The organism is Stenotrophomonas lacuserhaii (assembly GCF_014836545.1).
Taxonomy (GTDB): Bacteria; Pseudomonadota; Gammaproteobacteria; order Xanthomonadales; family Xanthomonadaceae; genus Stenotrophomonas; species Stenotrophomonas lacuserhaii.
Map to the genome: position 1 here is coordinate 553993 of NZ_JACSQS010000001.1, position 56607 is coordinate 610599.

Annotated in this window: 57 protein-coding genes; 53 read left to right on the plus strand and 4 right to left on the minus strand. The window is 67.6% G+C overall.

Translation table 11 applies throughout. The features are described from left to right. Positions 1-117: 117 nt before the first annotated feature. The 4 genes from H9654_RS02585 to flgA all read right to left on the minus strand — a co-directional run bounded on the left by H9654_RS02585 (position 118) and on the right by flgA (position 2800). Positions 118-1338, minus strand: a complete 1221-nt coding sequence (locus H9654_RS02585) for an ATP-binding protein (RefSeq protein WP_101099005.1) — start codon at positions 1336-1338, stop codon at positions 118-120. 91 nt (positions 1339-1429) lie between these two features. Continuing rightward, positions 1430-1768, minus strand: coding sequence for a flagellar protein FlgN (locus H9654_RS02590; RefSeq protein ID WP_191768770.1), 339 nt, complete (start codon positions 1766-1768; stop codon positions 1430-1432). Continuing rightward, the gene (gene flgM, locus H9654_RS02595; protein ID WP_101099007.1) at positions 1765-2067 is read right to left on the minus strand and encodes a flagellar biosynthesis anti-sigma factor FlgM; all 303 of its coding nucleotides are present in this window, start codon (positions 2065-2067) and stop codon (positions 1765-1767) included. Before flgM ends, H9654_RS02590 begins: the two co-directional genes overlap by 4 nt. A gap of 76 nt (positions 2068-2143) precedes the next feature. Beyond that, positions 2144-2800, minus strand: a complete 657-nt coding sequence (flgA, locus tag H9654_RS02600) for a flagellar basal body P-ring formation chaperone FlgA (RefSeq protein ID WP_191768771.1) — start codon at positions 2798-2800, stop codon at positions 2144-2146. Between the two features lie 103 nt (positions 2801-2903). On the opposite strand from flgA, the gene H9654_RS02605 reads away from it, so the two are divergent. From H9654_RS02605 to H9654_RS02865, 53 genes are all read left to right on the plus strand, one after another. Beyond that, a complete protein-coding gene (locus H9654_RS02605) occupies positions 2904-3845 on the plus strand; it encodes a chemotaxis protein (RefSeq protein WP_101099008.1) in 942 nt (313 codons plus the stop codon). A 249-nt stretch (positions 3846-4094) separates the two neighbouring features. After that, on the plus strand, positions 4095-4490 hold the full coding sequence (gene flgB / locus H9654_RS02610) for a flagellar basal body rod protein FlgB (protein ID WP_191768773.1): 396 nt from the start codon (positions 4095-4097) through the stop codon (positions 4488-4490). Between the two features lie 3 nt (positions 4491-4493). Next, a complete protein-coding gene (gene flgC / locus H9654_RS02615; protein ID WP_191768775.1) occupies positions 4494-4901 on the plus strand; it encodes a flagellar basal body rod protein FlgC in 408 nt (135 codons plus the stop codon). A gap of 23 nt (positions 4902-4924) precedes the next feature. Beyond that, positions 4925-5608, plus strand: a complete 684-nt coding sequence (locus H9654_RS02620) for a flagellar hook assembly protein FlgD (protein WP_191768777.1) — start codon at positions 4925-4927, stop codon at positions 5606-5608. 31 nt (positions 5609-5639) lie between these two features. Beyond that, the gene (gene flgE, locus H9654_RS02625; RefSeq protein WP_191768779.1) at positions 5640-6863 is read left to right on the plus strand and encodes a flagellar hook protein FlgE; all 1224 of its coding nucleotides are present in this window, start codon (positions 5640-5642) and stop codon (positions 6861-6863) included. 35 nt (positions 6864-6898) lie between these two features. After that, the gene (locus H9654_RS02630) at positions 6899-7648 is read left to right on the plus strand and encodes a flagellar basal body rod protein FlgF (RefSeq protein ID WP_101099011.1); all 750 of its coding nucleotides are present in this window, start codon (positions 6899-6901) and stop codon (positions 7646-7648) included. Between the two features lie 133 nt (positions 7649-7781). After that, positions 7782-8567: a flagellar basal-body rod protein FlgG gene (flgG, locus tag H9654_RS02635; protein ID WP_042615437.1), complete on the plus strand. Its 786-nt coding sequence runs from the start codon at positions 7782-7784 to the stop codon at positions 8565-8567. Positions 8568-8580: 13 nt separating this feature from the next. Then, complete coding sequence (flgH, locus tag H9654_RS02640; RefSeq protein WP_042615436.1) at positions 8581-9273, plus strand: flagellar basal body L-ring protein FlgH; 693 nt, start codon at positions 8581-8583, stop codon at positions 9271-9273. 11 nt (positions 9274-9284) lie between these two features. Then, positions 9285-10403, plus strand: coding sequence for a flagellar basal body P-ring protein FlgI (locus tag H9654_RS02645; protein ID WP_191768780.1), 1119 nt, complete (start codon positions 9285-9287; stop codon positions 10401-10403). A 1-nt stretch (position 10404) separates the two neighbouring features. Further along, the gene (gene flgJ / locus H9654_RS02650) at positions 10405-11598 is read left to right on the plus strand and encodes a flagellar assembly peptidoglycan hydrolase FlgJ (RefSeq protein WP_191768782.1); all 1194 of its coding nucleotides are present in this window, start codon (positions 10405-10407) and stop codon (positions 11596-11598) included. A gap of 8 nt (positions 11599-11606) precedes the next feature. Continuing rightward, complete coding sequence (gene flgK / locus H9654_RS02655) at positions 11607-13487, plus strand: flagellar hook-associated protein FlgK (protein WP_191768784.1); 1881 nt, start codon at positions 11607-11609, stop codon at positions 13485-13487. Further along, positions 13484-14692, plus strand: coding sequence for a flagellar hook-associated protein FlgL (gene flgL, locus H9654_RS02660; RefSeq protein WP_191768786.1), 1209 nt, complete (start codon positions 13484-13486; stop codon positions 14690-14692). The genes flgK and flgL overlap by 4 nt, the downstream gene beginning before the upstream one ends. A gap of 64 nt (positions 14693-14756) precedes the next feature. Continuing rightward, positions 14757-16247 carry a flagellin gene (locus tag H9654_RS02665; RefSeq protein WP_191768787.1) on the plus strand — a complete coding sequence of 497 codons (1491 nt, stop codon included), beginning with the start codon at positions 14757-14759 and terminating at the stop codon, positions 16245-16247. Positions 16248-16543: 296 nt separating this feature from the next. Further along, positions 16544-18112: a flagellin N-terminal helical domain-containing protein gene (locus H9654_RS17995; protein WP_191768789.1), complete on the plus strand. Its 1569-nt coding sequence runs from the start codon at positions 16544-16546 to the stop codon at positions 18110-18112. A 239-nt stretch (positions 18113-18351) separates the two neighbouring features. Then, positions 18352-19698 carry a flagellar filament capping protein FliD gene (gene fliD, locus H9654_RS02675; protein WP_191768791.1) on the plus strand — a complete coding sequence of 449 codons (1347 nt, stop codon included), beginning with the start codon at positions 18352-18354 and terminating at the stop codon, positions 19696-19698. Between the two features lie 109 nt (positions 19699-19807). Beyond that, on the plus strand, positions 19808-20227 hold the full coding sequence (gene fliS, locus H9654_RS02680) for a flagellar export chaperone FliS (protein ID WP_101099019.1): 420 nt from the start codon (positions 19808-19810) through the stop codon (positions 20225-20227). Next, a complete protein-coding gene (locus H9654_RS02685; protein ID WP_191768793.1) occupies positions 20224-20520 on the plus strand; it encodes a hypothetical protein in 297 nt (98 codons plus the stop codon). Before fliS ends, H9654_RS02685 begins: the two co-directional genes overlap by 4 nt. Continuing rightward, on the plus strand, positions 20517-21095 hold the full coding sequence (locus H9654_RS02690; protein ID WP_191768795.1) for a PilZ domain-containing protein: 579 nt from the start codon (positions 20517-20519) through the stop codon (positions 21093-21095). Before H9654_RS02685 ends, H9654_RS02690 begins: the two co-directional genes overlap by 4 nt. 100 nt (positions 21096-21195) lie before the next feature. Further along, positions 21196-21828 (plus strand): response regulator, encoded by a 633-nt coding sequence (locus H9654_RS02695; RefSeq protein ID WP_042615450.1) that lies wholly within the window; start codon positions 21196-21198, stop codon positions 21826-21828. Between the two features lie 250 nt (positions 21829-22078). After that, entirely contained in the window at positions 22079-23488 is a 1410-nt protein-coding gene (gene rpoN, locus H9654_RS02700) for an RNA polymerase factor sigma-54 (protein WP_191768918.1), read from the plus strand. Positions 23489-23500: 12 nt separating this feature from the next. After that, positions 23501-23872, plus strand: a complete 372-nt coding sequence (locus H9654_RS02705) for a response regulator (RefSeq protein ID WP_057507695.1) — start codon at positions 23501-23503, stop codon at positions 23870-23872. Position 23873: 1 nt separating this feature from the next. Further along, a complete protein-coding gene (locus H9654_RS02710; protein ID WP_101099022.1) occupies positions 23874-25352 on the plus strand; it encodes a sigma-54 dependent transcriptional regulator in 1479 nt (492 codons plus the stop codon). A 263-nt stretch (positions 25353-25615) separates the two neighbouring features. Next, positions 25616-26059: a hypothetical protein gene (locus tag H9654_RS02715; protein WP_191768797.1), complete on the plus strand. Its 444-nt coding sequence runs from the start codon at positions 25616-25618 to the stop codon at positions 26057-26059. A gap of 145 nt (positions 26060-26204) precedes the next feature. Continuing rightward, positions 26205-26573, plus strand: coding sequence for a flagellar hook-basal body complex protein FliE (fliE, locus tag H9654_RS02720; protein ID WP_182657657.1), 369 nt, complete (start codon positions 26205-26207; stop codon positions 26571-26573). 12 nt (positions 26574-26585) lie between these two features. Then, entirely contained in the window at positions 26586-28226 is a 1641-nt protein-coding gene (gene fliF, locus H9654_RS02725; RefSeq protein WP_191768799.1) for a flagellar basal-body MS-ring/collar protein FliF, read from the plus strand. Beyond that, positions 28219-29220 (plus strand): flagellar motor switch protein FliG, encoded by a 1002-nt coding sequence (gene fliG, locus H9654_RS02730; RefSeq protein ID WP_042615421.1) that lies wholly within the window; start codon positions 28219-28221, stop codon positions 29218-29220. Before fliF ends, fliG begins: the two co-directional genes overlap by 8 nt. Then, entirely contained in the window at positions 29217-29849 is a 633-nt protein-coding gene (locus H9654_RS02735; RefSeq protein WP_404736837.1) for a FliH/SctL family protein, read from the plus strand. The genes fliG and H9654_RS02735 overlap by 4 nt, the downstream gene beginning before the upstream one ends. Next, positions 29846-31231: a FliI/YscN family ATPase gene (locus tag H9654_RS02740; protein WP_057507691.1), complete on the plus strand. Its 1386-nt coding sequence runs from the start codon at positions 29846-29848 to the stop codon at positions 31229-31231. Before H9654_RS02735 ends, H9654_RS02740 begins: the two co-directional genes overlap by 4 nt. Further along, positions 31228-31686, plus strand: a complete 459-nt coding sequence (gene fliJ / locus H9654_RS02745) for a flagellar export protein FliJ (RefSeq protein ID WP_101099025.1) — start codon at positions 31228-31230, stop codon at positions 31684-31686. The genes H9654_RS02740 and fliJ overlap by 4 nt, the downstream gene beginning before the upstream one ends. Next, positions 31683-32774: a flagellar hook-length control protein FliK gene (locus tag H9654_RS02750; protein ID WP_225211804.1), complete on the plus strand. Its 1092-nt coding sequence runs from the start codon at positions 31683-31685 to the stop codon at positions 32772-32774. The genes fliJ and H9654_RS02750 overlap by 4 nt, the downstream gene beginning before the upstream one ends. Positions 32775-33110: 336 nt before the next feature. Beyond that, positions 33111-33632, plus strand: a complete 522-nt coding sequence (locus H9654_RS02755; protein WP_191768801.1) for a flagellar basal body-associated FliL family protein — start codon at positions 33111-33113, stop codon at positions 33630-33632. Between the two features lie 9 nt (positions 33633-33641). Beyond that, the gene (gene fliM / locus H9654_RS02760; protein ID WP_101099705.1) at positions 33642-34649 is read left to right on the plus strand and encodes a flagellar motor switch protein FliM; all 1008 of its coding nucleotides are present in this window, start codon (positions 33642-33644) and stop codon (positions 34647-34649) included. Continuing rightward, positions 34646-34981 carry a flagellar motor switch protein FliN gene (gene fliN / locus H9654_RS02765; RefSeq protein WP_042615526.1) on the plus strand — a complete coding sequence of 112 codons (336 nt, stop codon included), beginning with the start codon at positions 34646-34648 and terminating at the stop codon, positions 34979-34981. The genes fliM and fliN overlap by 4 nt, the downstream gene beginning before the upstream one ends. Positions 34982-34983: 2 nt before the next feature. Next, complete coding sequence (fliO, locus tag H9654_RS02770) at positions 34984-35394, plus strand: flagellar biosynthetic protein FliO (RefSeq protein ID WP_191768922.1); 411 nt, start codon at positions 34984-34986, stop codon at positions 35392-35394. A 10-nt stretch (positions 35395-35404) separates the two neighbouring features. Then, on the plus strand, positions 35405-36193 hold the full coding sequence (fliP, locus tag H9654_RS02775) for a flagellar type III secretion system pore protein FliP (protein ID WP_191768924.1): 789 nt from the start codon (positions 35405-35407) through the stop codon (positions 36191-36193). Between the two features lie 58 nt (positions 36194-36251). Continuing rightward, on the plus strand, positions 36252-36521 hold the full coding sequence (locus tag H9654_RS02780; protein ID WP_042615527.1) for a flagellar biosynthetic protein FliQ: 270 nt from the start codon (positions 36252-36254) through the stop codon (positions 36519-36521). Positions 36522-36531: 10 nt separating this feature from the next. Then, positions 36532-37323: a flagellar biosynthetic protein FliR gene (gene fliR / locus H9654_RS02785; RefSeq protein WP_191768803.1), complete on the plus strand. Its 792-nt coding sequence runs from the start codon at positions 36532-36534 to the stop codon at positions 37321-37323. A gap of 67 nt (positions 37324-37390) precedes the next feature. Then, positions 37391-38536, plus strand: a complete 1146-nt coding sequence (flhB, locus tag H9654_RS02790; RefSeq protein WP_101099703.1) for a flagellar biosynthesis protein FlhB — start codon at positions 37391-37393, stop codon at positions 38534-38536. Beyond that, positions 38533-40635: a flagellar biosynthesis protein FlhA gene (gene flhA / locus H9654_RS02795; RefSeq protein WP_191768805.1), complete on the plus strand. Its 2103-nt coding sequence runs from the start codon at positions 38533-38535 to the stop codon at positions 40633-40635. The genes flhB and flhA overlap by 4 nt, the downstream gene beginning before the upstream one ends. A 149-nt stretch (positions 40636-40784) precedes the next feature. After that, on the plus strand, positions 40785-42605 hold the full coding sequence (flhF, locus tag H9654_RS02800; protein WP_191768807.1) for a flagellar biosynthesis GTPase FlhF: 1821 nt from the start codon (positions 40785-40787) through the stop codon (positions 42603-42605). Then, positions 42592-43479 carry a MinD/ParA family ATP-binding protein gene (locus tag H9654_RS02805; RefSeq protein ID WP_042613867.1) on the plus strand — a complete coding sequence of 296 codons (888 nt, stop codon included), beginning with the start codon at positions 42592-42594 and terminating at the stop codon, positions 43477-43479. The genes flhF and H9654_RS02805 overlap by 14 nt, the downstream gene beginning before the upstream one ends. After that, complete coding sequence (locus H9654_RS02810; RefSeq protein ID WP_042613866.1) at positions 43476-44219, plus strand: RNA polymerase sigma factor FliA; 744 nt, start codon at positions 43476-43478, stop codon at positions 44217-44219. The genes H9654_RS02805 and H9654_RS02810 overlap by 4 nt, the downstream gene beginning before the upstream one ends. A 21-nt stretch (positions 44220-44240) precedes the next feature. Continuing rightward, positions 44241-44633, plus strand: a complete 393-nt coding sequence (gene cheY / locus H9654_RS02815) for a chemotaxis response regulator CheY (RefSeq protein WP_042613865.1) — start codon at positions 44241-44243, stop codon at positions 44631-44633. Then, a complete protein-coding gene (locus H9654_RS02820) occupies positions 44633-45271 on the plus strand; it encodes a protein phosphatase CheZ (RefSeq protein ID WP_182657510.1) in 639 nt (212 codons plus the stop codon). The genes cheY and H9654_RS02820 overlap by 1 nt, the downstream gene beginning before the upstream one ends. Before the next feature lie 2 nt (positions 45272-45273). Continuing rightward, on the plus strand, positions 45274-47118 hold the full coding sequence (locus H9654_RS02825; protein ID WP_191768808.1) for a chemotaxis protein CheA: 1845 nt from the start codon (positions 45274-45276) through the stop codon (positions 47116-47118). A 76-nt stretch (positions 47119-47194) separates the two neighbouring features. Continuing rightward, complete coding sequence (locus tag H9654_RS02830; RefSeq protein ID WP_057508268.1) at positions 47195-47935, plus strand: flagellar motor protein; 741 nt, start codon at positions 47195-47197, stop codon at positions 47933-47935. Position 47936: 1 nt separating this feature from the next. Continuing rightward, positions 47937-48932 carry a flagellar motor protein MotD gene (gene motD / locus H9654_RS02835; RefSeq protein ID WP_191768810.1) on the plus strand — a complete coding sequence of 332 codons (996 nt, stop codon included), beginning with the start codon at positions 47937-47939 and terminating at the stop codon, positions 48930-48932. A gap of 4 nt (positions 48933-48936) precedes the next feature. Beyond that, entirely contained in the window at positions 48937-49719 is a 783-nt protein-coding gene (locus H9654_RS02840; RefSeq protein WP_101099698.1) for a ParA family protein, read from the plus strand. Continuing rightward, positions 49716-50720, plus strand: coding sequence for a chemotaxis protein CheW (locus H9654_RS02845; protein ID WP_191768812.1), 1005 nt, complete (start codon positions 49716-49718; stop codon positions 50718-50720). Before H9654_RS02840 ends, H9654_RS02845 begins: the two co-directional genes overlap by 4 nt. A 317-nt stretch (positions 50721-51037) precedes the next feature. Further along, on the plus strand, positions 51038-51346 hold the full coding sequence (locus H9654_RS02850; RefSeq protein WP_101099696.1) for an STAS domain-containing protein: 309 nt from the start codon (positions 51038-51040) through the stop codon (positions 51344-51346). Further along, positions 51343-51708 carry a response regulator gene (locus tag H9654_RS02855; RefSeq protein WP_042613857.1) on the plus strand — a complete coding sequence of 122 codons (366 nt, stop codon included), beginning with the start codon at positions 51343-51345 and terminating at the stop codon, positions 51706-51708. The genes H9654_RS02850 and H9654_RS02855 overlap by 4 nt, the downstream gene beginning before the upstream one ends. Positions 51709-51757: 49 nt before the next feature. Beyond that, positions 51758-53746: a chemotaxis protein CheA gene (locus H9654_RS02860; RefSeq protein ID WP_191768814.1), complete on the plus strand. Its 1989-nt coding sequence runs from the start codon at positions 51758-51760 to the stop codon at positions 53744-53746. A gap of 201 nt (positions 53747-53947) precedes the next feature. Beyond that, positions 53948-56188, plus strand: a complete 2241-nt coding sequence (locus tag H9654_RS02865) for a methyl-accepting chemotaxis protein (protein WP_191768816.1) — start codon at positions 53948-53950, stop codon at positions 56186-56188. Positions 56189-56607 lie beyond the last annotated feature (419 nt).

The window sequence follows — 56607 nt, forward strand, 5'->3', positions numbered from 1 at the left end:
CCCCCCCCCCCCCCCCCCCCCCCCCCCCCCCCCCCCCCGCCCACAAACAGCCCTGCAGCTGTTGCTGTTGACGTTGCTTGAAGAGCAGGTGCCGGGCGCAGCCCGGCAACACACCACCTACCGTGGCTGTTTGATCGGCAGCACGATGCGGAACGTGGACCCCACCCCCGGCGTGCTGTCCAGGTCGATCCGGCCGTTGTGCTTGTTGATGATGCTGTAAGAGATCGACAGGCCCAGGCCGGTGCCGCTGCCCACCGGCTTGGTGGTGAAGAACGGATCGAAGATGCGCTGGCGCAGCTCCGGCGAAATGCCACCGCCGCTGTCCTGGAACTCCACCCACACGTGCTCGCCTTCCACCCCGGTACGCACGGTGATGACACCCCGTTCGGCAATCGCATGGCCTGCGTTGAGCAGCAGGTTCATGTAGACCTGGTTGAGCTCCGAAGGCAGGCACTCCACCAGCGGCAGCTGACCGAACTCACGGTGCAGTTCCACCTTGTACTTGAGTTCGTTCCAGATGATGTTGATGGTCGACTCCAGCCCGGAGTGCAGGTCGACCAGCTTCCACGACTCGTCACGCCCGGAATAGGAGAAGTCCTTCAGGTCGCGCACGATGCGCGTCACCCGCTCGATTCCCTCGCGCGACTCAGCCATCAACTGCGGCAGATCCCGGCTGATGAAGTCGATGTCGAGGCGATCGCGGATGTCATCGATTTCCGGGATCAGCGTCTTCGGATCCGGCGCACGCAAAGCGCGTTCGTAGGCCTCGATCACCGTGAACAGGCTGCGCAGGTATTCCTGCAGGCTGCCCAGGTTGGAATGCACGTAACCGATGGGGTTGTTGATCTCGTGCGCCACGCCCGCGGCCAGCTGGCCGATCGAAGCCATCTTCTCCGACTGCAGCAGCTTTTCCTGCGCGCCGTTGAGGCGCAGATAGGCCTGACGCAGCTCCGCATGCCGCTGCTGGAGTTCGCGTTCGTAGTCTTCCTGGCCTTCGACCCGGCGGAACAGGCCCAGGTAATAGCCTGCACCCTGATCACGGTGGTGGTAAAGCTGGGCGGTGACGACCGCTTCGCCCATCACCAGGCTGCCACTCCACTGCCCCTCGCGCCGCGCAACAGCCATCGCATCGGGCGGCAGCAGGGCGCGCAGCCGCTGCGCCGGACCGGCACCACTGGCCGGACCGGTGGCCAGCAACGCCTCCACCGCCGGATTGGCCAGGATCACTGAATCATCGTCGGTGAAAAGCAGCAGGCCTTCGCGCACCGGCGCAAGCAGCGCCTGCAGGAGCGCGGGCGAAGGGAGGGACGGCGTCGGGTTCGGGAAGGCGGCAGGCACGGGTGCTCGGCGTGGCAGGGATGAGTGCCACTATACGATGCCTGCAGATGCGGGCGAGCCGCAACACGGGTCGCCGTGCCGCCGGCCCGGATCAGGCGACGGCGAGCGGACGCCCGGCGGTCATCTGCTGGGACTGGCCCTTGCTGTCATACGCTGGCGCATCTTCGTTGCGGCCCAGCTGGCGCAACGCCCAGTTGACCTCGCGGCGTCGGCGCGACAGCAGCACGCCGTTGGCGCGGTTGCGTTCGGCCAGTTCCTGCAACTGGCTGGATTCGCCGACCGGCAGCGCCTTGTCCAATGCGCGCAGGGCATCCAGCTTGGCCCCGGTGGCACGGATCAACGCATGCACATCGTGCGCGACCAAGGCCTGGCGCTCGGCATCCAGGGCTTCGCTCAGCCGTTGCATGGGCTCGCTCATGGGCGTGCTCATCCCTGCAGCTGCTGGTCCAGATCAAGCATGCGCGATGCAATCGCTTCTGGATTGATCCGGTAGCTGCCGTTCTGCAGCGACTCACGCACTGCGGCCACGCGCTCGGCATCGATCGCCGGGGCGGCCGAAAGGCTGCGTTCCAGGGCTTGCAGGTTGGTGGCTTCACCGGTCAGCTTCAAGCTGTCGGCTGCCTGCACCGGACGCGCGGGCGCATCGGTACTGATGCCGGGCCGACTGGCCGGACCCACCGCGCGCAGGGTCTGCGCCGCCTGCAGGGTACCGTCGATTTTTTGGCTCATTGGAGCTCCAAGGGTTGCCGTACTGTAACGATAACGGCCACCGGACCGTGATCTTTAGGGGGTTTTGCGATTTTTTTCAGCGCGTCACTAAAACGTCGCCACTGGCGTCCACGGTGCCCTGCACTATCTTGCGCGAAGTCAGGTTCTCCACCGACAGGCGTTCGTTCTCGCCGGCATCGCCCAGCGCCTTGCCGGCCACCCGGACTTCCACCGATCCGCGCCGGGACACCAGCGCCACGCTGTCGCCGCGCCGGACCAGCCGCTGTGCGACCAGGTCAGAGGCGGACAGCAGGCTGCCCGCCTGCAGCGTCCGGCGTGCCACCCGGCCGACGGCAGCGGCGGGGTCGGCCAGCACGGCGCCGGCGATCCGCGCTGCATCACGCTGGGCGGTGGTCATATCGGCAGCAGCCAGCGTTTCTCCAGCGGCAATACCACGTGCCAGCACCAGCACGGTCTGCTCGCGGCGCACCTTCACCGGCACGAACAGGCGCCAGCCGCCGGCATCGGGGCAGCTCACTTCCACGGTGGTACTGGCGGTGGGCTGCGCGGCCAGGCCCTGCGCGCAGGCCGGCAGGCGCAGCGCATCGGCAACCACGGCCTCGCCCTGCTCGCCCGCGCCCAGTGTGGACAGTGCGGCCGTGCGGATGCTGTCCACCGGCTGCCACGAGGGCGCGGCCCCGGCGGGCGCGGCCATCGCCAGCATCAGCCAGCACATCGTCTTGAAGGATGGCATGCCACCTCCGGTCATGGGATCACCCGCCCTGCTGCAAGCGCCGTGCCAATCGCAACGCGGCCGCGCCGCTCAAGTCCATCGCCGGCGCGCCGATACAGCCTGCATGTCACATGACCTGCTCAACCGCATCGACCAACGCACCCGGCTGGCTGGACACAACCGGCTGGCCCTCCTGTTGTTCCGCCTGGGCGGACGCCAGCTTTTTGGCGTCAACGTGTTCAAAGTGCAGGAAGTGCTGCGGCGCCCTGCCCTGTTCCAGGTGCCGGGCCTGCCCAGCCAGTTCTCCGGCGTGGCCGATGTGCGCGGCCGCTCGGTGCCGGTGCTGGACCTTGGCGTGGCCATCGGCCATCCCGAGCGGGGCAACAACGGTGACGGCCCGGGCTATCTGGTGGTGACCGAGTTCAACCGCTCCATCCAGGGCTTCCTGGTCAGCGGGGTGGAGCGCATCGTCAACATCGCCGTGCAGGACATCCATCCACCGCCGGAACTGGGGGCCGAATCCAGCTACCTGACGGCGGTGACCCGCTTCCAGGGCGAGCTTATCCAGGTGATCGACGTGGAAAGCGTGCTGGCCGATATCGCCCAGACCCGCAGCGAAGCGGTGCTGGACCCGGCCATGGCCCTGCCCGCCGACGCCCCGCCGATGCAGGTGCTGGTGGTGGACGACTCGCGCGTGGCGCGCCAGCAGATCCGCAGCGTGCTGGACCAGTTGGGCGTCGGCGCGACCCTGCTGTCCGACGGCAAGCAGGCGCTGGACCACCTGCTGCAGATCCACGCCGCCGGTGAAGACCCGGCCCAGCGCTACGCGATGGTGATCTCCGACATTGAAATGCCGGCGATGGACGGCTACACGCTGACCACCGAAATCCGCCGCCACCCGGGCCTGTCCGGGCTGTTCGTGCTGCTGCACACCTCCCTGTCCGGCGTGTTCAACAACGCGATGGTCGAGCGCGTGGGGGCCAACGCCTTCGTCGCAAAATATTCCCCGCACGAACTGGCCGACTTCGTCCTGGACCGCCTCCGCCGCGTCGCCGAAGCCGCCTGACCCCACGCCCCCCTGGCATCACCGCCGAGCACGGCCAAGCGCTAGCGTTCCCGCGTTCGATTAAATAATGCGGGGTGGCGGGCAGGCCTGGGCAGGACGCTGAGCCGCATGGATGCGGCGATGCAGCCTACACGGACGTACTTGCGGCGTGTCCTGCGCAGGCCTGCCCGCCACCACGCCCCCAGCCCAACGCCGCCGCTTTGGCACAAAGGTTGCAGCCTCCCCGGCACAGTTCCGTGGGAGCGCGCCATGTCCAACCTGATTTCCGACTACCTGGGTGTCCATGCCCAAGCCATGCCGTTGCGCGAGCAGCGCATGAAGCTGATCGCCAGCAACCTCGGCAACGCCGACACGCCCGGCTACAAGGCCCAGGACCTGGACTTCGACGCCGCCCTGCGCAGCGCCCAGGGCCAGTCCGGCAACGGCCTGCTGACCACCACCAACGAACAGCACCTGGCGATCGGCGGCGGCCTGAACCCGTTCCAGATCTCCCGTGAAGGCATCCAGCCCAACCTCGACGGCAACACCGTGGACCCGGACACCGAGCGCGCCGCCTACGGCCGTGCCGCGCTGGAATACCGGGCCTCGCTGAGCTTCGTCGAATCCAAGGTGCGCTCCATGCTCACCGCGATCACGGGGCAATAAACCATGAGCAACCTGCCGATCTTCGACATCGCCGGCTCCGCCCTGCAGGCGCAGTCGGTGCGCATGAGCACCATCGCCTCAAACCTGTCCAACGCCGATTCGGTGGCTGGCTCGGCCGAAGCGGTCTACAAACCGCTGGAACCGATCTTCCAGGCCGTCACCAGCCGGAGCGATCCCAACATTACCACGGTGCAGGTCAAGGAAATCAGCCAGAGCAACGCGGCGCCGATCAAGCGCTACGAGCCCGGCCATCCACTGGCCGACGGCGATGGCTACATCTACCAGGCCGACGTCGACCCGGTGGCGCAGATGGTCAACCTGATCTCCACCTCGCGCAATTACCAGGCCGGCGTGGAAATGCTGAGCACCGCCAAAGAACTGGCCCTCGCCACGCTGACGATGGGCCGCTGAGGCGCGCCCGCAAGGATCTCTCCATGAGTACTGCCATCACCACCCAGTCCAGCCAGGATGTGTATGCCGCCCTCGGCCTGAACTCGCCCAACAGCAGCGCCAGCAAGAAAAAAGACACGCTGGAGCAGGCCGACTTCCTGCGCCTGATGACCGAGCAGCTGCAGCACCAGGATCCGCTGAAGCCGATGGACAACACCCAGATGGTCGCGCAGATGGCGCAGATGTCCACCGTGCAGGGCATCACCGACCTCAACACCACCGTGCAGGGCTTCCAGACCTCGATGGCCAGCGACCAGGTGCTGCGTGGCGCTGCGCTGGTCGGCCACGACGTGCTGGTACCGTCGGAAAAGATGGTGCTGGAGGAAGAGGGCAGCGTCGGCGGCGTGGTCGCCGCGCCCAGCGCCGGCATGATCAACGTGGACATCACCGATGCCAACGGCTTGAAGGTCGCCCAGATCAGCGTGGAAGCCAGCGCCGCCGGCGAGACCAGCTTCGAATGGGACGGCAAGGACAGCAGCGGCAACCGCCTGCCGCCCGGCAACTATTCGCTGGTGGCCAACCACACCGATGCCGCCGGCGCGCAGACCAAGCTCGGCACCTACGTGGAGGCGCCGGTGGAAAGCGTGACCGTCGGTTCCGACGGCCTGTACCTGAATCTCAAGGGATTGGGCGCCGCCCCGATCGACTACGTGCTCCGCATCAGCTGAGCCCCCAGACCGAATAATCGAGGAGTCCACCATGGCTTTCAATGTCTCGCTGTCCGGCATCAACGCCGCCAACACCGACCTCAGCGTCACCGCCAACAACGTCGCCAACGTCAACACGACCGGCTTCAAGCAGTCGCGCGCCGAGTTCGCCGATCTGTTCTCGGCCACCAGCTATGGCCTGTCACGCAATGCGGTGGGCTCCGGCGCACGCGTGTCCAACGTGGCCCAGCAGTTCAGCCAGGGCAACAACAGCCAGACCGGGCGCAGCCTGGACCTGGCCGTGTCCGGCGAAGGCTTCTTCACCATGAGCATGAACGGCCAGCGCACCTATTCGCGTGCCGGCAACTTCCAGACCGACGCGCAGGGCTTCGTGATCAACCCGGCCGGTGCACGCCTGCAGGTGTTCACCCCCAACGCCGATGGCACGACCTTCGATTCCGGTCGCCTGACCGACCTGCAGCTGCTGACCACCGACAGCCCGCCCAAGCAGACCGGCAGCGTGCAGCTGGCCTTCACCCTGCCGGCCAACAGCAGCCAGCCCACCGTGACCCCGTTCGACCCGACCGATTCGAACAGCTACAGCCAGTCCAGCGGCGGGGTGACGGTGTATGACTCGCTCGGTGTCAGCCACACCCAGACCTCGTATTTCGTCAAGGGCACGGCTGCCAACGAGTGGCAGGTGTACAACTACGTCGACGGCCAGGCCGCCGGCGCACCGACCACGCTGCAGTTCAACGAGAGCGGCGCGCTGGTTGCCCCGGCCAACGGCAGGATCACCCTGGACGGCTTCACCCCGGCCACTGGCGCCGGCCAGCTCAACCTGACCCTGGACGTGGCCGGGTCGACCCAGTACGGCGAGAAGTTCGCCCTGCGCAATTTCCAGCAGGATGGCTACGCGGCCGGCAAGCTCAACGAGATCAGCGTGTCCGAACAGGGCGTGGTCTATGCGCGTTATTCCAATGGCGATGACAAGGCACTGGGCCAGGTCGCACTGACCAACTTCAACAATGCCCAGGGATTGCAGTCGACCGGTGACAACATGTGGGTGGAAACCTTCGCCTCGGGCTCGCCGCGCACCTCGGCGCCGGATTCGTCGGACCTGGGCAAGATCCAGGCCGGCGCACTGGAATCGTCCACCGTGGACCTCACCGAGCAGCTGGTGAACATGATCGTGGCCCAGCGCAACTTCCAGGCCAATTCGCAGATGCTCAGCACCCAGGACCAGGTCACCCAGACCATCATCAACATCCGTTGATGATGGCCGGCTGACCGCAGCACGGAGCTTCCCCGATGGACAAGGCCCTCTACGTCGCGATGACCGGCGCCCGTGCCTCCCTGCAGGCACAGGGCACGGTGTCGCACAACATCGCCAACACCGATACGCCGGGCTTCAAGGAAGCGCTGGCCAACACCGAAGCCTTCGCGATCCGCGGGCAGGGTTTCGCTTCGCGCGTGGACGCCATCCATGTCGATGCCGGTTTCAACCGGCGCGTCGGTGCCCAGCACATCACCGGCAATCCGCTTGACCTGTCCCTGCAGGCGGGCAGCTGGCTGACCGTGCAGGCACCGGGCGGTGGCGAGGCCTACACCCGCGGTGCGGCGCTGTCGCTGACCCCGAACGGCCAGTTGGTCACCGCCGGTGGCCACGCGGTGCTGGATGAAAACGAAAACCCGATCGCCATTCCGCCGCACCAGGCGATGGAGATCGGCAACGACGGCACCATCTCGATCATCCCGCTCGGCGAGGGCCCGCAGACGATGGCGGTGATCGGCCGGATCAAGGTGGTGGCGGCCGATGACGCGCGGCTGGAACGCGGGCTCGATGGCCTGTTCCGCAACACCGATCCGCAGCAGCCGTTTGTGCAGACCCAAGGCAAGGCACTGGAAAGCGGCCAGCTGGAAGGCAGCAACGTGGACGCCGCCGGTGCGCTGGTGCAGATGATCCAGCTGCAGCGGCAGTACGAAATGCAGGTCAAGGTGATCAAGCACGGCGACGAAAACGCACGCAGCGCCAATAGTCTGCTGCGGCTGAACGGCTGAGTCCACGCCGACGACGGAATACCGGCGCGCCGCAATGGCACGCCGCTTGCAGCACCCCTGGTGAAGCACCTGCGAGCGTTCGCAGGTACCTGCCCCGCCCCGCTGGGCCGGACACCACGCAGAGGACCCGACCATGAACCAGGCACTGTGGATCGCCAAGACCGGACTGGACGCGCAGCAGACGCGCATGTCGGTGGTATCCAACAACCTCGCCAACACCAACACGACCGGCTTCAAGCAGGACCGTGCCAGTTTCGAGGACCTGCTGTACCAGCAGGTGCGCCAGCCTGGCGGTGCCACGTCGGCGCAGACGCAGTTGCCGACCGGCCTGCAGCTGGGCACCGGCGTGCGCGTGGTGGCCACCGCCAAGAACTTCGAACAGGGCAGCCAGCAGCAGACCGGGCGCGCACTGGATGTGATGGTCAATGGCCGCGGTTTCTTCGAAGTGTCCATGCCCGACGGCAGCTCGGCCTACACCCGCGACGGCTCGTTCAAGGTCAACCAGGACGGCGAGCTGGTCACCAACAGCGGTTACCCGGTGCAGCCGGGCATCCAGATCCCGGAAGGTGCACAGACGCTGACCATCGGCAGCGACGGCACGGTCAGCGTGAAGATGGCCGACGACGCGGCCACCGTGGAGATCGGCGCGCTGACCCTGACCGACTTCATCAACCCCGCCGGCCTGCAGTCGCGCGGCGAGAACCTGTACCTGGAGACCACCGCATCCGGCCCGGCGCAGAACGGCAATCCCGGCCTCAACGGGCTGGGCAACGTGGTCCAGGGCGCACTGGAAGGCAGCAACGTCAACGTGGTGGAAGAGCTGGTTTCGATGATCGAAACCCAGCGCGCCTACGAAATGAACGCCAAGGCCATTTCCACGACCGACTCGATGCTCGGCTACCTCAACAACAACGTCTGATCGGACCGCCATCATGCTGCCAGCCGCTTCCCTCGCCCGCCTGACCTTCGCTGCCGCCGCCATCGCGCTGCTGGGCGGCTGCGTGATCGCCGGCGACGTGCGCCCCTACCCGGCCCTGGCGCCGGTGCAGCCGGTGATGCCGCCGCAGGCCCAGGCAACGGCCGGGGCGATCTACGCCGCCGGTCCCTCGCTGCAGCTGTATTCGGACCGCCGCGCACGCGATGTCGGCGACCTGCTGACGATCACCCTGCTGGAAAACACCCAGGCACAGATGAGCGCGAATACGGCCACCAGCAAGGAATCCGAGCTGGCCATCGGCACCCCGACCATCTTCGGCGCACCGGTGACCCTGGGCGGCAAGGACATCCTGTCGGCCACCGCGAATGGGTCGCGGGATTTCACCGGGCGCGGCAACAGCGCACAGAGCAACCGCCTGCAGGGCAACGTGACGGTCACGGTGATGCAGCGCCTGCCCAACGGCAACCTGGTGGTGCAGGGCCAGAAGAACCTGCGGCTGAACCAGGGCGACGAGCTTGTGCAGGTGCAGGGCATCGTGCGCGCCGCCGACATCGCACCGGACAACACCATTCCCTCCAGCCGCGTGGCCGATGCCCGCATCGTCTACGGCGGGCGCGGCGCGGTGGCGCAGTCCAATGCGATGGGCTGGCTGAGCCGCTTCTTCAACTCCGGCCTGGCGCCGTTCTGAGCATGCCTGCCATGAACCTCCTCACTTTTTCTGCCCGCCTGTTGATCGCAGCCCTGGTCGTTGCCGGTGCCGCGTTGCCGGCGCAGGCCGAACGCATCAAGGACCTGGCCCAGGTCGGCGGCGTGCGTGGCAATGCGCTGGTGGGCTACGGCCTGGTGGTCGGCCTGGATGGCAGCGGTGACCGCACCAGCCAGGCACCGTTCACCGTGCAGAGCCTGAAGAACCTGCTCGGCGAGCTGGGCGTCAATGTTCCGGCGAACGTCAATCCGCAGCTGAAGAACGTCGCCGCCGTGGCGATCCACGCCGAGCTGCCGCCGTTCGCCAAGCCGGGCCAGCCGATCGACATTACCGTCTCCTCGATCGGCAATGCGGTGTCGCTGCGCGGTGGTTCGCTGCTGATGGCCCCGCTGAAGGGTGCCGACGGCCAGGTCTACGCGATTGCCCAGGGCAACCTGATCGTCGGCGGTTTCGGCGCACAGGGCCGCGATGGCTCGCGGGTGTCGGTCAACGTGCCCAGCGTGGGCCGCATCCCCAACGGCGCCACTGTCGAACGCGCGCTGCCGGATGTGTTCGGCGCGGCCGGCGAGATCACCCTGAACCTGCACAAGAACGACTTCACCACCGTCTCGCGCATGGTTGCCGCACTCAACAACGCCTTCGGCGAAGGCGCTGCCCGCGCGGTCGACGGGGTCACCGTCGCGGTCAACGCGCCGACGGATCCGGGCGCACGCATCGGCCTGCTGGCACGCATCGAAAGCCTGGAGCTGACCCCGGGCGCGGCATCGGCGAAGGTGGTGGTCAACTCGCGCACCGGTACGGTGGTGATCGGCCAGCAGGTCCGCGTGGGCGCCGCCGCCATCTCGCACGGCTCGCTGACGGTGACCATCCAGGAAGGTACCAACGTAAGCCAGCCCAATGCGCTGGCAGGCGGCCAGACCGTGGTGAGCCCGCAGTCCACCATCACCGCCACCAACGATGGCAGCCGCATGTTCAAGTTCAACGGTGGCACCTCGCTGGATGAAATCGTGCACGCGGTGAACGCAGTGGGCGCCGCACCTGGCGACCTGATCGCGATCCTTGAAGCCCTCAAGCAGGCCGGCGCGCTGAGCGCCGAGCTCGAGGTGATCTGACATGCGCATCCAGCCATCCTTCGAGCTCAATCCTTCGCAGCGCAACGATCCGGCCCAGGTCGACAAGGTCGCGCGCCAGCTTGAAGGACAGTTCGCGCAGATGCTGGTCAAGAGCATGCGCGATGCCAGTTTCGGTGACTCGCTGTTCCCTGGCGAAAACACCATGTTCCGCGAGATGTACGACCAGAAGATCGCCGAGTCGATGACCCGCGGCAAGGGCCTGGGGCTGTCGGCGGTGATCAGCCGTCAGCTTTCCGGCGCTGCGGCGGAAGGACCGGCACTGGATGGGCGCATCAACGCCACCGAAGCCACCCGCGCCTACCAGCTCAACGCCCCGGCCGCTGAAGCGCCGGCGATGCCGCTGGAAGACGCCGACCAGGCGGTGCGCATGCTGCAGCAGATGGCGGCAGGGACCTCCCCACGCCTGTTGCAGCCGATGGAACAGGCCTTGGATCTGATCGCCGGGCGCGACAGCAGCAGCATGCACCAGGCGCTGGGCAGCAGCGATCCGTATGCGGCGCAGACGCTGGCAGCGCCGGCACCGGTCGCGGCCGAAGACCAGTGGGCGGCAACAGCAACCAACCGCGGCACCGGCCCGTCGGCGATCGATACGCTGGCCAGCAGTTCGGCCGTGGCGCGCCTCGGCTCGCACACTCCCGAAGGCTTCGTGGCGGGCATCTGGGCACACGCACAGACCGCCGCCAAGGAACTCGGCGTGGATGCCCGTGCGTTGGTCGCGCAGGCCGCGCTGGAAACCGGCTGGGGCAAGCGCCAGATCACCCACGGCGATGGCCGCACTTCGCACAACCTGTTCGGCATCAAGGCCACCGGCTGGAGCGGCGACCGCGCCACCGTGGGCACCCACGAATATGTGAATGGCGCACGCCGCAACGAAACCGCCAGTTTCCGCAGCTACAGCTCGCCGGCCGAAAGCTTCGCCGACTACGTGCGCCTGCTGAAGAGCAACCCGCGCTACCAGAAGGCACTGGAAGCCGGCACCGACGTGCGCGGCTTCGCGCGCGGGCTGCAGCAGGCCGGCTATGCGACCGACCCGTCGTACGCCAACAAGATCGCCAGCATCGCTGGCGGCCCGACCATCGAACGCGCGGTCGCCGCCATCGGCGATGCCGGCGCGCAGTTGGGTCGCACCTTCGCCAGCACTGCCCAGGCAGCGCTGGGCACCGCCCGTCGCTGAGGAACCCCATGACCAGCGTGCTTTCTACCGGTACCAGTGCCCTGCTCGCCTTCCAGCGCGCACTGGCCACCACCAGCCACAACGTGGCCAACATCAACACCGTTGGCTACAGCCGGCAGCGCGTGGACTTCGCCACCGCCGATCCGCAGCAGATGGGCTACGGCACCGTTGGCAACGGCACCCGAATCGCCGATATACGGCGCGTTGCCGACCAGCTGGCGATCTCGCGGCTGCTCGACGGCAGCGGCGAACTGGCCCGGCTGAAGCAGCTGTCCACCATGGCCGACCGCGTCGATTCGCTGTTCTCCGATGCCTCCACCAACGTGGCCGGGGTGTGGTCGAACTTCTTCGATTCGGTCAGCGGACTGTCGTCCAACGCGTCGGCCACCGCTGACCGCCAGAACGTGCTGGACAGCGCCAATACGCTGGCCAATCGCTTCCGCCAGCTCAATACCAGCCTGGACAGCCTCAACAGCGAGGTCAACAACGGCATCAGCGCCGCAGCCACCGAGATCAACCGGCTGGCGGCGGAAGTGGCGCAGATCAACGGCGCCATCGGCAGCAACGCCGCCAATGCCGCACCGGACCTGCTGGACCGCCGTGACCAGCTGATCGCCAGCCTGGTCGGCTACACCGGCGGCAACGCAGTGATCCAGGACGGCGGCTTCATGAACGTCTACACCGCCGGCGGCCAGGCGCTGGTGGTCGGCAGCACGGCCAGCAAGGTCACCACGGTTACCGATGCCTACCAGCCCGAGCGCCTGCAGCTGGCGCTGGAAACCCAGGGCGCCAAGGTGGTGCTGGATTCGAAGGCACTCGGCGGGCAGGTGGGCGGGCTGATGGAGTTCCGCGAAACCGTGCTGACCCCGGCCCAGGCCGAACTGGGCAAGCTGGCGGTGGGCCTTGCGACCACCTTCAACGACACCCACCGCAACGGCGTGGATCTGTACGGGCAGATGGGCACCGACCTGTTCAACATCGGCAGCCCGCGCATTACCGAGAACACCGCCAACACCGGCAGTGCGACGATCCAGGCCAGCTTCGGCGACCTGTCCAGGCTGGATGCGCAGAACATCGTGCTGCGCTTCGACGGTACCCAGTGGCAGGCCAACCGCGCCGACACCGGTGCGGCGATCCCGCTGACCGGCAGCGGCAGTGCGGCCGATCCGCTGGTGATCAACGGCGTGCAGATGGTGGTCGGTGGCACCCCGGCGGCCAATGACCGCTTCCTGCTGCAGCCGACCGCCAACGTGGCCGGCAGCATGAGCGTGGCGATCACCGATCCGTCGCGGCTGGCCGCGGCGGCGCCGATCAAGGGGGCGGCGGCCACCGCCAACACCGGCACCGGCAAACTCACCGACGTCAAGGTGGCCGACGCCGCCAATGCAGCGCTGCGCAATCCGGCCGCCATCGTCTTCACCGCCGCCGGCCAGTACACCATCGACGGCGCAGGCCCGTTCGCTTATACCGCCGGCCAGACGATCACCGCCAATGGCTGGAGCTTCGTGCTCGATGGCGCGCCCAAGCCGGGCGACAGCTTCAACATCACCCCGGTCGGTGCCGGCTCGTCGGACAACAGCAACGCCTTGGCACTGGCCAAGGTGGAGCACGCCAAGACCTTCAACAGCGGCACCGTCACCCTCAATGGCGCGCTGGGTGGGCTGACCACGCAGGTCGGCGCGGCCGCACGTTCGGCGCAGTACTCGCTGGATGCGCAGCAGGTGATCACCGACCAGGCGCAGGCCGCGCGGGATTCGGTATCCGGGGTCAACCTGGACGAAGAAGCAGCGGACATGCTCCGCCTGCAGCAGGCCTACCAAGCGGCTTCGCAGCTGATTTCCACCGCCGACACCATGTTCCAGACCATCCTCGGAGCCGTCTCGCGATGAATGACCGTATTTCCACCGGGATGATGTTCAGCCAGTCGGTTTCGCTGATGCTGGGCAAGCAGTCCAAGATCAACCACCTGGAACAGCAGATCGCCACCGGCAGCAAGATCGTGTCGGCCAAGGACGATCCGGTCGCTGCCGGCACCGCCGTCGGGCTGGACCGCGTGGTGGCCGGGCTGGAGCAGCTCGGCAAGAACGCCAACAACGCGCAGAACCGCCTGGGCCTGCAGGAAAACGCCTTGGCCCAAGCCAATGAACTGATGACCCGCGCGGTCGAGCTGAGTATCCAGGCCAACACGCCGGTGCCCGGCAACACCGACCTCAAGGCGATCGTCAGTGAGCTGAAAACCATCCAGGACAGCCTGCTGTCGCTGGCCAACAGCAAGGACGGCAGCGGTCGTTACCTGTTCGGTGGCAGCAACGATTCGGACGCGCCGTTCCTCAAGGCCGGCGGCACGGTCAGCTATGTCGGTGACCAGACCCAGCGCCAGGTTGAAGTGGCACCCGGCCAACTGGTCAACGATGCCCTGCCCGGCAGCGAGATCTTCATGCGCATCCGTACCGGCGACGGCACGGTGGACGCCAGCGCGGCCGCCGGCAACACCGGCAGCGGCCTGCTGACCTCGGTCAGCCGCGATGGCAGCGCGGACTGGGACGGCGGCGCGCTCAACGTGCGCTTCACTGCCGCCGGCGAAGGCGCCTACGAGGTGCTGGACGCTGCCGGCGCGGTGGTGGCCACCGGCACCCACACCAAGGGCGAAGACATCGTGGTCGGCGGCGTGCGACTGCGCATCGAAGGGGCACCGGCCGCCGGTGACCGCTTCGACGTGGTGGCCTCCAGCTCGCGCGACATCTTCGCCACGATGGACACGCTGATCGGTGCACTTGAATCGGATCCGCAGACCGCGGCCGACCGCACCGGCATGCAGAACCTGCTGCAGTCGAGCATGCGTGACATCACGCGTGCCTCGGAAAACATGATCGATGCACGGGCCAAGGGCGGTGCGCAGCTGGCCGCCATCGACGACGCCGCCAGCGCACGCGACGCCACCGCCGTAACCGTAAAAAGCACCCTTTCCACCCTGCGCGACCTGGACTACGCCGATGCCATCGGCCAGTACAAGCTCGAAAACGCGGCCCTGCAGGCCGCGCAGACGATCTTCAGCCAGATGCAGGCGATGTCCCTGTTCAACAGTATCCGCTGACCTTCAACCGGGCGCCCCAAGCGCGCCTCTACCAACAGACCCGAGCAACCTACGGAGACGCCCCATGGCACAGATCATCAACACCAACACGATGTCGCTGAACGCCCAGCGCAACCTTTCCACCAGCGGCAACTCGCTGGCCACCTCGATCCAGCGCCTGTCATCGGGCCTGCGCATCAACAGTGCGAAGGACGACGCGGCGGGCCTGGCGATCTCCGAGCGCTTCACCACCCAGATCCGCGGCATCAACCAGGCCGCGCGCAATGCCAACGACGGCATCTCGCTGGCACAGACCGCCGAAGGCGCACTGGGCGAGATCGGCAACAACCTGCAGCGCATCCGCGAGCTGGCCGTGCAGGCGCGCAACGCCACCAACTCCGATTCCGACCGCCAGGCGCTGAACGCCGAAGTGCAGTTGTTGAAGGCCGAGATCCAGCGCGTCGCAGAGCAGACCAACTTCAACGGCACCAACCTGCTGGACGGCAGCTTCACCAACCAGGCCTTCCAGATCGGCGCCGACCAGGGCCAGACGATCAACATCTCGCAGATCGCCAACGCCAACATCAAGGAACTGGGCAACTGGAACCAGGTCGACACCTCGGCCACGTTCACCGCCATCGCACCAGCAGGCACCGGCGGTGGCGTGGCCGGTCCGGGCCTGGCCAGCTTGAGCCTTGCCGGCGTGGCGGACCCGACCGCGACGTTCACCTTCGAAGTGGATGGCACCGAAGTGACCGTTGCAGCCGATGGCGCGCGTGATGCGGCCGGCCTGGCGGCTGAAGTGGCCACCCAGATCAACAGCGTGCGCCCCGGCCTGGCCAGTGCCGACGGCAACGACGTTGCGCTGGAAAACACGGGTGCGGCTGCCGTGGTGGTCGATACGTTCTCCAACGGCGTTGCAGCACAGACGGTCGCCGCACAGGGCGCGGGTGGCACGGCGACGTTCTCTGCCGGCAACTTCACCCTGACCGGTGCCAAGGGCACCGCTACCATCAACTTCGCTGCGGCTGGCGGTGCAGGACAGCGTGCCAGCGATCTGGTCAAGTCGATCAACGACCAGAGCTACAACACCGGCGTGACCGCTTCGCTGGACAGCAGCGGCCGCCTGCTGCTGGCATCGCAGGATGGCGACTTCACCCTGGCCGGCGGCGCAACGCTGACCGAACAGACCGGCCTGACCGCCGGCACCACCGCCGGTGCCGCCATCGGCAGCGCGTGGGCGGCCGGTCTGCCCAAGTCGGGCTTTGCCGACCTGGACATCACCTCCACGTTGGGGGCGGACAATGCGCTCAACGCAATGGATGCGGCGCTGACCTCGATCAACTCCTCGCGCGCTGATCTGGGTGCGGTGCAGAACCGCTTCAGTTCCACCATCGCCAACCTGACCACCTCTTCGGAGAACATGTCCGCCGCGCGAAGCCGCATCCGCGATACGGACTATGCGACGGAGACCGCCGAACTGACCCGCACGCAGATCCTGCAGCAGGCCGGCACGGCGATGCTGGCCCAGGCCAACCAGGCACCGCAGAACGTGCTCAGCCTGCTGCAGTCGTAAAACCGCTGAGGCCGGGTGGCACACGCCACGCCGGCCCCCGGTGGCGCCGAGCCAGGCGCAGCACCCAAAGGCCCCGCCAGGCAACCGGCGGGGCCTTTCTGCCTCAAAAGGCCGCCGAGCATGGCCCGGCGCTACCGATCCTGGAAAAAATATTGACTTGTGGCTAAAGGCTGGGCAGGCAGTGCCGTTATTGATTTCAGCAGCGGCAGCACACCCCCACCGGGGCGCCCATCCACTGCCCCCGTTACCGGCCAGGCTGATCTGCCGGACCCACTGCCAAAAAGGAAAACCGCACCATGGCACAAGTCATCAACACCAACACCATGTCGCTCAACGCACAGCGCAACCTGGGCACCAGCGGCAACAGCCTCGCCACCTCGATCCAGCGCCTGTCCTCGGGCCTGCGCATCAACAGCGCCAAGGACGACGCGGCCGGCCTGGCCATCTCCGAGCGCTTCACCACCCAGGTGCGCGGCATGAACCAGGCGTCGCGCAACGCCAATGACGGCATTTCGCTGGCACAGACCGCCGAAGGCGCCCTGGGCGAGATCGGCAACAACCTGCAGCGCATCCGCGAGCTGGCCGTGCAGTCCCGCAACGCCACCAACTCCGATTCGGACCGCCAGGCCCTGAACTCGGAAGTGCAGCTGCTGAAGGCTGAAATCCAGCGCGTTGCCGAGCAGACCAACTTCAACGGCACCAAGCTGCTGGACGGCAGCTTCCAGAGCCAGTCCTTCCAGATCGGCGCCAACCAGGGCCAGACCATCGACATCGCCCAGATCGCCAACGCGAACATCGCTTCGCTGGGCAACTGGAACAAGGTCGACACCGCCGCCAAGATGACCGGCGCGGCTCCGGCCGGCGCAGCAGGCGCAGGCGGCGGTGCCGCTACCCCGGGTACCGGCACGCTCTCCAGCGCCACTTTTGCCGCCGCGACGGATACCGCCGGCGTGTTCTCCTACGCTGATTTCACCGTGGACGTGGGCGGTACCACGGTCAACGTTACCGGCGTGACCGACGGGACGAGCCAGGCTGACGCCTCGGCCAAGCTGCTTGCAAACATCGCGACGGCGATCAATGGCGATGCCACCGTAGGCGGCGCTACCGGCCTCACGGTCGACGGTACGACGGGCGCGATCAGCAACGCAGGTGCTGCCGTAACCATCGCCGGCACGGGCGGTCCGATCAACGCGGACGTCGCCGTAACCGCGGCAGCGACTGGCGGCGCCGCCGGTGCCAACACCTTCTCCTCGGGCAGCTTCACCCTGACCGGTTCGAAGGGTTCGGCCACGATCAACTTCGGCGAAGCCGGCAGCTCGGCACAGCGCGCTGACGAACTGGTCAAGTCGATCAACGCCCAGAGCTACAACACCGGCGTTTCCGCTTCGCTGGATTCGGGCAAGCTGGTCCTGACCGGCGCTGATGGCAACGTCACCGTGGCTGCCGGCGGCGGCTCCGATGCCGCTGGCCTGCTGGCCCAGACCGGCCTGACCGCAGGTTCCACCGCCGCCAGCGCCGTGGGCACTGCCTGGGCCGCCGGCGCTGCCGACACCGGCTTTGACGACCTGGACATCTCCGACGTTGCCGGTGCGGACAACGCACTGAAGGCGATGGACGCTGCACTGGACTCGATCAACTCCGCCCGCGCCGACCTGGGCGCCGTGCAGAACCGCTTCACCTCGGTGGTGGCCAACCTGAGCACCTCCTCGGAGAACATGTCCGCTGCACGCAGCCGCATCCGCGATACCGACTATGCGTCGGAAACCGCTGAGCTGACCCGTAACCAGATCCTGCAGCAGGCCGGTACGGCGATGTTGGCCCAGGCCAACCAGTCCAGCCAGAACGTGCTGAGCCTGCTGCGCTGATCCTTCGGCCAGGCAATACGTAATACCGGAAAGGGGGCGAAAGCCCCCTTTTCGTTTGTGTCGGACGGCAGAGCGTGACGACCAACGGTCGTCACCCACAACGCCAGCGGCAGTCACTACCGGCGTGGCACGGGGCTTGCATCACCGTCGGCAGCGCAACCGCGCTCAAGCTTGCCCGACCACGGCCGATAGCTGATGCATGGCATCGGCTCGTGCCGTCACAGCACAAGGATCCTTCCATGTCCCTCGGCACCATCGGTTCCGGCCTCGACATTCCTTCCCTGGTCTCCCAGCTGGTTGCCAGTGAGCGCGCGCCGCGCCAGAACCAGATCAATACCGCCGGAACCGCCGCGACGGCCAAGGTGTCCGCACTGGGCAGCATCAAGAATGGCATGACCAGCCTGCAGACGGCCTTGACCGCACTGGTCAAGGGCGCCGCCGCGCCGGGCATCAAGCCCAGCACGCCGACGGAGTCGAACTTCACCGCCACCCTGGATACCGCCACGACCGCCGGCAAAGCGGCGGCCGGCACGCACGAGGTGGAGGTCAAGACACTGGCGCAGAGCCAGAAGCTCAGCTCCAAGGCCTATGAGAAGGACGCGGTGATCGGCGACGGCACGCTCAGCATCGGCCACGGTGACAAGACGATCAACGTCACCATTCCTGTCGGCGCCAAGCTGGCGGAGGTCGCTGCAGCGATCAACTCCGCCGCCGGCGGCAAGGGTGTCACCGCTGCCATCGTGACCGCCGATGATGGCCAGCACCTGGTGCTGAGTGCGGTGGATTCGGGCACCAAGGGCGCACTTACCGTCAGCACGACGGGCGGCAATGGCGGCCTCGCCGAGCTGGTCCACGATCCGGCCGGCACCTCGAAACTGACCGAGATGGTCGCCGCCCAGGATGCGGTGGTCGTGGTGGACGGCTTCACCCGCACCTCCAGTTCAAACACCATCACCGACCTGGTTCCTGGCATCAGCTTGACGCTGACCAAGGCCAAGGAAGGCGAAAAGCAGACACTGACCCTGACCCCGGACAACACGGCGCTGAAGTCCAACCTGACTGCCTTCGTCAGCGCCTACAACGCCATCCAGGGCACGCTGAAATCCTCAAGCGCCTACAACGCCGAAACCGGTACCGCCTCCACGCTGACCGGCGATGCGATGGTGCGCGGGCTGCAGCAGCAGCTGCGCAGCTCGCTCAGCGCCAACGTCAACGATCTCAAGGCCATGGGCGTGACCATCGCCGCAGATGGCACCCTGAGCCTGGACGCGGCCAAGCTCGATACCGCCATCGGCAAGGATCCCGAAGCGGTGAAGGCGCTGTTCGGGGCAGAGGGCAGCATTGGCAAATCGATGACCGCCCTGCTGAAGAGCAACCTGGATACCAGCACCGGTACGCTTACCCAGCGCACCAATACGCTCAACAAGGAAATCAAGGCGCTGGAAAAGCAGCTTGATGACCTGGATGCGCGGATGGAGAAGGTGAGCGAGCGCTACACCAAGCAATTCACCGCCATGGAAAAGATGGTGGCGCAGATGCAGAGCGCGAGCGGTTCGCTCAGCTCGCAGCTGCTCAGCAACAGCTGATCGACTCAAGTTCGTCGGCCCCCGGGCCGATATCAAATGAAACATCTGGTGCCATCGCGCGTCGCCCGCCTCCGGGACCGCACGCACCATGGGACCCCAGGAGAGATACATGTACGGCACAAACCGGCAGTTCGCCGAGCAGTACCGCAAGGTCGGCGTCAGCACTTCGGTGGTCGATGCGGACCCGCACAAGCTGGTGGCGCTGCTGCTGGCCGGTGCCTGCGAGCGCATCCGCACCGCCGAGGCCGCGCTGCAGCGAAGTGATCAGGCGCGCAAGGGCAAAGCAATCGGCGAAGCCTGCTCGATCGTCGGCCATCTCGACGGATCGCTGGACCATGAGGCCGGCGGTGAGATCGCCGCCAACCTGTCCGCGCTCTACGAGTTCGTGATCGTGCGCTTGACCGAAGCCAACCTGCACAACGATCCGGCTGCGCTGAAGGATGCACTGAGCCTGATGATGGAGATCGACTCGGCCTGGAACGCCATCCCCGGCGACCAGCGCCAGATCCGTGGCGCAGGTACACCATGACCGCGCTGCTGCAGCCGCTGCACGCCTCGCTGGAGACGCTGGAAGCGCACCTGCCCAGCGGCGACCACGAAGGCAGCGAACGCCTGATGGCCGAGCATCTGCAGGCGGTGGCGGCGCTGACGCTGAGCGTCGAACGCCCCACCGACGATGCGATCCGGACCCTGCTTGCCCACCAGCAGCGGGTGATGGGCCGCATGGTGCAGCTGCGCGATGAAGCGGCTGCCCACCTCAACCACGGCAAGCGCTCCCTTCGCGCTGCGCATGCCTACCTGAAGGCAGAATCGCTGGCATGAATACGCCCGCCGCGCCGCTGATCCACCATCCCGCAGAAAGCGAGCTGTTCGATGAAACGCTGAGCTGCGAGGTGGACCTGCCCGCGGACTTCCTGCGCGGCAGCGGCGGCGTGCGCGCCAGTGCGGCCGAGCAGCTGCTGCGCAGCATCGGCCTGGTGGAAGACAGCCGCGGCGAGGACAAAGACGACCGCGGCGAAGCCAGCCCCGGCCAGCAGCGCATCGAAGCCAAGCTCGACCTGGTGCTGCTGCTGGTGGGCCGGCTGGTACGCCAGCAGGCCGATGCCCTGCCCCTGCGTCCGCTGCGCTGGTCGCGACGCGGCATCCGACTGCAGCTGGGCCCGCGCAGCGGCGCGGTTGCGGGCAGTGCTGGCACGGTGCGCCTGCAGCCCAGCGACTGGCTGCCGGACCACGTGGACCTGCCGGTGCAGGTAGTGGCCGAAGCAGCCAACGGCGCCGGCGGTCACTACCTGTGGCTGCGTTTCGACGAGCTCGGTGACGGGCTGGAAATGGCGTTGGAACGCCACCTGTTCCGCCTGCACCGCCGCCAGATCGCCGACGCCCGACGCTACCGCTGAGGCGCAATACGGGATGGCCGTCGCTGTACGCGACTGTCGCTATTGGCTGCCCGGCCCCGGTCCGTTATGGTGGTCCCTTCCCTGCCCGTAGTTGCTCACCTTGCGCGTTCTGATCGTCGACGACCACACCCTAGTCCGCGCCGGCCTTGGGCGACTGCTGCAGGGATTCGCCGATGTCCAGCTGGTGGCCGAAGCCAGCAATGCTGAACAGGCGCTCCAGCAAGCGCTGCAGCATGCACCGGATGTGGTGCTGATGGATCTTTCCCTGCCTGGGCGCACCGGTCTGGAAGCACTCAGCGATATCCGCCTGCATGCCCCGGGATCGCGCGTGGTGATGATGACCATGCATGACGACGTCGCCCACGTGCGTGATGCGCTGGATCGCGGCGCAGTAGGTTTCGTGGTCAAGGATGCCGCGCCGGGCGAACTGGAACTGGCACTGCGCGCGGCGCATGCCGGCCAGGTGTTCCTGAGCCCGCAGATTTCCGCAAAGATGCTTGCTCCGATGCTGGGGCGGGAGAAGCCGGTGGGCGTAGCGGCCCTGTCCCCGCGCCAGCGCGAGATCCTGCGCCGGATCGGCAGCGGACAGAGCAACAAGGAAATGGCGGCCGACCTCGGCATCAGCGTCAAGACCGTGGAGACCCATCGCGCCCGGATGATGGAATCGCTGGGCTGCCGTCGCGCCAATGACCTGGTGCTGCTGGCCGCGCGCCACCAGAGCGATCTGGAATAGCGGGCGACGACGCTTTTCCGACGCCGTGGCCGCCGCGCGTCGAGATTCCTGCGACGGCAGGCCGGACCGCTACTGCAGATCAGGCACTTGCACTTGGCCCCGTGACGGAAACCCGTTGCGATGTAGGGATTTTCCTGACAATGGGTCAGGGTCGGCCCTAGCGCGCTCAGGAACCCCCCGATTTCCCCTACCCCTGCCAACAAGCAAGATGTGTTCCATAACGCGTCGGGGATGGCGCAGGGGAATGCAGATGAAAGCCGCACTCAATGTCCAGCTGGGCCAGAACCTCCACCTGACACCGCAGTTGCTGCAGTCGATCCGGCTGCTGCAGCTCGATGGCCTGCAGCTGGAACAGGAAATCCAGCGCGCCCTGGACAACAACCCGCTGCTGGAAATCGAAGAAGTCCGCGACAGCGTGGCCGAGGCCGGTAGCGCCGTGGACGCGGCCACCGATGCGGCCGCCTTCGACGAGCTGCCCGAGAGCGGCATGTGGGACATCCCCGGGGCCAGCTGGCAGGACGGTGACGACGATCGCATGGCGCGCATCGCCGCCGGCCAGTCCAGCGATCCGCATCTGCGCATCCTGCAGGGCCTGGCACTGGAACTGGACGAGCGCGCACTCAGCATCGCCGCCTTCTGGCTGGAACATTGCGACGATGCGGGTTACCTGCAGTCTCCGCTGGCACAGCTGCAACTGCTGGGCAGCGCCCGGCTGGACGTGCAGGCCGAAGAACTGGAGGCCATCCGCCAGCGCCTGCTGCAGGGCGACCCGGCCGGCATGGCCGCACAGCACCTGGGCGAATGCCTGCAGGCCCAGTTGGACGCCCTGCCCGGCGCGGTGGCCGCCCGCCATCTGGCACGGCGCATCCTGGCCGGATCGCTGGAGCTGCTGGCCAGCCACGATTACCCCGCCCTGGCCGCGGCGCACGGCAGTGAAGAAGCCGACGTGCACGAAGCGGTACGGCTGATCCTGTCCCTGCAGCCGCGGCCCGGTGACAGCCTGCTGCCCGAGCGCAACGCGGTGGTGGTGCCCGACGTCAGCGCCTGGCACGCCGACGGCCAGTGGCGCGTGGCGCTGAACAGCCGCAGCAGCCGCCGGGTGGGCATCAACCGGGACTACGAACAGGCCCTGGCCGACTGCCCCGATGCCAGCCCGGCCATGCGCGAAATGCTCGCCGAGGCGCGCTGGCTGACCCGTGGCCTGTCGATGCGCCACGACACCCTGCTGCGCACCGCGCGGGTGATCGTCGAGCGCCAGGCCGCCTTCCTCACCCGCGGCGACGAGGCGATGGCCCCGCTGACCCTGAAAGAGGTGGCCGATACCATCGGCATGCACGAATCCACCGTTTCGCGCATCACCACCGGCAAATACCTGCAGACCCCGCGTGGTACCTTCGAACTCAAGCACTTCTTCGCCGTGCGGCTGGAAGGGGCCAGCGTCTCCGGGGCGGCCGTGAAAGCCATGGTGCGCCGGCTGATCGAATCTGAACCGGCGGGGCGGCCACTGGCCGATGAGGCCATCGCCGGGCTGCTGGCGCGCCAGGGAGTGAACATTGCACGCCGGACCGTTGCAAAATACCGGGAACAACTGGATATCGCCCCGGCGCGCGAGCGCCGTCGGCCGGTGGTCCGGCAACCGCTGATGGCCCGGGTGGGCTGAGGACGAACTGGAATGGACAAGCTCACCGTGTTGCTGGTCGATGACCACGAGGGTTTCATCAACGCCGCCATGCGCCACTTCCGCAAGGTCGACTGGCTGGCCGTGGTCGGCAGCGCCGGCAACGGACTGGAAGCCATCGAGCGCTCGGAAAGCCTGCGTCCGCAGGTGGTGCTGATGGACCTGGCGATGCCGGAAATGGGCGGCCTGCAGGCTACCCGCCTGATCAAGTCGCAGGACGATGCCCCGTACATCGTGATCGCCAGCCACTTCGACGATGCCGAACACCGCGAGCACGCACTGCGCGCCGGCGCCGACAATTTCGTCAGCAAGCTGTCCTATATCCAGGAAGTCATGCCGATCCTGGAAGGGTTGAAGGGAAACTGAAATGAGCGAGTCACGGATCCTGCTGCTGGACAATGACGCCGTCCGCGCCGAGCACACCGTCGCCCTGCTGGAGTTCATGGATTTCAACCCTCGCTGGGTGTCCGACGCGGCGGATTTCTCCACCGGCCGCTATCGCCAGAACGACTGGATGGCGGTGATCGTCGGTGCGCTGGACGACAACGAAGCGAGCAGCGCATTGTTCCAGTGGCTGGGCCAGAGCAGCCTGCCGCCGCCGGTGCTGTTGATCGACGGCGATGCACAGGCGTTCGCGCGCCGCCACGGCATGCATGAAGCCAACATCTGGCCGCTGGAGGCGCCGCTGCGCCACGCCCAGATGGAAGCGCTTCTGCGCCGCGCCAGCCTGAAGCGGCTGGATGCCGAACACCAGGCCGGCGCCGTGCAGGAACAGGGACCCACCGGCACCGGGCCGGCGGTGATCGCACTGCGCCAGATGATCGAACAGGTGTCGGCGTTCGACACCACCGTGCTGGTACTGGGCGAGTCCGGCACCGGCAAGGAAGTGGTGTCGCGTGCGATCCACCAGCGCTCACCGCGCCGCGATGGGCCGTTCGTTGCGATCAACTGCGGCGCGATTCCGCCGGACCTGCTGGAAAGCGAGTTGTTCGGTCACGAAAAAGGCGCGTTCACCGGTGCGCTGAGCACGCGCAAGGGCCGTTTCGAAATGGCCGAGGGCGGCACCCTGCTGCTGGATGAGATCGGCGACATGAGCCTGCCGATGCAGGTCAAGTTGCTGCGCGTGCTGCAGGAACGCAGCTTCGAGCGCGTCGGAGGAAACGAGACGATCCGCTGCAACGTGCGCGTCATCGCCGCCACCCACCGCGATCTGGAAAGCCGCATCGCCGATGGCAAGTTCCGCGAGGACCTGTTCTACCGGCTCAACGTGTTCCCGATCGACGTACCGGCGCTGCGCGAACGCATCGAAGATCTGCCGATGCTGGCCGAGAACATCGCCGCCCAGCTGGCGCGCACCGGCCGTGGCGAAGTCCGCTTCGCACCCGAAGCGCTGCAGGCACTGACCACCTATGCCTGGCCTGGCAACGTGCGCGAACTGACCAACCTGGTCGAGCGCCTGGCCGTGTTGCATCCCGGTGGCACCGTGCGCGTGCAGGATCTGCCGGTGCGTTATCGGGCCGACCTGCCGGTGCCGGCGGTAGCAGTCGCCCCCGTGCTGGACGCCCCGGCCTCCGGCGATGACCGGTTGGACCTGCGAAGCTTCTCCTTCCATGCCCCCGGCCAGGGCCATGCCCCGCCGGCACCGCCGGCCGGCCTGCCGGATGACGGGCTGGACCTGCGCAACCACATGGCGACCATCGAACTGGCGCTGATCCACGAGGCGCTGGAACGCACCCAGGGCGTGGTGGCGCATGCCGCCCAGCTGCTGGGCCTACGTCGCACGACACTGGTGGAAAAGCTGCGCAAGTACGGTATCGAACGCGACCAGCCGGAACTGACTGGCTGACCGACACGCCGGAGAACGCCGGTAACGCTTGTAGCGCTGGTAGCGCCGAGCCACGCTCGGCGAGCGCAGCGGCAAGGGCAACGACGTGACGACCAACGGTCGTCACCCACCGATTGCGACGCTCGTCTCCCACCGGAGGCGACGGCATGACGGCCAGCGGCCGTCACTACCAACAAGCGCCCACGCGCCGATTGGGGCTTTTCTTAAGGCCGGCACGCATTTCCAGGCGCACGCTGGAAGCTCCGTCCTGCCGGAGCACCTCCATGCGCACTCCTTTCTGGCTTCTTCCGCTGGCCGCCGGCCTGCTCCCCGCCGCGTACGCCACCCCCTACACCGCCGAGCCCGGCTGCCGCCTGCCCGAGCATGTCGACGGCCGCCGCTTCACCAATCTCAGCGACCCCACCTGGCGTCCGGACAATCCGAACGCCGGGCGCATGGTCCGCGTGGATTTCTCGGGCAACCGCTACCTGCTCAGCGTGCTCGGCACGCGCCTGCGCTTCCACGGCAGCTATGCCTATCGGCGCATCGCCGACAACATGGCGGTCATCGACATGCATGAAGCCTTCGAAGCCGGCGACAGCCACTATCAGTTGATGCTGAGCTGCCACACCGACCTGCAGGGGCGCTTCGTGTTCACCCAGTTCGATGGCCCGATCGAACCGCGGCGCCGCCAGAACGGTGGCACCTGGACCCTGCAGCCGCGCTGACACGCAGCGGCGAGGCGGAAACCCGGCGCCGGGTTTCCGTCATCGCCTGCCCGCATGGCAGCTGAACCACTCAGCGATTCCGGCACGGCACTTGCATGAGCACCGGGGCAAGCCTCCTCGTTCCCGCTCCATGGAATCGCGCCACATGACCCACTCCGTCACCTCGATCCTTTCGCAGATCCGCAGCTTCCAGACCCAGGCCTCGCAGCCTCTGGCCAGCCCGCTGGGGGAGATGCCGCGCACCAATGCGATCCCGACCGGAGCCCCGGGCACCATCGGCGCGCCCGCGCCCGCCAGTTTCAGCGACACCCTGCGTGGCGCCCTGTCCGGGGTGAACGAGGCACAGGCCAAGTCCGGCGCCCTCGCCCGTGACTTCGAACTCGGCGTCCCGGGCGCAGACCTGGCCAAGGTCATGGTCGCTTCGCAGCAGTCCCAGATCGCCTTCCGCGCCACCGTGGAAGTCCGCAACCGTCTCGTCCAGGCTTACCAGGACGTGATGAACATGCCGCTGTAAGGATCACCTGCGATGGCTTTGACCCTTTCCAAGGAAGCACTGAACGGCGAAAAGGCCGGGCAGTGGTTTGATCGCCTGCAGAGCCTGCAGATTGCCCGCCGCCTGGGCCTGATGGCGATGATCGCAGTGGCCGTGGCCGCCGGCCTGGCCGTGTTCTTCTGGTCGCAGAAGCCGGGTATGGTGCCGCTGTACACCGGCCTGGACCAGAAGGCGACCGCCGAGGCGACCGACCTGCTGCGTGCCGCGCAGATCCCGTTCGAACTGGACGCGGCCACCGGCGGCATCACCGTGCCGGAGAAGAACCTGCACGATGCGCGCCTGAAGCTGGCCAGCTCCGGCCTGACCGACAACGGCCGGCTCGGCTTCGAACTGATGGAGCGCGACCCGGGCTTCGGTGTCAGCCAGTTCGTGGAAAGCGCGCGCTACCAGCACTCGCTGGAAACCGAACTGTCGCGCACCATCAACACGCTGCGCCCGGTGCGCGATTCCCGCGTCCACCTGGCCATTCCCAAGCCCAGCGCGTTCACCCGCCAGCGCGACGTGGCCAGTGCCTCGGTGGTGCTGGAACTGCGCGGTGGCCAGCAGTTGGAGCGCGGCCAGGTCGACGCCATCGTGCACATGGTTGCCGCCAGCATCCCCGACCTGACCCCTGAGCGGGTCACCGTGGTCGACCAGAGCGGCCGCATGCTCAGCGTGTCCGATCCGAACAGCGAAGCGGCGCTCAATGCCGCCCAGTTCGAACAGGTGCGTCGCCAGGAAACCTCGTTCAACCAGCGCATCCGCGAACTGCTGGAACCGATGACCGGCCCCGGCCGGGTCAAGCCGGAAGTAACGGTGGCGATGGACTTTTCCACCACCGAAGAGGCGCGCGAGCTGTACAACGGCGAGCCGGCCAAGGTGCGCAGCGAACAGACAAGCGAGAACTCCACCAGCACGGCCGGCCCGCAGGGTGTGCCGGGGGCGGCCAGCAATGCCCCGCCCGGCCAGCCGGCGCCGGCGGCCACTGCGGCCGCACCAACGGAGACCTCGCGCAATGCCACGCGCAACTACGAACTGGACCGCACCCTGCAGCACACCCGGCAGCCGGGTGGCCGCATCGAACGCGTTTCGGTGGCGGTATTGCTGGACAACGTGCCGCGCCCCGGCGCCAACGGCAAGATGACCGAACAGGCGCTGTCGGCGGCCGAGCTGACCCGCATCGAAGGACTGGTCAAGCAGGCGGTAGGTTTCAACGCCGAGCGCGGCGACACCGTGTCGGTGATGAATGCCCCGTTCGTGCGCGAAGTGACTCCGATCGAAGGCCCGAACTGGTGGGAACTGCCGTGGGTGCAGGATGGACTGCGCCTGCTGCTGGGCGCCATCGTGGTGCTGGCGCTGCTGTTCGGCGTGCTGCGCCCGGCCCTGCGTGCCATCAGCGGCAACGGCCCGAAGCCGGCGCAGCTCGGCCAGGATCCGCTCACCGCCGATGTGCAGCTGGTAGACGATGACATGGACCTGCCGGCCCTGGAGCGCGACCGCGCCAGCCTGGGCGGCGTACCGCTGGCACTGCCGGTGGACTCTTACGAAGAACGACTGCGCATGGCACGCGAATCTGTGAAGACCGACTCCAAGCGGGTGGCCCAGGTGGTCAAGGGCTGGGTGGCCCATGAGTGAGGCCCAGCTCAACGGCGTGCAGCGCGCCGCCATCCTGCTGCTGTCGCTCGGCGAACAGGAGGCAGCCGACGTGCTGCGCCACATGGAGCCGAAGGAGGTGCAGAAGATCGGCATCGCCATGGCGACCATGAGCAACGTCACCCGCGAACAGGTCGAAGGGGTGATGGACAGCTTCAACAACGAACTGATGTCCAAGACCTCGCTGGGCGTGGGATCGGACGACTACATCCGCAACATGCTGGTGCAGGCGCTGGGCAGTGAGAAGGCCAACAGCCTGATCGACCGCATCCTGCTCGGCCGCAACACCACCGGACTGGACGCGCTTAAGTGGATGGATCCGCGCGCAGTGGCCGATCTGGTGCGCAACGAACACCCGCAGATCATCGCGATCGTGATGGCCCACCTGGAAACCGACCAGGCCGCCGACGCGCTGAAGCTGCTGCCCGAGCGCACCCGCGTGGACGTGCTGCTGCGCATCGCCACGCTCGACGGCATCCCGCCGAACGCGCTGAACGAGTTGAACGAAATCATGGAACGCCAGTTCGCCGGCAACCAGAACCTGAAGTCGTCCAACATCGGCGGCGTGCAGGTGGCGGCCAACATCCTCAACTTCATGGACAGCGGGCAGGACCAGGTGATCCTGGGCGAGATCGCCCGCGTGGATGCGTCGCTGAGCGGCCGCATCCAGGAAATGATGTTCGTGTTCGACGACCTGGTGGACCTGGACGACCGCGAAATGCAGCTGGTGCTGCGCGAAGTCAGTGGCGAGCGGCTGGGCCTGGCCCTGCGCGGTGCCGACATCCGGGTGCGCGACAAGATCACCCGCAACATGTCCCAGCGCGCCGCGGAGATCCTGTTGGAAGACATGGAGGCACGCGGTCCGGTGCGCCTGTCCGACGTGGAAGGGGCGCAGCGCGAGATCCTGGCCATCGTCAAGCGCATGGCCGATGAAGGCACGGTCACCCTGGGCGGCAGCGCGGAGGCGATGCTGTGAACAACACCGCCATCCGCTGGAATGCCCCCGACCTGCTGGCCGCCACGCAGCTGCTGCTCGACGAGCAGGCCCTGCACGACGAGCCGGAGATCGAACCCGAACCGATCCTGCAGCCGCCCACGCTGGAAGAAATCCAGGCCATCCAGGACGCCGCCGAGAAAGAAGGGTTCGCCCATGGCCATGCCGAAGGCTATGCCCAGGGGCAGGCTGAAGTGCGCCGCGTGGTGGCGCAGATGGAAGGCATCCTGGACAACTTCAGCCGGCCGCTGGTGCGGCTGGAAAACGAGGCCGTCGCTGCGCTGGGCGAACTGGCCGTACGCATCGCCGGCACCCTGGTCGGCCGCGCGTACCAGACCGATCCGGAACTGCTGGCGCAGCTGGTCGCCGAAGGCGTGGATGCGGTCGGCACCAGCAGCCGTGATGTCGAAGTGCGCCTGCACCCGGATGACATCGCCGCATTGTCGCCCCTGCTCACCCTGTCGCCGCAGCAGCGGCTGGTCCCCGACGCAGCGCTGAGTCGCGGCGACCTGCGCGTGCATGCCGAAAGCGTGCGCATCGACGGCACCCTGGAAGCGCGCCTGCGCGGCGCGCTGGACAAGGTGATGCGCCAGGTCGGGAGCGCGACATGAGCACCTTGGACCTGCCGCTGCCGCCGGAATGGACCGGTGCACGCAACCTGCGCCTGGGCGCCCGCCTGGATGCCCTGAATTTCGACACCCTGCACGGACGCGGGCTGATCCGCGAAGGCGTGCTGCGCCGCGCCGTCGGCCTGACCTTGGAAGCGGTCGGCTGCGAAGCCCCGCTCGGCGCCAGCTGCAAGGTGGAAGTGGACGGCGGATGGGTGGATTCGGAGGTGGTCGGCTTCGCCGGCGAACGTACCTACCTGATGCCCAGCGCCGAACTGCATGGCCTGCTGCCGAACGCCCGCGTGGTGCCCTCGCTGCGGCGCGGCGGCGGCGTGGACGTGGGTGAAGGCCTGCTTGGCCGGGTCATCGACAGCGATGGCGTGCCGCTGGATGGCAAGGGGCCGATCCGTGCCGAAGGCTCGGTCGGGATGGCCGGCGTGTCGATGAATCCGCTTTCGCGCGAACCGATCACCCAGCCGCTGGACGTCGGCGTGCGCGCGATCAACGCGCTGCTGCCGATCGGGCGCGGCCAGCGCGTCGGCCTGTTCGCCGGTTCCGGCGTCGGCAAGTCCACCCTGCTCGGCATGATGACCCGCTTCACCTCCGCCGACGTGATCGTGGTCGGGCTGATCGGCGAACGTGGCCGCGAAGTGCGCGACTTCGTCGAATCCACGCTGGGCGAAGAAGGCCTGCGCCGCGCGGTGGTGGTGGCCGCCCCGGCCGACCGCCCACCGCTGGCACGCCTGCACGGCGCTTACCGGGCAACGGCGATTGCCGAGTGGTACCGCGACCAGGGCCTGAACGTGCTGCTGCTGATGGATTCGCTGACCCGTTTCGCCCAGGCGCAGCGTGAAATCGGCTTGTCGGTCGGCGAACCGCCCACCACCCGCGGCTATCCGCCGTCGGTGTTTGCCAAGCTGCCTGCCCTGGTGGAGCGTGCCGGCAACGGCGCCAAGGGCCGCGGCTCGATCACCGCGTTCTACACCGTGCTGACCGAGGGCGATGATCCGCAGGATCCCATTGCCGATGCGGCGCGCGCCATCCTCGACGGCCACATCCTGCTGTCGCGCCGGGTCGCCGACAGCGGCCTGTACCCGGCCATCGACGTGGAAGCGTCGGTCAGCCGGGTGGTCACCGAGATCGCCGACGAGCCGTGGCGCCTGCGCATCCGCAAGCTGAAGCGGCTGGTGTCGGCGTATTCCTCCAACCGCGACCTGATCGCCATCGGTGCATACCAGCGTGGCAACGACGCGGCCACCGACGAAGCACTGGAACGCTGGCCGGAGATCGTCGAATTCCTCGGCCAGGACGTGGCCAAGGCCGCCGACCTTCCCCACAGCCAGGCCGCATTGAAGCGCCTGGTGGAACCGGAGAATCCCGCATGATGCAATCCAAGCGCATCGACCCGCTGCTCAAGCGCGCGCAGGAAAAGGAAGACACCGTCGCCCGCGACCTGGCCGAGCGCCAGCGCACCCTCGACACCCATCTGTCGCGGCTGGACGAGCTGCGCCGCTATGCCGAGGAGTACGCCAACGCACAGATGGCCGCCACCAGCCCGGCGCAGCTGCTGAACCGGCGCGCCTTCCTGGACCGGCTGGACAGCGCGGTCAGCCAGCAGAGCCAGACTGTGGACAGCAACCGCGAAAAGGTGGAAGCCGAACGCGCGCGCCTGCTGCTGGCCAGCCGGGACAAGCAGGTGCTCGAGCAGCTGGCCGCAAGCTATCGCGCGCAGGAACAGCAGGTGGTGGAAAAGCGCACCCAGCGCGAGATGGATGACCTCGGTGCCCGCCGCGTACGTCTGCTGCAGGCCGGCGACGGCGAATCCGGCGGCCAGTCATGATGGCATCTCCCCTCGCGAGCGGTGTGGCCACCAGCGCCGGTAACGGCACGTCCGCACGCACGGCGTCGGCTGGCAGCGAAGCGCCTGGCAGCGGGTTCGACCGCCTGCTGAAGGGCAGTGAGCGCAGCAAGCCCTCCGCCACGCAAGCCTCGCAGGCCACCGATGCAGCCCCGCCACAGAAGGATGCGCAGGCACCTGGCGAGCACGCAGAAGCACCCGCCGCCGACCCTGCCGCCGAGGCAACCCCGGCCAACCCTGCGGCACCTGCCGACAACGCCGAGACCGAACCATCCGATGAGGTGGCCGCCGCGTGGCCGCCGCCGGGACTGGCCGGCCTGCTCCTGTCCGCCGCACCGGTGGCGCCGGAAGCCGCGCCTGCCTCGGCCACCCCAGCGACGAACGGCGCTGCGGCATCGGCGCCCGCCTCGGTATTGCCTGCACTGGCGAACGCCGGCGCAACCGCCGCTGCGGGCGGCATCGCACTGGTGCCGGACGGCCCTGCAGCGGACGCATTGCCGGCCGACATCGAGGCAGCCCTGGCCGCGCTGAGCGCCGAACCGGACCAAGCCAACGACGAAGCCGCCCCTGCCCCGCTGCTGCACGCCCCCGGTGCGCTGCAGGCCGTCCGTTCGGCCGCCGACATCACCCTGGCGCGGGCGCTTGACCCGACCCCCACCCCGATACTCGGGCAGGAAGGCTTCGATGAGGCCGTCAGCGCCCGCGTCGGCTGGCTGGCCGAACAGAAGATCGGCCACGCCCACATCCGCATCAGCCCCGACGACATGGGCACGATCGACGTGCGCCTGCAGATGGACGGTGACAAGGTCCACGCCAGCTTCAGCAGCCCGCATGTCGAGGTGCGCCATGCGCTGGAAAGCACGCTGCCGCGGCTGCGTGAACTGCTCGGCGAGCAGGGCTTCCAGCTCGCCCATGCCGATGTCAGCCAGCAACAGCAGGGCGACTCCGGCCAGTCCCCGCGTGGCGGCAGCTTCCCCGCGAGCGGCGATGGCGAGCCCGGCACGGCCGAGGTGACGCTCTCCAGTGCCCAGTTGATCCGCCAGCGGGGGCTGCTGGACGTACACGCGTGACGGTTTGCCGCCGCCAATAAACCGTCAGGTGGTCGCGAACGGCTGTGCCCCTCGTGGTGGGTCGCGACGAGCCTCTTCTGGTTTGGGCCGGGCGGGAGGGGCTTGGCGGGGGACGCCGTGAATCCGTCCTTGGAGGCTCGGCGCCGCATCCATGCGGCTTTAACGCCCCCGCCAACCCCCTCCCGCCCCGCCCCCCCCCCCCCCCCCCCCCCCCCCCCCCCACCCCAAGAGTTCGAAGCTCTACGCGACCCACCACGAGGGGCCCAGCCGTTCGCTGCCAACCATTGCGGCACGCCACTTGCATGTGCCCGGAGGCAACCTCCAGGAGCTCCACACGTGGCCGCAGCCGCAGACAAAACCAAGAAATCCGCCGACAAGGACAAGGCCGCCCCCTCGCGCCGTCCCGTGCTTGTGATCGCCCTGATCGCGGTCGTCGCCGCTGCCGCCGCAGGTGGCGGCGTGTGGTACTTCACCCAGGCCCCGCACGCCGCCGATGGCGCCCCCGCCAGCCAAGCCAAGCCGAAGGCGCCGCCAGCCCCGGCCCAGTACTTCGGACTGGAACCGCCGTTCGTGGTCAACCTCAACGGCCCGGTCGACGGCCCGCGCTACCTGCAGGTGGAAGTGCAGCTGATGACCCGCGACAGCGCCGCGCTGGAATCGATCAAGACCCATTCCCCCGCCCTGCGCGCGCGCCTGCTGATGCTGTTCTCGCAGGTCACTCCGGACCAGATCGCCGACCGCCCCGGCAAGGAGAAACTGCAGGCCGCCTCGCTGGCAGAAGTGCAGAAGGTGCTGCTCGCCGAGACCGGCAAGAAGTGCGCCGACGACCTGCTGTTCACCAGTTTCGTGACCCAGTAAGGGCGCCTGATGAACGACTTGCTGTCACAGGATGAAATCGATGCCCTGCTGCATGGCGTGGACAGTGGCGCGGTGGAGACCGACGACGACGGCGCGGTTCCAGGCGAAGCCCGCAACTACGACTTCGCCAGCCAGGACCGCATCATCCGCGGTCGCATGCCGACCCTGGAAATGGTCCACGAGCGCTTCGCCCGCCTGTGGCGGATCGGCCTGTTCAACCTGATCCGTCGCTCGGCCGAGCTGTCCGTGCGCGGCATCGAGCTGGTCAAGTTCAACGATTACATGCACACGCTGTACGTGCCGACCAACCTCAACCTGATCCGCTTCAAGCCGCTGCGCGGCACCGGGCTGATCGTGTTCGAACCCACCCTGGTGTTCGCCATCGTCGACAACTTCTTCGGCGGCGACGGGCGCTACCCGACCCGCATCGAAGGCCGTGAGTTCACCGCCACTGAAATGCGGGTGATCCACCTGCTGCTGAAGCAGACCTTCGCCGACCTGCGTGAAGCGTGGGCGCCGGTGATGGACGTGGAGTTCGAATACATCAATTCGGAAATCAACCCGCACTTCGCCAACATCGTCACCCCGCGCGAGTACGTGGTGGTGTGCCGGCTTCACGTGGAGCTCGATGGCGGTGGCGGCGACATCCACGTCACCCTGCCCTATTCGATGCTCGAGCCGATCCGCGAACTTCTCGATGCCGGCATCCAGAGTGACCGCAACGACCGTGACGAAAGCTGGGGCCAGACCCTGCGCGAACAGCTCAACGTGGCCGAAGTCACCCTGTCCAGCGTGCTGGCCACCAAGCGCATGAGCCTGCGCGAGCTGACCCGCATGAAGGTCGGCGACATCCTGCCGATCGAGCTGCCGCAGCACGTGCCGATCTGCGTCGAAGAGATCCCGGTGTTCACCGGAACCTTCGGCGTGGCCAACGGCATGAACGCGGTGAAGATCACCGCTACCCATCCGCCGGGCACGCGTCCACGCGTCCCGGTCATCCAGGAAGAACCGAAATGAATGAAACCGAGCGCCAAGAAGCCATCGCCGCCCAGTTCGAAGCCCTGCAGGCCGAAGAGGCGACCGGTGCCGACCTCAACCTGGACGTGATCCTGGACGTGCCGGTGACGTTGTCGCTGGAAGTCGGCCGCGCCCGCCTGCCGATCCGCAACCTGCTGCAGCTCAACCAGGGCTCGGTGGTGGAGCTGGAGCGCGGCGCGGGCGAATCGCTGGATGTGTTCGTCAACGGCACCCTGATCGCGCATGGCGAAGTGGTGGTGATCAACGATCGCTTCGGCGTGCGCCTGACCGACGTGGTCAGCCCCAGCGAACGGATCCGGAGACTGCGTTGAGCCTGTCCCTGCTCATTGCCACCGGCCAGGCCGCCAGCAAGGCTGCGGTCCCGGTGGTCGGCCAGCATGCACCGTCCACCCCGGGGCTGTTCGGCGCGGTGCTGGCGCTGCTGCTGGTGCTGGCGTTGGTGGTCGGCCTGGGCTGGTTGCTCAAGCGCATGCCCGGCAGCAGCTTCCGCCAGGCCGAAGGGCTGAAGCTGGTCGCCAGCATCGCCGTCGGCGCCAAGGAGCGCGTGGTGGTGCTGGAAGTCAACGGCCAACAGATCCTGCTCGGGGTCACCGCCGGCGGCATCAGCAAGCTGGACACGCTGGCCGAACCGCTGCCACCGCCGACGCCGATGCGCGTGCCGGACCTGAAGAACCTGCCCAATTTCGCCCAGTTGCTGCAGCAGCGGCTGCGCAAGGATTCCTGAGATGCGCCTGATGTCGAAGACGCCCGCCCTGCCGAAGCGGGCCACCGCCCGTTGGCTGCCCTGGCTGACCCTGTTGCTGATGCTGCTGCCGGCACTGGCGTTCGCCGCGCCGGGCGCGCCGGGCACCCCGCTGCCGGACGTCAACGTCGGCCGCATCGGCGGCCAGCCGGTCAGCCTGCCGTTGCAGACCCTGTTGCTGATGACCGCGATCACCCTGATCCCGTCGATGCTGCTGGTGCTGACCGCCTTCACCCGCATCATCGTCGTGCTGGCCCTGCTGCGGCAGGCGCTGGGCACCGGCCAGACCCCGTCCAACCAAGTGCTGCTGGGGCTGGCGCTGTTCCTCACCGCGATGATCATGCTGCCCACCTGGGACAAGGCATGGAGCGCCGGCATGGCGCCCTACCTGGATGGCCAGATCGATTTCCAGACCGCCTGGACGCTGACCACCCAGCCCCTGCGCGGCTTCATGCTGGCGCAGATCCGCGAGACCGACCTGATGACATTCGCCGGCATCGCCGGGCATGGCACCTATGCCAGCCCGGATGCCGTGCCGTTCCCGGTGCTGGTCGCTTCATTCGTCACCAGCGAGCTGAAGACCGCCTTCGAGATCGGCTTCCTGATCTTCATCCCGTTCGTGATCATCGACCTGGTCGTAGCCAGCGTCCTGATGTCGATGGGCATGATGATGCTCTCGCCGATGCTGGTGTCGGCCCCGTTCAAGATCCTGCTGTTCGTGCTGGTGGATGGTTGGGTGCTGACCGTCGGCACGCTGGCGGCCAGCTTCAATCCTGCCTGAAGCACAAAGCCCTCGAGCAAGCTCGAGGCTACCTAGAACGTCACACAACGGAACCGCGATGTCTCCCGAACTTGCCTTGACCGAACTGCGTGGCGGCCTGATCGCTACCTTGTGGGTAGCCGGCCCGCTGCTGTTGACCGTGCTGGTGGTCGGCGTGGTGGTTGGCGTGGTGCAGGCCGCCACCCAGCTCAATGAACCCACCATCGCCTTCGTGGCCAAGGCGGCCGCGCTGACCGCGGTGCTGTTCGCGCTGGGCAGCCTGTTGCTGGGGCACATGGTGGAGTTCACCATCCTGCTGTTCCAGCGCATCCCGCACCTGATCGGCTAGGCACGCGGCGATGGATCCGGCTACCCAGATGGCATCGGACGGCCTGCAGGCGTTCGGGATGATCGGCGACACGCTGTGGACCCTGCTGCGGCTGGGCGCGATGATCATGGCGATGCCGTTGATCGGCACGCGTGCGGTACCGTCACGGATCAAACTGCTGCTGTCGGCCACGCTGGCGATCGCGCTCGCGCCGATCCTGCCGCCGGTCCCCAGCTGGGTCGGCTTCGATGCCGCCACCGTGCTGACCATCTTCCGCGAGCTGGTCATCGGCATCACCATCGGCTTCATGCTGCGGCTGGTGTTCGAAGCCGGCGCGCTGGCCGGCGAGCTCATCGCCCAGGGCACCGGACTGTCTTTCGCGCAGATGGCCGACCCCATGCGCGGCGGCAGCTCGGGCGTCATCGGGCAGTGGTTCTACCTGATGTTCGGCCTGCTGTTCTTCACCGCCAATGGCCATCTGGCGCTGATCTCGCTGCTGGTGGACAGCTATCGCGCGCTTCCCATCGGCACCACCCTGCCCGACCCCGCAGCCCTGGTCGGCATCGCGCCTACCTTCCTGCTGACCGTGCTGCGCGGCGGCGTGGGCCTGGCGCTGCCGTTGATCGTGGCGATGCTGGCGGTGAACCTGGCCTTCGGTGCACTGGCCCGTGCCGCACCGGCGCTCAACCCGATCCAGCTCGGCCTGCCGGTGTCGCTGCTGCTCGGCCTGGCCTTGCTTGCGGTGCTGGCCGGTGAGATGGGTCCGCCGGTGCAGCGCCTGTTCGACGCTGCCTTCGAGGCCGCTGGCGCGGTGGTGCGCTGAGCCCGGGTCCGGCTCCTGCAGGCATGGATCTTGCAGCCAGGCGGTGATCCCCTGAGACCTGCGCGCGATGTCCGAGAACGAAGACGGCGGCGAAAAGACCGAACAACCGACAGAAAAGCGCCTGCGCGAGGCCCGCGAACAAGGCAACACGCCGCGCTCGCGCGAGCTGGCCACCGCTGCGGTGTTCGGTGGCGGCGTGCTGGCGGTGATGGCGACCGGCGGCAGCCTGGCGGCCGGCGCGATCGACTGGATGAAGCAGGCACTGAAGCCGGACCTGGCCCTGCGCCAGCACCCGATGGAGCTGTTCGGGCATGTCGGCGACCTGTTCCTGCGGCTGCTGCTGGTGACCGCCCCGCTGTTGATCGTCTGCCTGCTGGCCAGCTTCCTCGCCCCGGTGGCGATGGGCGGGCTGCGATGGTCGGCCAAGGCGATGATGCCGGACTTCACCCGGATGAATCCGGCCTCCGGCCTCAAGCGGTTGTACGGCCCGGAAGCCATCGCCGAGTTCACCAAGTCGCTGCTGCGCGTGGCCTTCGTCGGCGTGGGCGCGGGCATCGTGATGTGGGGGGGCATGGACCTGCTGCGCGGCCTGCTGCACCTGCCGCTGGAAAGCGCGATCGTGCGCGGGCTGGGCTTCACCCTGAAGCTGCTGCTGGGCACGGCGGTGGCGATGCTGCTGCTGGCCGCCATCGATGCGCCGTACCAGCGCTGGAACTGGATGCGCAAGCTGAAGATGACCCGCGAAGAGCTGCGCCGCGAAATGAAGGAGAGCGAGGGCAGCCCGGAAGTGAAGGGACGCATCCGCCAGATGCAGCACCAGATGGCCAACCGCCGGATGATGGAAGCGGTGCCGACCGCCGACGTGGTACTGGTCAATCCAACCCACTACGCGGTGGCGCTGAAGTACGAAGGCGGCAAGATGGGCGCGCCCACGGTGGTCGCGCTGGGCGTGGATGAAACCGCCCTGCACATCCGCAAGATCGCCGAAGGCAACAAGGTGGCGATCGTCTCGGCCCCGCCGTTGGCACGCGCCTTGTATAGGGAAGGGGAACTCGGAAAGGAAATCCCCGTGAGACTGTATTCGGCCGTTGCCCAGGTGCTGTCCTATGTCTACCAGCTGCGCAACTGGCGAAGCGGCCCGATGCCGGCCCAGCCCTACGTGGACGTGGCCGAACATCCGCCCGGCACGCCGCTTGACGGAGCGGGCCGATGAGCGCGCAGGCCGGCGGCCTCAACACCCGCAACGTGCTGGCGATGATCCGCCAGGGCCTTGGCGCACCGTTGATCGTCATGGCCCTGCTGGCGATGGTCGTGGTGCCCCTGGCCGCGCCGGTGCTGGATGCGCTGTTCACCTTCAACATCGCCATTTCGATGATGGTGCTGCTGGCGGTGGTGTACGTGAAGCGGCCGCTGGACTTCACCATCTTCCCGATCGTGCTGCTGGTCACGACCATGCTGCGGCTGGCGCTGAACGTGGCCTCCACCCGAGTGATCCTGCTCAACGGCCAGAACGGCCACGAAGCAGCCGGCAAGGTGATCGCCGCCTTCGGTGAGTTCGTCATCGGCGGCAACTACGCCGTGGGCATCGTGGTGTTCGCGATCCTGACCATCATCAATTTCGTGGTGATCACCAAGGGTGCTGGACGCGTTTCCGAAGTGACCGCGCGCTTCATCCTCGACGCGATGCCCGGCAAGCAGATGGCCATCGACGCCGACCTCAATGCCGGATTGTTGACGCGCGAGGAAGCCAAGCTGCGCCGCGAGGAAGTGCGCGAGGAAGCGGATTTCTACGGCGCGATGGACGGTGCCAGCAAGTTCATCCGCGGCGATGCGATCGCCGGCATCCTGATCCTCTTCATCAACCTGATCGGCGGCCTGGCCGTGGGCATGCTCCAGCACAGCATGGCCTTCGGCGATGCCGCCGCCACCTACACGCTGTTGTCCATCGGTGACGGTCTGGTGGCGCAGCTGCCGGCCCTGCTGGTGTCCAGCGCGGTGGCGATGCTGGTCACCCGCGCCTCGCGCTCGCAGGACATGAGCCAGGCGATGATGGGCCAGGTGTTCGGCCAGTACCGCGCGCTGGCCATCACCGCCGGCATCATCGGCGTGGTTGGCCTGGTACCGGGCATGCCCAACGTCGCCTTCCTGACGCTGGCCGCGATCCTCGGCTTCCTGGCCTGGAAAGCCTGGAAGAAAAGCCAGGCAGCGCTGGACCCGGCGACCACTGCACCGGCCGCCCCGCCGATGGATGCGCTCGGTCGTCCGGCGGCCCCGGCACCGACGGCCGAACTGACCTGGGACGAACTGCGTCCGGTCGACCCACTGGGACTGGAAGTCGGTTACCGGCTGATCCCGCTGGTGGACGCCGCCCAAGGGGGCGAGCTGATGGCACGCATCAAGGGCGTGCGCCGCAAGCTGACCCAGGACATCGGCTTCCTGATCCCCTCGGTCCACATCCGCGACAACCTGGAACTGCCGGCCACCGCTTACCGCCTGCTGATCCACGGTGTGCCGGTGGCCACCGCGGAGATCCATCCCGACCGCGAGCTTGCGCTCGACCCGGGCAGCGCGCTGGGCCAGCTGGACGGCATCGCCGGCAAGGATCCGGCCTTCGGGCTGGATGCCACCTGGATCCAGCCGCACCAGCGCGCCCACGCTGAAACGATGGGCTACACCGTGGTCGATCCGGCCACCGTGGTCGCCACCCATCTTTCGCACCTGATCCGCGAACACGCCCCGGAACTGCTCGGCCACGAAGAAGTGCAGCAGCTGCTGGCCAACCTGGCCAAGAGCGCGCCCAAGCTGGTGGAAGACCTGACCCCCAAGGCGCTGCCGCTGTCGATCGTGGTGCGCGTGCTGCAGAACCTGCTGGTCGAACGGATCCCGGTGCGCCAGCTGCGCAAGATCGCCGAAGCGCTGGTGGAGACGGCGCCGTCCAGCCAGGACCCGGCCACGCTCACCGCGGCGGTGCGCAACACGCTGGGCCGCTTCATCGTCCAGGAGATCGCCGGGATGTCCGCCGAGCTGCCGGTGTTCACCCTCAACCCGCAATTGGAACGCGTCTTGCAGGAGTCCACGCAGGGCAACGGCGCTGCGCTGGAACCCGGACTCGCCGAACGGCTGCACCAGAGCCTTGCCGACTGTGTCAGCAAGCAGGAAGCCCGCAACGAGCCCGCCGTGGTGCTGGTACCCGGCCCGGTCCGTGCCGCCTTGGCACGGCTGGTCCGCCACAGCGTTCCTGCGCTGTCGGTGCTGGCCTACAGCGAAGTCCCCGAGGACAAGCGCTTGAAGCTGGTAGGCACCATCAGCTGAGCCGCGCTTCCACCCGGTGGCGGAAAGCCGGCAGCAGCGCCATTGCAACGTCTTGATCCACCCATTACCGAAGGGGACCCCGCACCGTGCTGACCACCGACCACCCGCGATCCCCTGCCCCTGAAACGAATCCGTCCCGGTACCCCAGCATGAAAATCAAACGATTCGTCGCCGCCGACATGCGCTCGGCCATGAACCTGGTACGCAAGGAACACGGCCCCGATGCGGTGATCCTGTCCAACCGGCGGATCGAGGAAGGCGTGGAAATCGTGGCTGCCGCGCACTACGACGAAAGCGTGGTGCAGCGTGCGCTGGAAACCGCACGCAAGGACAGCGCACCGGCACCCGCGCCGGCACCGCGCCCGCGCACCGCGGCCGACGCGATGATCGCGGCGATGACCCGCCGCCGCACGCCCGAACAGGACGTCGAGCCGGTTGCGGCCACCACCTCGGCCGTCGCCGCGCTGGCGCGTGCGGCGGTCGGCGCCACCGGTCGCACCCTCAACAGCGCGGATGAAGGCGTGCCGCGTCGTGGCAGCGAAGGCTTCGCTGCCACCTTGGCGCGTGCCGCCGGTGGCCTCGCCCGATTCCCGTCGCCGCCGGCCGTCAACGAACCGTCGCTGCCCGAGCAGATCTTCGCCCCCTTCGTGCAGCCGCCGGCCGACGCGCCGCGGGTGTCGCCCAGCCGCCCTGCCGCTGCGCTGCCGCGCGCCTGGGTGGAAGACGAAACCTTCGATGTCGCCGCACCGGCCGTGGCCGTTGAACCGCGCGTTCCGGCGCCGGTCCTGCGCGCACCGGCGGTGCTGCCGCCGCCGCTGCCGATGGCCTTCGCCGCACAGGTGCCCGAGCTGACCGAACGCGGTAGCGCCGAGCCATGCTCGGCGGAATCTTCCCGTCCACGGCCCGCTTCGCTCGCCGACCAGGGGTCGGCGCTACCCCTGGCCGTCAGCGCCGAGCCCTGCCCGGCGGAATCCGCACCCGCTCCCACCCTCCAGCTGGCCGAAGTCGTGCCGCCGGCGCCGCCGGTGGTTGCGCCCCCCACCCTCACCGTCATCGCCCGCGACGACGAAGAGATGCGCCACCTGCGCAATGAAGTGGCCGGCATGCGCCAGGTCATCGAACGCGAGATGCACCGCTTCACCGATGAGCGCCTGCGCGGCAACCCGGTGCGTGCCACCGCGCTGGACCTGATGGACGAATATGGCTTCGACGCCGGGATCGCCCGCGACGTGGTGCTGCAGATCCCGCTGGATACCGAAGCGCACCGGGGTCGCGGCCTGATGCTGGGCCTGCTGTCGCGCAAGCTGCCGATCTCCCCGGTCGACCCGCTGGAAGCCGGCGGGGTGATCGCGCTGGTCGGCCCCACCGGTGCCGGCAAGACCACCACCATCGCCAAGCTGGCCTCGCGCTTCGCCGAAGCCCACGCCCCGCGTGACGTCGCCCTGGTCACCACCGACACCGCCCGCATCGGCGCCCGCGAGCAGTTGTACGGCTTCGGCCGCCAGCTCGGCATCGCCGTGCACGAGGCCAACAGTGGTACCGATCTGGACCAGTTGCTGGAACGCTTGAAGGACTACAAGCTGGTGCTGATCGATACCGCCGGCGTCGGCCCGCGCGACCGCACCCTGGCCTCGCAGCTGCAGTGGCTGCGCGCCGCCCCCCAGGTGAGCACCCTGCTGGTGCTGCCGGCCAACACCAGTTTCGGCGACATGGACGAAGTGGTGCGCCGCTTCAGTGCCGCCAACCTGCAGGGCGTGGTGCTGAGCAAGCTGGATGAGACCGGCCGCTTCGGCACCGCCCTGTCGGTGGCCGTCGACCACCGCCTGCCGATCACCTGGGTGACCGACGGCCAGGACGTTCCCGAAGACCTGCACCGGGCCAGTGCAGCCAATCTCGTACTTCGCCTTGAAGATTTGCGCCGCGCGGCCGATATGCCCTGCAACCCGGAGTTGAACCATGCCGTCGCGTGAGTACGCCAAGCTGACCACCGCCTTTCCGTTGTCGGCCACCCGCAGCCAGCCGCTGGGCCCTGTCCGCACCATCGCCGTCACCGGCGGCAAGGGCGGCGTGGGCAAAACGAACGTTTCGGCCAACATGGCCGTGGCGCTCGCCGGCATGGGCAAACGCACGCTGCTGCTGGACGCCGACCTGGGCCTGGCCAACATCGACGTGATCCTGGGCCTGAAGCCGGAGTTCACCCTGGCCGACCTGATCGCCGGCCGCTGCACGCTGGAAGAAGTCATCATCGAAGGCCCGAACGGCGTGCTGGTGGTGCCGGCCGCGTCCGGTCGCCGGCACATGGCCGAACTGGCCCCGGCCGAACATGTCGGCCTGGTCAATGTGTTCTCCGAACTGGAGCGCGACCTGGATGTCATGGTGGTGGACACCGCCGCCGGCATCACCGATGGCGTGCTGACCTTCTGCCAGGCGGCCCAGGACACCGTGGTGGTGGTCTGTGACGAGCCGGCGTCGATCACCGATGCCTACGCCCTGATCAAGGTGTTGTCGCGCGAACGCGGCGTGGACCGGATCCAGGTGGTGGCCAACATGGTGCGCGATTCCAACGAGGGCCGCGTGCTGTACGAAAAGCTGAGCCGGGTCTGCGAGAAGTTCCTCGCCGATGTCTCGCTGAACTACCTCGGCTGCGTGCCGCAGGACGACTGGCTGCGCCTTTCGGTGCAGCGCCAGCAGCCGGTGGTGAAGGCCTACCCGTCCAGCCCGTCGGCGCTGGCGATCAACGAGATCGCCCGCCGTACCGCACGCTGGCAGGCCCCCACCGAGCCGCGCGGCGGCGTGGAGTTCTTCCTCGAACGCATCCTCAAGCAGCGCGGGGTGGTGGCATGAAAGGCGCAGCGCAGTACCGCGAAGTACAGCGCACCGCGGCCACCGAATGCATCAACCAGCATTCGGACCTGGTGCGCCGCATCGCCCATCACCTGGCCGCCCGGCTGCCCGCCAGCGTGGAGGTCGATGACCTGATCCAGGCCGGCATGATGGGGCTGATCGAAGCCTCGCGCAGCTATGACGCCGACCAGGGCGCATCGTTTGAAACCTATGCCTCGATCCGCATCCGTGGCTCGATGATCGACGAGATCCGCCGTGGCGACTGGGTGCCGCGTTCGGTGCACCGCCGTGCGCGCGACGCCGCCGCCACCATCCGCCGGCTGGAACAGGCCAGCGGCCGCGCGGCATCGGCCACCGAAGTTGCTGCGGCGATGGACATCCCGCTGCCGGACTACCTGCGGCTGATGGAAGATGCCTCGCGCGGCCAGGTGCTGAGCCTGGAGTCACGGATCGAAGACCAGGGCGAGCTGGACACCATTGCCCAGGGCGGTCCGACCCCGCAGCAGGTACTGGAACGCAGCCAGTTCGGCAGCGAACTGGGCAAGGCGATCGGCCACCTGCCCGAGCGCGAGCAGCTGGTGCTGTCGCTGTATTACGAACAGGAACTCAACCTTAAAGAGATCGGCGCAGTGCTCGGCGTGAGCGAGTCGCGGGTCTGCCAGATCCATGGCCAGGCGGTATTGCGCCTGCGTGGCCGACTGAAAACCTTCGAGGCCGTTGACGCGGGCCTGGAAGCGTAAGTACCCAAGAGGAATCAAGCTTTGAACAAGAACATGCGCATCCTGATCGTCGACGACTTTTCGACCATGCGTCGCATCGTCAAGAACCTGCTCGGCGACCTCGGCTTCACCAACACCGCCGAAGCTGAAGATGGGCATGCCGCACTGGCGATGCTGCAGAGCCAGTCTTTCGATTTCGTGGTCACCGACTGGAACATGCCGGTGATGACCGGTATCGAGCTGCTCAAGGCGATCCGGGCCGATGCACGCCTGAAGACCCTGCCGGTGCTGATGGTCACCGCCGAAGCCAAGCGCGAACAGATCATCGAAGCGGCCCAGGCCGGCGTCAACGGCTACATCATCAAGCCGTTCACCGCACTGACCCTGCAGGAAAAGCTCGGCAAGATCTTCGAACGCCTGGCGGCGAGCGCCTGATGGCCGTTGTCATGGATGCAGCGATGGACAAGGCCTGGCTGGTGCAGCGGCTGCAGGAAGCGCTTGCCGCGCTGGAAGCGGGCGATGAAACCGGCTGGCGCGTGCAGATCGATGCCCTCGCCGCCGCACGTACCCAGCCGATGATGGCCGGCCTGTCACGGCTGGCGCGGGAGCTTGGCCAGGCACTGGGCGAACTGCCCACCGTCACCACCGATGCCGGTGAGCTGGACGACGCCTGCGCCCGCCTGGACCACGTGGTGACGATGACCGAACAGGCCACCCACCGCACCTTGGACCTGACCGAAGAATGCCGTGCACTCACCGCACGCCTGGGTGAAGAGGCCTTGCCGCTGCTGGAGCAGCAGCAGGCGCTGGAGCGCATCCGCCACAACCTGACCGAGATCGCCCTGACCCAGAGCTACCAGGACCTGACCGGGCAGATCATCCGCCGCGTGGTCGGCATCGTGCGCCGCGTGCATGAAGGCTTCGGTGCACTGGGCCTGCCGCCGGAACTGCAGGCGCAGCGCCAGCAGGGCCGTCACGAACCGGCACTGGCCGGCCCTGCGGTGCACGGCGTGGACCGCCATGCGGTGTCCCAGCACGACGCCGACGACCTGCTGTCCGACCTGGGGCTCTGAAGATGAGTGGAATCGCCGACGACATCGCTGCCGACTTCATCATCGAGGCGCAGGAAATCCTTGATCGTCTCGGCGAGCAGCTGGTCACCCTGGAACAGGACCCGCAGGACAGCCCGCAGCTCAATGCGGTGTTCCGCGGTTACCACACGCTCAAAGGCGGCGCCGGCTTCCTTGGCATCACCGCCATGGTCGAACTGTGCCACGCCGCGGAAGAAACCCTCGGCCTGGTGCGTGCCGGCCAGGCCACGCTGCAGCCGCACCATTTCGATGCCGGCCAGCAGTCGCTGGACTACCTGCAGGCGATGCTGGATTCGGTTTCGGCCGGCGAAGAGCCCGGCCATGCGCCACCGGAGCTGATCGCCCAGTTCGATGTCGGTGCGGCTCCGGCCAGCACGACCGCGGCTGCAAGCGGCGATCCATCGCTGATCAGCGATGACGAATTCGAAGCCCTGCTTGACCAGCTGCATGGTGGTGGCGCACCGACCGCGGTGGCACCCAAGGCCGCCGATGCGATGATCAGCGAAGACGAGTTCGAAGCCCTGCTCGACCAGCTGCACGGCGGTGCCGTGCCCGGCGCCCAGGCCGTTGCCGCGGTGGCCCCTGCGCCCGTTCCCACCAAGCCCGCCCCGCCCGCCGCCCGTGCACCGGCAGCCAGTGCCGCCGCCCCGCCCAAGCCGGCCAAGCCGCTGGCCGAAGCCGAGCAGACCGTGCGCGTGGACACCAAGCGGCTGGACGCCATCGTCAACCTCATCGGCGAGCTGGTGCTCTCACGCAACCGGCTCAAGACGCTGCGCGCGCGCCTGCGCGATGAAGAACTCGACCGCGCGGTCTCTACCCTGGACATCGCCACCGCGCGGCTGCAGTCGGCGGTGATGCGTACCCGCATGCAGCCGGTGGGCAAGGTGTTCTCACGCTTCCCCAAGGTCGCCCGCGATGTCGCCCGCTCGCTGAGCAAGGAAGTCGAACTGGAGCTGGTAGGCGCGGAAACCGAGCTGGACCGGAATCTGGTGGAAGCGCTGGCCGATCCGCTGGTGCACCTGGTGCGCAATGCCATCGACCACGGCGTGGAAATGCCGGACCTGCGCGAAGCCCAGGGCAAGTCACGCAGTGGCCACGTGCGGCTTTCAGCGCAGCAGGAAGGCGACTATGTCAGCATCGAAGTACAGGATGACGGCGCCGGCATCGATCCGGAAAAGCTGCGCGCCAAGGCCCGTGAGAAGGGCCTGATCGATCCTGAAGCCGCTGCCCGCCTGAGCAGCGAAGAATGCCTGCACCTGGTGTTCCTCCCCGGCTTCTCCACCAAGGCCCAGGTCACCGACATTTCCGGTCGCGGCGTTGGCATGGACGTGGTGCAGTCGCGCATCCGCGAACTGAGTGGGCAGATCCAGATCCAGTCCGAGCTGGGCCGTGGCAGCCGCTTCATGATCCGCGTACCGCTCACCCTGGCGATTTTACCGACCCTGCTGGTGCAGGCCGGCGAGGATGTCTACGCCTTGCCGCTGGCCCGCGTGCTGGAGGTGCTGCATGCACCGGCCACCTCGCTGGGCTGGTTCGATGGCCGCGCGGTGCTCGACCGTCGCTCGCACACCCTGGCCCTGGTGGACCTGCGCCAGTGGCTGGACGTGGAGCCGATGCAGTCCAATCTGCTCACCATCGTGGTGCTGCAGGCGGGCGAAGCACGCTTCGGGCTGGTGGTGGACCAGGTGCGCGGTCGCGAAGAAGTGGTCATCAAGCCCTTGCCGAAGGCGCTGCGCGGACTGCGCGGCTACGCCGGCGCCACCCTGATCGGCGACGGTCGGATGGCGCTGATCCTCGATGTCGACGGGCTTCGCAGCCCGCACGACTGATCAAAAACTGTGACGTCGGTCGGCACGCTGCCGGCCGCCAGCTCAAGTCACACCGCTACGGGCCGATAACCGATCCATGGACAGACTCAGCCTCATAGGACTCTTCCTCGCCTTGGCATCACTGGTCGGGGGCAGCATCCTCAAGGGCGCTGGCCTGGCGTCGCTGTGGTCGCCGGCTGCGTTCGTGATCGTGATCGTGGGAACCCTCGCATCGATCCTGCTGCATACCGCCCCGGCGGTGTTCAAGCATGCCTTCACCATCGTGCGCTGGGTGATCCGCCCGCCGCAGAGCGATCGCCGCCAGCTGATCACCCAGATCGTGGAATGGAGCAACATCGCCCGCCGCCAGGGCCTGCTCGGCCTGGAGGCACAGGTCGAAGCGCAGTCCGATCCGTTCCTGCGCAAGGGGCTGCAACTGCTGGTGGACGGCGTGGAGCCGGAAACCATCCGGCACATGCTGGAGATCGAACTGAGCAGCCAGGAGCACAAGGACCTCGCCGCCTCCAAGGTGTTCGAGGCCATGGGCATCTATGCGCCGACGCTGGGCATCATCGGCGCGGTGCTGGGCCTGATCGCGGTGATGAAGAACCTGGCCGACCCCAGCAAGCTCGGCCATGGCATCGCCGCGGCGTTCACCGCCACCATCTACGGCATCGCCTCGGCGAACCTGCTGTTCCTGCCGGTATCGGCCAAGCTCAAGAGCGTGATCGCCCACAACACCCGAGACCGCGAGATGGCCATCGAAGGCCTGATCTCGATCGCGCTGGGCGAGAATCCGCGCAACATCGAATCCAACCTGAGCGGGTTCCTGCACTGACATGGCCCGCCGCAAGCACCACGAAGAGCATGCCAACCATGAGGCCTGGGCGATTCCGTACGCCGACCTGATGACGCTGCTGCTTGCCTTCTTCGTAGTGATGTATGCGATCTCATCGGTCAACGAAGGCAAATACCGCGTGGTCGCCGCCGCGCTGAGCACCGCCTTCGGTTCGGCCCCGCGCACCCTCAACCCCGTGCAGGTCGGCAGCAACCAGGTCAAGGGCGGCGGCTGGGATGCGCCTTCGGTGATCAACGCCGGCAGCCGCGTCGGTCCATCAGCACCCGCGCCGGCCAACGATCCGTCCTTGCTGCCAGCAATGGCATCACAGATGCGCTCACCGGTGTCCTTCCGTGACCAGGAGCAGCTGAAGCAGGCCGAGCGCCAGCTCAACGCGATCGCCGGCCGGCTCACCGCCACGCTGGCGCCGCTGATCGACCGCGGCATGATCACCGTGCGCCGTACCGAGCTGTGGATCGAGGTGGAGATCAACAGCGATATCCTGTTCCCGACCGGTGCCTCGGTGCTGGACGTGCAGGCGCGTGACACCCTGTCCACGCTGGCCGGGGTGCTGCGCGGTGTGCCCAACAGCGTGCGCGTGGAAGGCCACACCGACAACGTGCCGATCGCCACCGCGCAGTTCCCTTCCAACTGGGAACTGTCGGCCGCGCGTGCCGCCAGCGTGGTGCACCTGTTCGCCGACCAGGGCCTGCAGCCGGCCCGCCTGGCGATGGTCGGCTACGGCGAATTCCGCCCGCGCGAGGACAACACCAGCGCCGTCGGACGCAACCGCAACCGGCGGGTGATGGTGATCATCCTGGCCGACACCACGCACGGCGTGGACCCGATCAGCGAACGGCTCAACGCCTCCACCGGCAGCGCTGCGCCCGCGCCGATCACCCCGATTTCCTTACCCCCCACCCCGCAGGCGCCACGTGCGCCTGCAGCGGCCGGCAGCCCGATCGGCGCCGCCGTCACCCCCGCCATGAAGGAGTAGACCGATGCGCATCTGGGCAATCGCCAACCAGAAGGGCGGCGTCGGCAAGACCACCACCACCCTGGCGCTGGGCCGGCAACTGGCCGCCCTGGGCCACCGCGTGCTGCTGATCGATCTTGACCCGCATGCTTCACTGACTCGCTCGTTTGGCATCCCGCTGGATCCGCCGCCGGCCGGCGTGCTGGAACTGTTCGCCGCACCGCCGGCCGAACTGGCCACGCTGTGCCACGCCAGCCGCATCCCGGGGCTGGACCACGTCTGCGCGCAGTCGGCGCTGGCCACGCTGGAACGGCGCAGCGCCAACCAGCCTGGACTGGGACTGTCGCTGCAGAATGCGCTGGCACGCCACGCCGGCCGTCACGATTACATCCTGCTCGACTGCGCGCCCACGCTGGGGCTGCTGATGATCAACGCACTGGCCGCGGCGGATCGCCTGATCATTCCCACCCAGGCCGAACCGCTGGCGCTGCACGGGCTGGACGGCATGGTCCGCACCGGTGAAATGGTTGAACGCTCGCGTCGACGCCCGCTGCCGATGTCCATCCTGCCGACCCTGTTCGACCGCCGCACCCGCGCCGGCAACGAGAGCCTGCGGCAGATGCAGGACAACCATGGCACGCGTGTCTGGGAGGATGCGATCCCGGTGGACACGCGGATGAGCAACGCCGCCACGCTGATGGCGCCGGTGGAAGGGGACGACTATCCGGGCCGCGGCCTGGCCGCCTACCGCCGTGCCTTGGACTGGATCCTGGCCGACGATGCGCGCGCACTGGAGCAGGCCGCATGAACAACGAAACCGTGCTGGACGATTACCTGGAACAGCTGCTGGGCGAAGCCACCACGACACTCGCCGAGCCGGTTGCGGTCCCCGCTGCCCAAACCGCAGCCGAGCCCCCCGCCGAACGCGAGCCGACCTGGGATGACCTGCCCGACGAGGTGGTCTACGAAACCGGGCCGGCCAGCAGCGAAGACCCCGCATTGATGGACGAAGCCAGCCTGCAGGCCGCCTTTGATGCCGCCGCCGACGCGCCGCTGCCTGCTGCTGGAGCGGAACCGGAACCGACCTGGGACGACCTGCCGGACGAAGTGATCTACGAAACCGGCGAGGACGTCAGCGCGGTGCTCACCAACGCCGACAGTCCCTCGCTGGAAGCCGCCTTCGCTGCCGCTGCCGACCCCATCGCCGCCCTGCTCGCCCCGTCCCCGCCCGCCGCGCCTGCGGCGCCCGCGTTGCCGCCGCGCACCGTGGCCCGCGCGACCCCCGCGCTGGCGCAGCCGAATGAAAACCCGCCCAGTACCTGGCAGGAACTGCAGGAACAGGCCCGGCAGAGCGGTTACGCGTCATCCCCGCAGCGACGCGCCACCGAGCGCAGCTCGCGCTGGCTGCGGCTGCGCTGCGGCAGCCAGGCCTATGCGCTGGAACTGCTGAAGGTGCAGGAAGTGGTGCTGCCGGTGCCGCTGCTGCCCCTGCGCGGCACCGCCCCTGCGATGCTCGGCATCATGAACCTGCGCGGCCAGGTAGTCCCGGTGATGGACCTGGGCATCCACCTCGGCGGCGCCCCCGCCGGCGAAGACGCCCTGACCCGCATCGTGGTGCTCGAAGAAAACGGCGAGATCATGGGCCTGCGCGTGAGCGCCGTGGAAGACGTCACCAACCTCAGCGACTCCCAGATAGAACCCCCCGACACCGCCCGCATCTGCCGCATCAGCAACGACATCTTCCGAGGCGTAGCCCGCCTCCACCAGCAACCGATGATCCTGCTCGACGCCACCCAGCTCCTGAACTGAAAGACAGCCCTCGCAGGAGCCACGCGCTCCGCCCTTGCCCTTGCCCTTGCCCTTGCTCTTCCCCCCAATCACCCGCGGCCCAAGCGCGGACTGTCAGCGAGGGGGGCGGGCAGGGTCAGGCAGGACTGTGTGAGGCAGGAGCCGAACACAAGCCTACACGGACGTACTTGCGGCGTGTCCTGCCTGACCCTGCCCGCCCCCCTCGCCCCCGGCTTCTGCTTCTGCTTCTGCTCCAGGACGCGAAACAAAAAACCCAACCCTAAAGCTTCCCCGGATATTGCCGCTATGAAGTCTGGAACCGTTTGTCCGGAGCAACAATGAGCACTGTGGACCTGGGTGAAGATCTCGGCATCGAGAGCAGCACCGAGCTGAAGAACCGCCTGGCCCCGTTGCTGGCCGCGGCCGACCCGCTGACCCTCGACGCCAGCCGGGTGGGCCGTATCCACACCGCCGCCATGCAGGTCCTGTGCGCTTTCGTACAGGCTCGGCGCGGTGCCGGATTGCAGACGGAATTCAGCGGCAGCACCGCAACCTTCACCGACGCCGCGCGATTGCTCGGCGTCACCCAGGCCCTGGGCCTGGCTGTATCCCATGACAACCTGAAATCTGTGGAGAACGCGGCATGAGCGCACGTATCTTGGTGGTGGACGACTCGGCGTCGATGCGCCAGATGGTTTCCTTCGCCCTCACCTCGGCCGGTTTTTCCGTCGAAGAAGCCGAGGACGGCGCCGTCGCGCTGGGCCGGGCCAAGGGCCAGCGCTTCAACGCGGTGGTCACCGACGTCAACATGCCGAACATGGATGGCATCTCGCTGATCCGCGAACTGCGCCAGCTGGCCGAATACAAGTTCACCCCGATGCTGATGCTGACCACCGAATCGGCCGCCGACAAGAAGTCCGAAGGTAAGGCGGCCGGCGCTACCGGCTGGCTGGTCAAGCCGTTCAATCCCGAACAGCTCATCGCCACCGTGCAGAAGGTCCTGGGCTGATCGCCCACGCCATCCCGTCCCCCGCGCCCGCCCTTGGAACACACCTGACATGAGCATGGACCTGCAACGTTTCCACGCCACCTTCTTCGAGGAAAGCCGCGAAGGGCTGGACGCCATGGAAGCTGGACTGCTGACCCTGGAATCCGGCCAGCACGATGCAGAGATCATCAATTCGGTGTTCCGTGCGGCGCATTCGATCAAGGGCGGCGCCGGTACCTTCGGCTTTGATGCCATCGCCGCGCTGACCCACGTACTGGAAACGCTGCTGGACGAACTGCGCGCCGGAAAACGCGCGCTGGAAGCCAATGCGGTGGATGCCATGCTGGCCTCGGTGGACGTGCTGCGCGCCCTGCTCCGCGAAGCCGAACACGGCGTTCAGGCCGACCCGGCCACGGTCGCGGCGATGAAGGCACGACTGGAATCGATCCTGTCCGGCCAGGCCCCCGCGGCAGCAAGCGCAGCCGCCCCGGTCGCGGCCGAAGCGGAGCCGGAAGCCTGGCAGATCGGCTTCACCCCGGCACCGTCGATGTTCATGAGCGGCAATGATCCGCTGCGCATCATCCGCGAACTGGAACACCTCGGCCCGCTGCAGGTGCAGGCACGCCTTGAGCGGCTGCCCGGCTTCGAGCAGCTGGATCCGTTCGAAGCCCACCTGGCATGGGATCTCGGGCTGATCGGCAAGATCAAGCGCAGCCAGATCGAAGATACCTTCGCCTGGGTGGTCGACGACTGCGAGCTGGACATCCGTCCGGTCGCACCGCCCAGCCTGGCCACCACCGCACCGGCCCAGGTCGAGCCCGCGCCGACGGCGGCTGCAGCGCCTGCCACCGCAGCGCCGGCCACGGCCGCTGCGACCCCGGCGCAGGAAGCCGAATCCTCGATCCGCGTCAGCGTGGACAAGGTCGATGCGCTGATCAACCTGGTCGGCGAGCTGGTCATCACCCAGGCCATGCTCAAGCAGGTGTCCAACCATATCGACCCGGCCCATGCCGAACGCCTGTTCGCCGGCCTGGACCTGCTGGAGCGCAACACGCGTGACCTGCAGGAAGCGGTGATCGGCGTGCGCATGCTGCCCGTTGATGCAGTCTTCCGCCGCTTCCCGCGCCTGGTCCGCGACCTGTCCACCCGCCTCGGCAAGCAGGTGCGCCTGAAGACCATCGGCGAAGGGACCGAACTGGACAAGGGCCTGATCGAAAAGATCGCCGACCCGCTGGTCCACCTGGTGCGCAACTCCATCGACCACGGCCTGGAAATGCCGGAGTTCCGCCGCAACGCGGGCAAGGACGAAACCGGCACCATCACCTTGGCGGCCTCGCACCAGGGCGGCCACATCGTCATCGAAGTGAGCGACGACGGCCACGGGCTGAACCGCGAGCGGATCCTGGCCAAGGCGGCCGAACGCGGCCTGGCCGTGCCGGAGAACCCCACCGATGCGCAGGTCTGGGACCTGATCTTCCAGCCGGGCTTCTCCACTGCCGATGCGGTGACCGACCTGTCCGGCCGCGGCGTGGGCATGGACGTGGTCCGCCGCAACATCCAGGCGCTGGGCGGCGAAGTGCAGATCGAAAGCCGCGCCGGCATCGGCACGCGCACGCTGATCCGCCTGCCGCTGACGCTGGCGATCCTCGACGGCATGACCGTTTCGGTGGCCGGCGAAACCCTGATCCTGCCCCTGGCGTACGTGCTGGAAGCGCTGCAGCCGCAGGCCAGCGACATCCGCACCATGGCCGGCGAAGGCCGCGTGCTGCGCGTACGCGGTGAGTACCTGCCGATCCTGTCGCTGAGCGAGTATTACGGCTACGGCCAGCGCCACAGCGACGAATCGCTGGTGGTGGTGGTGGAAGGCGATGGCCAGAAGATCGCGCTGGAAGTGGACGAACTGGTCGGCCAGCAGCAGGTCGTGGTGAAGAACATCGAGAACAACTACCGCCGCATCGGCGGTGTGTCCGGCGCCACCATCCTCGGCGATGGCCGTGTCGCGCTCATCGTGGACATCGGCGGGCTGGTACGCTCGCTGCGCGTGCCGCAGGCCGCCTGATCCGTCATCAAGGTTAGCGCCGAGACTCGCTTGGCGGAATAAAAAAACGTCGCCGAGCACCGCTCGGCGCTACAGATCCGCGCAGCCGCGCCGCTACCTGTAAAGACGGCGTGATGATCCCCCACACCGCCGCGTCCGAGTCCTTTCCAACATCGCCCAGCGGCGTGGCCGCTGCGCCCCGCCCTGCCCTGGAGCACCCGCATGAAGTGGTTCGCCGATCTTCCCATCGCCCGCAAGCTGGCGGTGGGATTCACCTTGACCACCTTGATGACCCTCGTGCTGGGCGGCTTCGCCCTGCTGCGCCTGTCCGAGGCCAACCAACAGTTGCGCGGCATGGCCAGCAATGCCATTCCCTCGGTGCAGCACCTGGGCGAAGTGCGCTCGCAGCTGGGTGAGTTCCGCACCTATGAGATGGCCCAGCTGACCATGCTGGACAAGCCGGAAAAGGTGGCTGATTACAACAAGCGCATGGACGCCGCCGCCAAGGTGGTACACCAGGAACTTGATGCCTACGCTGCACTGCCGGCCGATGCCACCGAGCGCGCCCTGTATGCGAAGGTCAAGACAGCCGTCGCTGCATACCTGGCGGCCAACGAACAGCTGCGCGCGGCCGGCGGCAGCGGCGATGCGGTACTGGCGCAGCAGATTTCCGATGAGCAGTCGCGACCACTGCGGCGCGCCCTGTTCGAAGACCTCAAGGCCCTCAGCGCTTACAGCGGCAAGCTGATGGACCAGGGCATCGCCAACGCCAACGCCACCCACCACACCAGCCTGGTCGCCATCATCGCCGCGATGCTGCTGTTGTCGCTGGTTGCAGCTACGCTGGCGGTGATCATCTCGCGCGCCATCACCGTACCGCTGGGCAAGGCCGTGCAGGCCATCCAGGCCGTGGCACGCGGCGACCTGAGCGTCACCACCCAGGCCACCAGCAACGATGAGGCCGGCCGCATGCTGGCCGCCACCGCGGAGATGACCGCCACGCTGCGCCGCTTCTCCAGCCAGACCCAGCAGATGGTGGAAATGCACGCCGGCCCGGACATCAGCCACCGTATCCCGGAAGACTTCCCCGGCGTGTATGGCGAGCTGGCGCATGGCATCAATACGGTCATCTTCGAACACCTCGACGCACTACGCGATGCGGTGGATGTGCTGAACCAGTACGCCATCGGCAACCTGGAACCGGACGCCCGCCGCCTGCCGGCCAGCCGCGCTTTCCTGCATGAGTCCATGGATGCGGCCAAGGCCAGCCTGCTGGCGATCAACACGCAGATCCAGCAGCTGGCATCGGCCGCGGCGGTCGGTGATTTCAGCCAGCGTGGCGATGCCGCGCGTTTCCAGCATGACTTCAAGGTGATGATCGAACAGCTCAACACCATGATGCATGTGGCAGACGGCAACCTGTCGCAACTGTCGCAGCTGCTGCGGGCCATCGCCGCCGGTGACCTGACCGCACGCATGGACGGCGAATTCCACGGCGTGTTCGCGCTGATGCGCGACGATGCCAACACCACCGTCGGCCAGCTGACCAGCATCGTGTCCAGCATCCAGGTATCGGCGCAGAGCATCCGCGGCGCCGCCAGTGAGATCGCCGCCGGCAACAACGATCTGTCGCGCCGTACCGAACAGCAGGCCGCCAACCTGGAAGAAACCGCAGCATCGATGGAGGAACTGACCTCCACCGTGCGCCAGAATGCCGAGCATGCGCGCCAGGCCAACCAGTTGGCGATCGGCGCAGCCGGCGTGGCCAGCCAGGGGGGCGCAGTGGTCAGCGAGGTGGTCACCACCATGTCAGCGATCGAAGCGTCCTCCAAGAAGATTGCCGAGATCATCTCGGTGATCGACGGCATCGCCTTCCAGACCAATATCCTGGCGTTGAATGCCGCCGTCGAAGCGGCGCGCGCGGGCGATCAGGGACGCGGCTTCGCCGTGGTCGCCAGCGAAGTGCGCACCCTGGCACAGCGTTCGGCCGCAGCGGCCAAGGAGATCAAGGGCCTGATCGATGAGTCGGTCAGCAAGGTGTCCGACGGCTCGACGCTGGTGCATCAGGCCGGCGCGACGATGGGCGAAATCGTCGCCTCGGTGCAGCGCGTGACCGACATCATGGCCGAGATTTCGGCGGCTTCGCAGGAGCAGTCTGCCGGCATCGAACAAGTCAACCAGACCGTGGTGCAGATGGACGAAACCACCCAGCAGAACGCCGCACTAGTGGAAGAAGCCACCGCAGCGGCACGTTCGATGGAAGAACAAGCGATGCAGCTGACCGATGCGGTGGCCCAGTTCCGGCTGGCCGAAAGCGCGCCGGCCAAGGCCGCTGCACCTGCCGCACGTACCGGCGTGGCCGCATCGGCGAAGCCGCCGACGGCCACCGCGCGCCCGGCCACCCGCCGCGCCACGGTGCGGCAACCGGTCATCGCCGGCGACGGCGACTGGCAGGAGTTCTAAGCGCTACAGCGGTTCACTGGCTGGCGGGGCGGGGCAGGTTCGCGGGGGACGGCAAAACCCGCTCCTGCGGGCCTCGTTTCGCGCCCTCCATGGCGCGGGTCCACGCCATCCACCCCGCCCCCGCCTTCGTCAGGTCCATGGCGGCCTGGGAACATGCGGCTCTGGTAGCGCCGACCCATGGTCGGCGGAATTTGTCAGTTGAGCTGATGGATATCCGCCGACCATGGGTATGCCTGTCGTCCTGACCGGCACCCTGCGGGGCCGTCGCAAGCGACGTTGGCAGCGGCTCCTGCCGCTGCCTTCGGCGCTACCGCTTTGCGTCTGCGGCCCCCGAAACCTGTCAGGGGCCAGCCGAACGCCGTGATTTCGGGACAATCCGTGCGCGCCGTCACACTCTCATCACGCGCCCGTCAAGTTCG

What these genes read in the sequence shown, in the direction of transcription:
- H9654_RS02820 (WP_182657510.1), top strand. Translation starts at nt 44,633, where the DNA reads ATGGCCGTTGTCATGGATGCAGCGATGGACAAGGCCTGGCTGGTGCAG.
- H9654_RS02705 (WP_057507695.1), top strand. Translation starts at nt 23,501, where the DNA reads ATGGACAAGCTCACCGTGTTGCTGGTCGATGACCACGAGGGTTTCATC.
- H9654_RS02840 (WP_101099698.1), top strand. Translation starts at nt 48,937, where the DNA reads ATGCGCATCTGGGCAATCGCCAACCAGAAGGGCGGCGTCGGCAAGACC.
- H9654_RS02805 (WP_042613867.1), top strand. Translation starts at nt 42,592, where the DNA reads ATGCCGTCGCGTGAGTACGCCAAGCTGACCACCGCCTTTCCGTTGTCG.
- fliG (WP_042615421.1), top strand. Translation starts at nt 28,219, where the DNA reads ATGAGTGAGGCCCAGCTCAACGGCGTGCAGCGCGCCGCCATCCTGCTG.
- H9654_RS02850 (WP_101099696.1), top strand. Translation starts at nt 51,038, where the DNA reads ATGAGCACTGTGGACCTGGGTGAAGATCTCGGCATCGAGAGCAGCACC.
- flgL (WP_191768786.1), top strand. Translation starts at nt 13,484, where the DNA reads ATGAATGACCGTATTTCCACCGGGATGATGTTCAGCCAGTCGGTTTCG.
- H9654_RS02825 (WP_191768808.1), top strand. Translation starts at nt 45,274, where the DNA reads ATGAGTGGAATCGCCGACGACATCGCTGCCGACTTCATCATCGAGGCG.
- rpoN (WP_191768918.1), top strand. Translation starts at nt 22,079, where the DNA reads ATGAAAGCCGCACTCAATGTCCAGCTGGGCCAGAACCTCCACCTGACA.
- H9654_RS02810 (WP_042613866.1), top strand. Translation starts at nt 43,476, where the DNA reads ATGAAAGGCGCAGCGCAGTACCGCGAAGTACAGCGCACCGCGGCCACC.
- H9654_RS02845 (WP_191768812.1), top strand. Translation starts at nt 49,716, where the DNA reads ATGAACAACGAAACCGTGCTGGACGATTACCTGGAACAGCTGCTGGGC.
- fliM (WP_101099705.1), top strand. Translation starts at nt 33,642, where the DNA reads ATGAACGACTTGCTGTCACAGGATGAAATCGATGCCCTGCTGCATGGC.
- flgB (WP_191768773.1), top strand. Translation starts at nt 4,095, where the DNA reads ATGTCCAACCTGATTTCCGACTACCTGGGTGTCCATGCCCAAGCCATG.
- flgM (WP_101099007.1), bottom strand. Translation starts at nt 2,067, where the DNA reads ATGAGCCAAAAAATCGACGGTACCCTGCAGGCGGCGCAGACCCTGCGC.
- H9654_RS17995 (WP_191768789.1), top strand. Translation starts at nt 16,544, where the DNA reads ATGGCACAAGTCATCAACACCAACACCATGTCGCTCAACGCACAGCGC.
- H9654_RS02620 (WP_191768777.1), top strand. Translation starts at nt 4,925, where the DNA reads ATGAGTACTGCCATCACCACCCAGTCCAGCCAGGATGTGTATGCCGCC.
- flgH (WP_042615436.1), top strand. Translation starts at nt 8,581, where the DNA reads ATGCTGCCAGCCGCTTCCCTCGCCCGCCTGACCTTCGCTGCCGCCGCC.
- flgG (WP_042615437.1), top strand. Translation starts at nt 7,782, where the DNA reads ATGAACCAGGCACTGTGGATCGCCAAGACCGGACTGGACGCGCAGCAG.
- fliF (WP_191768799.1), top strand. Translation starts at nt 26,586, where the DNA reads ATGGCTTTGACCCTTTCCAAGGAAGCACTGAACGGCGAAAAGGCCGGG.
- H9654_RS02645 (WP_191768780.1), top strand. Translation starts at nt 9,285, where the DNA reads ATGAACCTCCTCACTTTTTCTGCCCGCCTGTTGATCGCAGCCCTGGTC.
- flgC (WP_191768775.1), top strand. Translation starts at nt 4,494, where the DNA reads ATGAGCAACCTGCCGATCTTCGACATCGCCGGCTCCGCCCTGCAGGCG.
- H9654_RS02860 (WP_191768814.1), top strand. Translation starts at nt 51,758, where the DNA reads ATGAGCATGGACCTGCAACGTTTCCACGCCACCTTCTTCGAGGAAAGC.
- H9654_RS02685 (WP_191768793.1), top strand. Translation starts at nt 20,224, where the DNA reads ATGACCGCGCTGCTGCAGCCGCTGCACGCCTCGCTGGAGACGCTGGAA.
- flgA (WP_191768771.1), bottom strand. Translation starts at nt 2,800, where the DNA reads ATGCCATCCTTCAAGACGATGTGCTGGCTGATGCTGGCGATGGCCGCG.
- H9654_RS02865 (WP_191768816.1), top strand. Translation starts at nt 53,948, where the DNA reads ATGAAGTGGTTCGCCGATCTTCCCATCGCCCGCAAGCTGGCGGTGGGA.
- fliS (WP_101099019.1), top strand. Translation starts at nt 19,808, where the DNA reads ATGTACGGCACAAACCGGCAGTTCGCCGAGCAGTACCGCAAGGTCGGC.
- flgK (WP_191768784.1), top strand. Translation starts at nt 11,607, where the DNA reads ATGACCAGCGTGCTTTCTACCGGTACCAGTGCCCTGCTCGCCTTCCAG.
- flhB (WP_101099703.1), top strand. Translation starts at nt 37,391, where the DNA reads ATGTCCGAGAACGAAGACGGCGGCGAAAAGACCGAACAACCGACAGAA.
- H9654_RS02855 (WP_042613857.1), top strand. Translation starts at nt 51,343, where the DNA reads ATGAGCGCACGTATCTTGGTGGTGGACGACTCGGCGTCGATGCGCCAG.
- H9654_RS02690 (WP_191768795.1), top strand. Translation starts at nt 20,517, where the DNA reads ATGAATACGCCCGCCGCGCCGCTGATCCACCATCCCGCAGAAAGCGAG.
- fliP (WP_191768924.1), top strand. Translation starts at nt 35,405, where the DNA reads ATGTCGAAGACGCCCGCCCTGCCGAAGCGGGCCACCGCCCGTTGGCTG.
- H9654_RS02630 (WP_101099011.1), top strand. Translation starts at nt 6,899, where the DNA reads ATGGACAAGGCCCTCTACGTCGCGATGACCGGCGCCCGTGCCTCCCTG.
- H9654_RS02710 (WP_101099022.1), top strand. Translation starts at nt 23,874, where the DNA reads ATGAGCGAGTCACGGATCCTGCTGCTGGACAATGACGCCGTCCGCGCC.
- H9654_RS02780 (WP_042615527.1), top strand. Translation starts at nt 36,252, where the DNA reads ATGTCTCCCGAACTTGCCTTGACCGAACTGCGTGGCGGCCTGATCGCT.
- H9654_RS02715 (WP_191768797.1), top strand. Translation starts at nt 25,616, where the DNA reads ATGCGCACTCCTTTCTGGCTTCTTCCGCTGGCCGCCGGCCTGCTCCCC.
- fliJ (WP_101099025.1), top strand. Translation starts at nt 31,228, where the DNA reads ATGATGCAATCCAAGCGCATCGACCCGCTGCTCAAGCGCGCGCAGGAA.
- motD (WP_191768810.1), top strand. Translation starts at nt 47,937, where the DNA reads ATGGCCCGCCGCAAGCACCACGAAGAGCATGCCAACCATGAGGCCTGG.
- H9654_RS02590 (WP_191768770.1), bottom strand. Translation starts at nt 1,768, where the DNA reads ATGAGCACGCCCATGAGCGAGCCCATGCAACGGCTGAGCGAAGCCCTG.
- H9654_RS02830 (WP_057508268.1), top strand. Translation starts at nt 47,195, where the DNA reads ATGGACAGACTCAGCCTCATAGGACTCTTCCTCGCCTTGGCATCACTG.
- flhA (WP_191768805.1), top strand. Translation starts at nt 38,533, where the DNA reads ATGAGCGCGCAGGCCGGCGGCCTCAACACCCGCAACGTGCTGGCGATG.
- H9654_RS02750 (WP_225211804.1), top strand. Translation starts at nt 31,683, where the DNA reads ATGATGGCATCTCCCCTCGCGAGCGGTGTGGCCACCAGCGCCGGTAAC.
- flgE (WP_191768779.1), top strand. Translation starts at nt 5,640, where the DNA reads ATGGCTTTCAATGTCTCGCTGTCCGGCATCAACGCCGCCAACACCGAC.
- flhF (WP_191768807.1), top strand. Translation starts at nt 40,785, where the DNA reads ATGAAAATCAAACGATTCGTCGCCGCCGACATGCGCTCGGCCATGAAC.
- H9654_RS02665 (WP_191768787.1), top strand. Translation starts at nt 14,757, where the DNA reads ATGGCACAGATCATCAACACCAACACGATGTCGCTGAACGCCCAGCGC.
- fliR (WP_191768803.1), top strand. Translation starts at nt 36,532, where the DNA reads ATGGATCCGGCTACCCAGATGGCATCGGACGGCCTGCAGGCGTTCGGG.
- fliE (WP_182657657.1), top strand. Translation starts at nt 26,205, where the DNA reads ATGACCCACTCCGTCACCTCGATCCTTTCGCAGATCCGCAGCTTCCAG.
- fliN (WP_042615526.1), top strand. Translation starts at nt 34,646, where the DNA reads ATGAATGAAACCGAGCGCCAAGAAGCCATCGCCGCCCAGTTCGAAGCC.
- H9654_RS02605 (WP_101099008.1), top strand. Translation starts at nt 2,904, where the DNA reads ATGTCACATGACCTGCTCAACCGCATCGACCAACGCACCCGGCTGGCT.
- fliD (WP_191768791.1), top strand. Translation starts at nt 18,352, where the DNA reads ATGTCCCTCGGCACCATCGGTTCCGGCCTCGACATTCCTTCCCTGGTC.
- H9654_RS02740 (WP_057507691.1), top strand. Translation starts at nt 29,846, where the DNA reads ATGAGCACCTTGGACCTGCCGCTGCCGCCGGAATGGACCGGTGCACGC.
- flgJ (WP_191768782.1), top strand. Translation starts at nt 10,405, where the DNA reads ATGCGCATCCAGCCATCCTTCGAGCTCAATCCTTCGCAGCGCAACGAT.